Below are 57,009 nucleotides of genomic sequence, written 5' to 3' on the forward strand. Positions count from 1 at the left end.
CGAGCCAGAGCCAGAGCCAGAGCCAGAGCCAGAGCCAGAGCCAGAGCCAGAGCCAGAGCCAGAGCCAGAGCCAGAGCCAGAGCCAGAGCCAGAGCCAGAGCCAGAGCCAGAGCCAGAGCCAGAGCCTCTTTCGGCAATGGATATCAAACCAGAGCCACCGGCGCCTGCGCCCGAACCACAAGAGACGGCAAAGCCCGGTTTGTTGGGGCGGTTGCTGGGACGTAAACCCGCAGCGGCCAAGCCCGTGGTGCGGCGCGTTCTGGATGATGACATGCTGGAACAGCTCGAAGAGTTGCTCATCACGTCGGATATGGGGGTCGACACTGCCCTGCGCGTGACAGCGAACATCGCCGAAGGGCGCATGGGTAAACGGCTGTCATCGCAAGAAATCAAGCAATTGCTGGCTTCGGAAATCGCTCGGATCATGGAAGAGGTGGCAAAACCGCTGCCGATCTACGCCAAGACGCCGCAGGTGGTGCTTGTGGTGGGGGTCAACGGGTCGGGCAAAACGACCACGATCGGCAAGCTCGCTTCGCAGTTTCGGGCTGCTGGCAAAAAGGTGGTTATTGCAGCCGGGGATACCTTCCGGGCCGCTGCGGTTGAGCAGCTTCAGGTCTGGGGCGACCGTGCGGGGGTTCCGGTGTTGACCGCGCCAGAAGGCTCGGACCCTGCAAGCCTTGCATTCGACGCCATGAGCAAGGCGCAGGATGAAGGGGCAGATCTGTTGATGATCGACACGGCAGGGCGTTTGCAGAACCGTGCAGATCTGATGGAAGAATTGGCCAAGATCGTGCGGGTGATCCGCAAGAAAGATCCCGAAGCTCCGCATAACACGTTGTTGGTGTTGGATGCCACGACCGGGCAAAATGCGCTCAGTCAGGTCGAAACCTTCCAAAAGCTTGCTGATGTCTCTGGTCTTGTGATGACCAAGCTGGATGGCACGGCCAAGGGCGGTGTTCTTGTGGCGCTGGCGGACAAGTTCGGTTTGCCGATCCATGCGATCGGTGTGGGTGAACAGATCGACGATCTGCAGCCCTTTGATCCCGAAGAGTTTGCAGCGGCCCTGACGGCGCTTGACACCGAATGATCCTCGCAGGGGCAACAGGCAGTGCATTGCTCGTTGCGCCTGACATGCCACATATCCGGTTTTCGCGCGCTGCGGTGTGGTCGCCTTCGCGTGGATTGAACGCACGATGAGTGAGTGGCTCATCAGCCTCGAAGGCACCCCCCAAGGCCATCAAACCGCTTTGATGCTGGCGCTTTTTGCTGCCTTTTTGCACGCCGTCTTCGGCGCATTGCAAAAGGGCCGTTTTGACCCATGGGTCACGCGGGCCGCGATTGATCTTTGGTTGGTGATCCTGTCGGCACCGCTCTTGTTTCTCGTGCCCTGGCCCGAGCCGCACATGTGGCCGATTTTTGCCGGGGCCGTTGTGATCCACCTGACCTACAAGGTCTTGCAGGCCATGGCCTACACACGTGGTGCCTACACCGTGGTCTACCCTGTGGTCCGCGGCACGGGCCCGCTGTTTGCGGTGATCGGAGCAGGGTTGGTCTTTGGCGAAAGCTTCACAGGCCTTCAATGGTCCGGGCTTGCGATCCTGCTGATCGGGATTTTTGGGCTGGCGGTCTACAACCTTGTCTTTCTTGAAGGACAGCGGGACACATTGGTTCCGGCCCTTGGGCTTGCGCTTTTGACCGGGTTGATGGTGGCGATCTACACGACCTATGACGCCTACGGCATCCGGGCCACGGCAGACCCCTTTACCTTTCTGGCCTGGTTCTTCTTTCTCGGATCGTTGGATTTTCCACTTTTGTTTCTGGCCCGTCCGCTGCGGCGGCGTCTGGAAGGGGTCGCAGTCCGCCCGTTGATGAAACGCGGGGTGACAGGCGCATTGGTGGCGTTCGGCAGCTTTGGTGCGGTGATGTTGGCAACGCGGCTCGACAAGGTGGGCGAAGCGGCGGTCTTGCGCGAAACTTCAACGGTATTTGCCGCCTTTATCGGCTGGCTGGTCCTGCGTGAAACGGTGGGGCCGCGCCGCATCGCTCTCATGGCTTTGATCGCCTTGGGTGCGGTTATCGTTGAGCTTGGTGGCTGATGCCACTATCTGCATTGAACCAACCGCAGCAGGAGCCACCATGGAAGACCGCCAAATCAATCCGTTGATGAAGTCAGCGCTCGAATATGGACCGATCCTCGGGTTCTTTGTGGCTTATCTTTGGCTCAAGGATCGTGTCTTCACGATCGGTGGCACCGAATACGAAGGTTTTATCGTCGTCACAGCGCTGTTCATCCCGATTTTTCTGATCGCCATGGCATTGCAGTGGCGTCTGACCGGCCATCTGAGCAAAATGCAGATCGTGACAGCGGTCCTGATCGTTGTTTTCGGCGGGCTGTCGGTCTGGCTGAACGACGAGCGGTTCTTCAAGATGAAGCCGACGCTGATCTATCTGCTCTTTGGTGGCGCATTGGCAGTGGGCCTGATGCGGGGTCAGAGCTGGCTGCAGGTGGTCATGGAGGGGTTGATGCCGCTTCAGCCCGAAGGGTGGATGATCCTGACCAAGCGCGTGATGCTGTTGTTCTTTGCGCTTGCTGCTGCGAATGAAATCATCTGGCGTACGATGTCGACCGAAACCTGGGTCTATTTCAAAACCTTTGGTTTGCCGCTTTCGGTTTTTGCCTTCTTCATTTTCCAAGGCGGGCTTTTCAAGGCGCATGGAATCGAGGAAGACGAGGAAGAGACCGGCGACGCCAGCTAGGCCGTGCCAGATCGAATGCCCGGCGCTTGGCCGGGCTATTCGCCGGGCCGTGTCAGGCTGAACTTATCGCGCACAACGGTGTAGTCGCGATACCCCATGCGTGACAGAGGGTTGAAACTCAGCACATCGAATATGCCGTCCTTCAGACAATCGTCGCGCATGTGAACGCCCGTAACCTCACCGAAAACTGCAAAATTTGCATCACCGGGCAGCTGAACGATTTGGGTCAGTTTGCATTCCAGATTGGCTGGCGCCGCTGCGACCCGTGCGCAGTCGATCGTATCGCATTGTGCTTTTTCGATACCGGCATCGGCAAATTCATCCACAGTGCTGTCCCATGGACCGGATGTCCGGTTCATCGCGTCGCGCATGGCATATTCGACGATATTGACGCAAAAGACCCCGCTTTCGCGCACCTGAGCGACCGTATCCTTTGTGTCGCCGCGATCTGGTTTCGTCGAGGTCGAAGAAAACATGACCTGCGGCGGGAAATAGGCAACGGCATTGAAAAAGGAATAGGGGGCCAGATTATCGTGGCCATCGCTGCCGCGGGTCGAAATCCATCCGATCGGACGCGGTGTGACAATGGCGTTAAACGGATTGTGGGGCAGGCCGTGGCCGTCTTCGGGGCGATAAAACATCGATCCATGTTCCTTGGTTCCGCCCTGTCACAGGGCGTTTGCGTGACACTTTGTGCCGTGATAGGCCGCTTTGCACCGGATTGCACGCAGGTCTGACACTTTGTTCACGCTCTCTCAGGAAACAGCAGAGGATTGGTGGGACGTAGAGGCCCTGTTCGACCTCAGTTTTGCCCCCGGCCGGTCTGCGCTTTCGTCCTACCGGCTGCGCGAAGATGTTGATCCGGTTTCCGAGTTATGCCGCGTTGCACGTGATGATCAGGGCATTCTGGGTGGGGCGATCCGTTATTGGCCCGTGCAGATCAGCGGGCAGCCCACATTGCTGTTGGGCCCGGTTGCGGTGCACCCCACGGCTCAGGGCGAGGGATTGGGCGGTGCGCTTATCCGGGACACGCTTGCGCGCGCGCGGGACCTTGGGCATCACCGGGTCATTCTGGTGGGTGATGCGCCGTACTACAGCCGTTTTGGATTTGAGAAATTGCAGGACGTAAAAATGCCGCCTCCGACCAACCCGGAACGTATTTTGGGCTGCGCCTTACAGCCGGGCGCTTGGCAAAATCTCCACGGTACGGTGAAACCTGTCGGTTAAACCCTTGAAAGGCGAGTGCACTCTACCCATTGTAGTATGCAGGGGGCCCAATAGAGGCTATGACATGACTGAGACTGACACCACCGCCGTAACGATCAACATCGAGGCGGAGATTGAAGCGATCGCCAACCGTTACCAATCTGCCAGCGGTTTGGGCGTCCAGATTTTCAACATGCTGAACTGGCCTGCAGATGCACTGCTGTCGCGCCTGCCTGAAAATGCACGCGGCAAGGTCGAGGTGCTGACGGTTCGCGGTCTGGAGGCGGCCATGAGCGCCGCATCCGGGTCACGCGCTGTGGTCAAGGATCAAAAGGACTGGGTCAATACGGCGACTGCAACGGCGGCCGGTGTTGTTGGCGGAATGGGCGGATTGCCTACGGCTTTGGCCGAGCTGCCAGTAACCGTCACGCTGCTAATGCGTGCGATTCAGGCGATTGCCACCGAACACGGCTATGACGTGGACGAAGAACAAACCCGCAAGGACTGCCTGCTTGTGTTTGCCGCCAATGGTCCGTTGACCGATGCCAAGGGTGAGCTGGACCTGAATTTCCTTGCATCTCGTGGCACTCTGAACGGCGTGAATGTCTTTATCGGCATTGGCCTGATTGCACCGCGACTTGCTGGGGTTCTTGGGCGCAAGCTTGCGGCGCAGACAATCCCCGTGATTGGTGCAGCGACCGCAGCGGCGACGAACTACAGCTACACTGGTTACTATCAGCAGATGGCCCATGTCGTCTTTGGCCTGCGCCGTTTGTCTGAACAGACAGGCACACCGTTTGCCGATCTGGTGGAAATGCTCCGCGACAAAGCGGCTCAGCCCAAGGTCAATTCGGCGCTCGGCGCTTAACCGTCGCTTAAGGTTAACACGCTATCGTTTTGCAAGGCGTGGTCTGAATTGACCCGTCTGCAACCCGCAGGTGCCAGGCTGATTGAAATGGCAGCGTTCGGCGATTGCGGGGTCCGGACAGAATCGGTTCGGTCGGTTGTGACCAGAAAGGTCTGCCACGTTTATCTCTCTTCGGGCCCGGTTGTTGGCAGAACGCCGCAGCCGGGTTCGTTATATGCGCTTTGCCGCCCTGATTGGGCGGAACATTTGTGGAACGAAGCTTTATCTTGGGGCCGCGCCGCGCTATCTTGCCGGGCATGAGCAGTTTTGACGATATCGACGCCTTCGAAGGCTCTTCGCTGGCCGCCCGCGCAATGGCCGCCCGACCGGCGCCTTATCTGGACGGGCTGAACCCGGCACAGCGTGAAGCCGTCGAGACCATGGATGGTCCGGTGCTGATGCTGGCAGGGGCAGGGACCGGGAAGACCCGTGCGCTGACGGCGCGCGTGGTGCATTTGCTGAACACCGGGCGCGCCCGGCCAAATGAAATTCTGGCCGTGACCTTTACCAACAAGGCCGCGCGCGAGATGAAAAACCGCATTGGCGGTATGCTGGGGCAAAGCATCGAGGGGATGCCCTGGCTGGGCACGTTCCATTCGATTTGCGTGAAACTGCTGCGCCGCCATGCGGAACTGGTGGGGTTGAAGTCCAATTTCACCATTTTGGACAGCGACGATCAGCTGCGCCTGCTCAAACAACTGGTCAGTGCCGCCGGGATCGACGACAAACGTTGGCCGGCCCGTCAGTTGGCCAGCATCATCGATGGCTGGAAAAACCGCGCGCTGACGCCGGACAAAATCCCGGCTGCGGATGCAGGGGCCTACAATCATCAGGGGCCGGTCCTCTATGCGCAGTATCAGGCCCGCCTGAAGGAACTGAACGCCACTGATTTTGGCGACTTGCTGCTGCACATGGTGGTGATCTTTCAAAACCACCCGGATGTGCTGGAGCAATACCAACGCTGGTTCCGCTACATTCTGGTGGACGAGTATCAAGATACCAACGTGGCCCAGTACTTGTGGCTGCGGCTTTTGGCGCAAAGCCACAAGAACATCTGCTGTGTGGGCGATGACGACCAGTCGATCTATGGCTGGCGCGGCGCCGAAGTGGGCAACATCCTGCGGTTCGAAAAGGATTTTCCCGGTGCGCATGTGGTTCGGCTGGAACAGAACTACCGTTCGACCCCGCATATTCTGGCCGCAGCCTCTGGCGTGATCGCAGGCAATGCGTCGCGCCTTGGCAAAGAGCTTTGGACCGAGGCACAGGAGGGTGAAAAGGTTCGCCTGATTGGCCATTGGGACGGCGACGAAGAAGCCCGCTGGATTGGCGAGGAAATCGAATCCATGCAACGTGGCACGCGCGGATTGCGTGCTTTCTCTCTCGATGACATGGCAATCCTTGTCAGGGCGTCGCATCAGATGCGCGCTTTCGAAGACCGGTTTCTGACCATTGGTCTTGCCTATCGGGTGATTGGTGGCCCGCGTTTCTATGAGCGCATGGAGATCCGAGATGCCATGGCCTATTTCCGCATGGTCGTTTCGCCGGATGATGATCTGGCATTCGAGCGGATCGTGAACACGCCCAAGCGCGGGCTGGGCGATAAGGCGCAGCAGACCATTCAGCGGCTGGCACGGGAAAACGGAGTGTCTTTGCTGGATGGCGCGGCCTTGGCGGTTGAGCAGGGCGCGATCAAGGGCAAAGGCGGGGCCGCTTTGGGCCAATTGGTCGTGGATCTGGCGCGTTGGGGTCGCATGACCGGGGAGGCCGGGCTGTCCCACATGGAACTGGCGGAAATCATCCTTGATGAATCCGGCTACACCACGATGTGGCAGAACGACAAAACACCCGAAGCGCCGGGTCGGTTGGAGAACCTCAAGGAACTGGTCAAGGCGCTGGAAGGGTTTGAAAACCTGCAAGGATTTCTGGAACATGTGTCGCTGGTCATGGACAACGAAAGCGATGATGGCGGGGCCAAGGTTTCGATCATGACGCTGCATGCGGCCAAGGGGCTGGAGTTTCCGGCTGTGTTTCTGCCGGGCTGGGAAGACGGGCTTTTCCCGTCGCAACGCAGCATGGACGAAAGCGGTGTCAAAGGGCTCGAGGAAGAGCGCAGGCTGGCCTATGTCGGCATCACCCGCGCAGAGGAGGTCTGCACGATTTCCTTTGCCGGCAACCGGCGTGTGTTCGGGCAATGGCAGTCGTCAATGCCCTCTCGTTTTATTGACGAATTGCCGGAAGAACATGTGGATGTGCTGACGCCGCCGGGTCTTTACGGTGGCGGATATGGCGCGGCTGGTATGAGCGGCGGGTTTGGGTCTGATCTGGAAAGCCGCGTGGCTGAAGCCAATGTCTATAACTCGCCGGGTTGGAAGCGGATGCAATCGCGTGCCGGTGAACGCTCGGTCAGTCAGCCGCGTGAGAGCCGGAACACCGTGATCGATCTGGAGGCAGTTTCGGCCTTCACCTTGGGCGAACGGGTTTTCCATCAGAAATTCGGCTATGGCCGTATCGAGGGGATCGAAGGCGACAAGCTGGAAATCGCATTCGAAAAGGCGGGTATCAAGAAGGTGGTTGCCCGTTTTATCGTCGCGGCGGACGACGTGCCGTTTTAACGGTCCGGGCAGGGGGCGCTGCCCCCTCGGCCTGCGGCCTCACCCCCGGGATATTTGAAGCACAAAGAAACCTTCCGGGATTTATCGAACCGGAAGCGGTGCATCGGCCTTGGATTGCCCCATGACGATCTGGCTGTGGACGCGGGCCACTGTTGGATGGGCCAGCAGGACTTCGTGGATCAAACGGTTGAGCGCGGGCAGGTCTTCACACCAGACCCGCAGCAGGTAGTCGGCTTCACCTGTCATGGTCCAGGCCGACGTGATCTCATCCCGGGTGCGCAACATCTGATCAAATGAACGGCCTTGCTCGGCACCGTGGCGCGCCAGTTGAACCTGCACAAAGGCCTGAACCGTCAGCCCGACCCGTTCCGGGGCGAGCTGCGCCCGGTAGGTGCGGATCACGCCGGAATCTTCAAGGCGCTGCCGTCTGCGGCCGATCTGAGAGGCCGACAGGCCCAGAGTGTCCGCCAGTTCCTGTGCGGTCGCATTGCCCTTGCGTTGCAGCAAATTCAGCAATTGTGTGTCGATTTGGTCCATGATGCGAGTTTTCCGCGCAAAATATCAATATAGAGCGGTATGCATGCGAATTTTCTGAATTGAAAGTATGAAATGCGCAAAATTTGCAGCGCTCGAGGTGTAGATTGATTAGGAAGCCGCAAACAGGAGACGCTCATGGGACCTTTCCCGCACGATGCCCCGCAATCCAAGATCACACCCGAAAACCCTGCCGGAACCGACGGTTTTGAGTTTGTCGAGTTCGCGCATCCCGAGCCGCAGTCTCTGCGCGCGCTGTTTGCTCAGATGGGGTATGCGCATGTGGCCAATCACAAGACCAAGCAGATCGAGTTGTGGCAGCAGGGCGATATCACCTATGTCCTGAATGCCGAGCCGGGCAGTTTCGCCTCTCGTTTCGCCGAGGAGCACGGCCCCTGCGCGTCAGCGATGGCCTGGCGTGTGGTTGATGCACAGCAGGCCTTTGATCATGCGGTTTCGAAAGGTGCGGAGCCCTATGAAGGCGCGGATAAGTCCGTGGATTGGCCCGCCATCAAAGGCATTGGTGGCAGCTTGATTTATTTCACGGATCAGTATTACGACACTTCGCCGTATAACGCCGAATTTGACTGGATCGAACAGTCCAAGCCGCGCGGCGTTGGTTTCTACTATCTCGATCACCTGACGCACAATGTCTTTAAGGGGAACATGGATGTTTGGTTCAAGTTCTACCAGGACCTGTTCAACTTTCGGGAAATCCGGTTCTTTGACATTGAAGGCAAATACACCGGGCTGTTCAGCCGCGCACTGACTTCACCTTGTGGGCGTATTCGCATTCCAATCAACGAAGACCGCGGCGAGACCGGCCAGATTGTCGCCTATTTGAAAAAGTACAAAGGCGAAGGCATTCAGCATATCGCAGTGGGCGCGCATGATATTTATGACGCGACGGATGCAATCGCTGAGAACGGTCTGAAGTTCATGCCGGGCCCGCCAGAGACCTACTACACGCTGAGCAAGACACGCGTGCATGGCCATGATGAGCCGATGGACCGGATGCAAAAACACGGAATCCTGATTGATGGTGAAGGTGTTGTTGATGGCGGCGAAACGCGCATCCTGTTGCAGATCTTTTCAAAGACAGTTGTTGGACCGATCTTTTTTGAGTTCATTCAGCGCAAAGGCGACGACGGCTTTGGCGAGGGGAATTTCAAGGCACTGTTTGAATCGATTGAGCGCGAACAGATTGAAAATGGCGAATTGACCGCTGCTGAATAGCAAGGCCTTCCATCAAAGAAAAACGGCGCCGGACAATCCGGCGCCGTTTTTGTTTTGGGTTGTAGCGATTAGCTGCGGGGCATCTTCAACACGACACTGCGGCCGCTTTTGTTATACCGCAGTTCAGATTCGCTGATCGCGGACACCCGGCCACCGTCGATACGGTCGCCGATCTTGACCTTTTTGTAGCGCCCATTGGCCAAGCGGACGAGTGCGCGGCGATTGGACGATGTCCCATAGACACCGATCAGGTTGATTTTGTTCAGGTTAATGGCATTCCGAACAGTGGCTGAGCGCGCAACGGATGCAGAGGACGGCACATCAGGACGAACGGTACGAGGGGCAACAGCCGCTGCCGATGCCGTTTGAACCGGCGCGCGGGTCGCTTCTCGTTCGGCGCGGCGAACGATGGCATTGATGTTGCGCGGGCGCGATACAGGGGCCAGCGATCTGGCCACGGCCTGCCGGGTTGCGGGGGCGTCCGGCGCCTCGATCTCGGCTTCTTCCTGCGCTGTCTTGGGGCGCATGTTTGGACGGATTTTGCCCAGTTCGGCCCGGGAAATACCGCCCAATTCGGCGCGTTCGCGCTGTTCAACCAAATCCGAAGGCCGCGCGTTGGGGCGGAACGCTGCTAGGGCCAGCGCTTCGGCAGATGGGGGCACGTCTGCGGCATCCGGGGCCTGTGGCGCCGCGAGTGCCGTGCGCAGAGGTGGAGTGACTGGCGGGCGGCCAGCAAAAATACGCAGGCCTTCAGGGGTCAATGCACCCTGTGCGGTGGCTCGGACCAACCCGCGTTCATCGATATCAAAAACCATTCCAGCAGGCGGGGGCAAGCCGGGATCTTCCAATGTTGCGCCCGGTGCAATCCGCCGCGCGTCGGGCAGGGCAACCGCATCAAACTGCTGAACGGCAGGGTCAATCGATGCAACGTAGATGTCTTCGACGTTGCCCACAGGCAGTTCTGCGGGGGCTGTGGGTGCGCGTTGCCAGATGCCGGTCGCAGCATAGGTGGCGGCGGCTTCTTCGGCGCTGAGCGCCGAGGGTTGTCGTGGAATGGACAGTGGTGCTTGCACTGGTTCAACCGGCTCGGCGACCCCGGTATCCAGTGCGGCAACCTGCACCGAGGCATCATCCAGTTCCTCTTCGGCAGGGCGAACGTCCAATTGCTCGGGGTTGACCTCGGGCAGCGCGGCTGGGGCCAGGGCGACTGCGGGTGTTTGATCAGAATTGCGGAAGAAGCGTGCCAGACCTTCGTCCATGAAAACCGAAGCCCAAGCCGCAACACCGATCAACAACAACAGCAGGGCAGATGTGAGCATCAGGCCCAGAAAACGAGGTTTGCCCCCCACCTGATCCTTGCTGCGTTGGCCGAACACCGTCATGCGTTCGCGCTCGGACTGGCTGGCGGTCAGAGTGGCTGCAGCTGCGCCAGCACCGGCTGTGCCAACCAGGCTTGCTTCGTTTCGGCGGGCATCGCGATCGCCTGCAGCGGTTCGGATGGCGGCCAATCTTTGAAGGGCGGCCTTTGACGCAGTGGTTGCCTCGGGTGCTTTGCGTGCAAGCGTTTGCGCGGTCAAAACACCTGCGGGCATTGGCGGCACGTCATCAATGATGCCATCATCGTTGTGCATTGCTGCGGGTTCGGCTTCGGGGGCCGGATCAACCGGTTTCTCAGCCTTGCGCCGTTTGGAAAAGAAACCAAATGTCGCGCCTTTGCCGGTGTCTTCTGCCGTATCCTCAGCAACCTCCTCAGCCTCGATGCGACCATCCGTGATCTTTGCGCCTTTGACACCGGTATCCGCTTTTAGGGATGGCATGAACCGCCGCATTGAACTGGCTGCGGCCGCCGCGGCGGCGCCCAGCTTTGGCACCGAAGCCGGGGCCTCTGCATCTGCGTCGCGGGTTGCCCGGATCGAGGAAAAGCTGGGGCTCGCCTCTGCCTCTGGGATATCGTCCGTCACCTTGGCGGGGATAGCCTCGATCGGCGGTGCGTTTGACACGACAGGCGGCTCGGGGCTGCGCAGCACGGGCGCAGCTGCCGGCGCTGCTGCGGCGGCCGGGGGCGCTACGGTCGGTGCAGAAGGGGCCGGAGCGACTGGCGCTTTGACCGCATCCTTTGCGACCGGCACTTCTGCCTGAGCACCGCCAAACCGAGCGGTCGGGGCTGCCGGTTCTTGCGGCTTGGGGTCGGGTTGTGGCTTGGGCGCTGGGGCGGGAGTCGCAAAGCGAGCAGGCTTTTCCTGTGTTGCCTCGACAACGTCCGGTTTCGCGGCAGGCTTTGCCATTTCGGGCTCTGGCTTGGCTTCTGGTTCTGCCTTGGCAGGCTCAACCACATCGGCCTTGTTCTCACTGCGCGAGGACAGGAAGTTGGGTTTGTTGTTCTGGTCTTCCGGAACAAACGCGTTTTTCGTCGGGGCAAATGCATCTTCTGTCGCAGCGATCACGCGCAACGCTGCTAGCGGGCGTTCCGGTTCTGACTTGCCCTTGAATTGCGCGGCCTTGCCAAAAAACACCGGGCCCTCAAAGGACAGCTCGGGCGCGATGGCAAGATGGGCAACAGGAACAAAGTTGTGGCTCTTGGCAAAAGCTTCGGCTTCGTCCAGCGTCTCGCGTGCAACGGCGGCGACCATCAGGCGGCCGTTCGCGGTGCTCACGTCGTAGGCCAGCTGCTCAAAGGTGTAGGGCGTCTCTTTCTCCAACGCCGCCTTGATAGCGGCATCACGGGCGCTTTGATCGCCGCCCAAATCGGGCAGGTCCAGATAACGCATCTGTTCGTTCGGAATGATCAATCCGACCTGATGCGCGCCACGATGGATGGACCGGGCGGTTTTGCGCAGGCGCGCCATATCGCCATCAAGGTCCGAAGATTCCAGAGATACCTCTCCGATCGGCGCCCAACCGCCCGGCATCCGCCGCAGCAGTACGATTCCGTCGAAGGAGAGTGACAAGGCAAAGTTCAGTCGCATGCGGGCTCTTTAGCAGTCCTGCTATTGCTGTGGGAGTCTTAAGGTTCCACACCCGTATAATACAGCAAAGCTTTGCCGAATAAAAGAAAAGCAGCGCGCTGCGCTTGCTATTGCCCCAGTGCGGCGTGACATTGAAAATTGATGCGCATTGTTCGATGAGACGGCCTGTTCGAAAGGAAACCCTATGCTTTTAAAACGTTTTTTCAGTGCGATGGTTCTTGGACTATCCCTGACGGTGACGGCTCTGCCATTGCAGGCGCAAGAGACTGGAGCTGACGTGCCGACGTTGCGGGTCAACGGACAGGGGGTCGTCACCGCAGCGCCGGATATGGCGAGTCTGACTTTGGGGGTGACAGAACGGGCCAAAACGGCGCCCGAAGCCATGGATGCGGTCTCTCAAAGCGTGTCAGCCATTCTGACCCGATTGAAAGCCGCTGGAATCAGCGGGGCAGATGTTCAGACGTCCGATCTGTCGCTTGGTCCGATCTGGGATAACCGGTCCTCGGGCAATCGACCAGAGGTTTCTGGGTTCGAGGCCTCGAACCGTCTGACAATCCGGGTGCGTGATTTGGATCGTTTGGGTGATGTCTTGGGGGCGGCTTTAGAAGACGGCGCCAATCGAATGTCCGGGCTTCGGTTCGGCCTGACAGAGCGGCGCCCGCTCGAGGATGAAGCGCGCCGTGCGGCGGTCGCGGATGCCTTGGCCAAAGCGCAGCTTTATGCAGAAGCCGCAGGTGTCACACTTGGGCCCATTCTGTCGATCAGCGAGGGGTTCGTTTCACGACCGGAGCCCGGGATCATGATGGCCGCACGCGCTGAATCGGTCCCGGTGGCCGCGGGTGAAACGGGCATATCTGCGCAGGTCCAAATGGTCTTTGCACTGCAGCCCTAGCGCGGGAATTTCAACTTTGCAAAGCGCCGGGCCGCATGCCGGGCAGACGCCATAACCATTGGCCTGACATCCATATGAGCGGATCGAGGCGTTTTGCGGGGTCCATACCGATGTTGATCAAGTCGAACGGGTGGCACTGGCGATCGGGGCGGCCGTAGAACCAGTTGTACCGTTCGCCGTCCCATTCCGATTCCGGTGTCAGATCATGCCGCGCCGAAAAAACGCTGCCGCTTAGATTTCCGGCAGAAGATGTTGCTGGATGGCGGCGCGCAATTGCTGAAGCGCACTCTTCTTGCGCGCCGCCATGAATTTAGCGCGCCGCGTTCAGCGCACGGTCCAGATCAGCGATCAGATCATCAGCTTCTTCTGTGCCAATCGAAATCCGAACCACGTTGGGCGCCGCACCTGCAGCAACCTGTTGTTCCACCGTCAACTGGCGGTGCGTGGTCGATGCGGAGTGGATCACAAGGCTGCGGGTGTCGCCAAGGTTGGCAACATGGCTGAAAATTTCGAGGTTATCGACGAATTTCACGCAGCTTTCGTAGCCGCCCTTGAGTGCGATGGTGAACAGGCCACCGGCGCCCTTGGGGCAGATTTTTGACACCCGTTTGTTGTAGGGTGAAGACTTGAGACCGGCGTAGGTGACCGCTTCGACCGCGTCATGTGTTTCCAACCAGGATGCGACTTTTTCAGCGTTTTCAACGTGCTTTTGCATGCGCAGCGACAAGGTTTCGATCCCCATCAGCGTGTAGTGCGCTGCTTGTGGGTTCAGCGTCATGCCCAGATCACGCAGGCCGATCGCGATCCCGTGGAAGGTGAAGGCCAGCGGGCCAAAAGTCTCGTGGAACTTGAGCCCGTGATAGGCTGGCTCTGCCGCCGAGAGCGATGGGAACTTGTCAGATGCAGACCAGTCGAACTTGCCCGAATCGATCACGACGCCGCCGGTTACGGTGCCGTTGCCGGTCAGGTACTTGGTCATCGAATGCACAACGAGGGTCGCGCCGTGTTCGATTGGCCGGCACAGGTAAGGCGAAGCCGAGGTGTTGTCGACAATCAAAGGAATGCCCGCCTCATCCGCGACACCGGCGATGGCGTCGAGGTCGGTGATGTAGCCACCCGGATTCGCGATCGACTCGCAGAATACGGCGCGTGTGTCGTCGTCGATCGCGGCCTTGACGGCGTCCAGATCGTCGAAGTCGACAAAGGTGCAGGACCAACCAAAGCGTTTGATCGTCTGGCTGAACTGCGTGACAGTACCACCGTAAAGCCTTGTGCTGGCGACGATATTTTTGCCAGGGCCCATCAGAGGGAACAGCGCCATGATCTGCGCGGCATGACCTGAAGAACAGCAAACAGCACCGACACCGCCTTCGAGTGTGGCCATGCGTTCCTGTAGTGCCGCGACCGTTGGGTTGGTCAGGCGCGAATAGATATAGCCGACTTCCTGCAGGTTGAACAAAGCAGCGGCGTGTTCGGCATCGCGAAACACATAGGCTGTTGTCTGGTAAATCGGTGTTTGCCGCGCGCCGGTTGCCGGGTCTGGGCGGGCGCCTGCGTGGATTTGCAGCGTGTCAAAGCCGTATTCGGGTCCGTCGGTCATGGGATCCTCCCTGAAGTTTGTGCTGCCGCAAGGATTAGGCCATTGCATGCCAGCCCACAACGGCCCCTGTTCTTCATCCTCGGACAAAGACCACTTTTCCATGAATGACCGCAAAAGTGTGACGCTGTCCTGATCAAGCGCTGTGTCACATAACATTTGCCCAATGATCAGGCCGGGTTGGTTTTCTTCATCAGGTGGATCTTTTCAGGGCCTCAATTCGGTCAAACCATTGCTTTGACAAGGTCCCCAATATGCCAGAGCCGCGACGCAGTGTTGTCCAAGTGTTCGAAGATACAAAGCGCAAGAGCGAAGAACGAGCGGGAGCGGACATCCGTGCAAAAGACCGATACTCTCGAAGACGGGCGACTGTCTCCGAAGCAACTGCTGGCGTATATTTCTGCAGAATTGCGACGTGCGCTGCCCAGCCATGAAATTGCTCCTGCAACTGACGAGCCGGGACAGGTGAGGCTGATCGACAAGTCCAGCGGTGCCGAAGAGGCTCGCCTCGATCTTGCCAATCTTTTGGCCGAGATTTTTTCGGCGCCCTTCGACGCGTCGCTGATCGACGAACGGGTGACGGCCTTTGTGGAAATGGCCCGCATTGCATTGGTCGAACCGAACGTTGATCCCAATTCCATCTTCCCTGCACTGCGGCACGCGGAATTTCTGGAAACCTACAGGGATAACGCTTTTGTCCGGCCCGGGCCGGGGGATTGCAGCGTGATCCTGATGCAGGATCTGGATGCGCAGGTCGGGACCTTTCCCAGAAGCCGGGGAAAAGCGGCTGGCTGGAGCGAAGAAACCCTTTGGCTTCAGGCTGAAAAGAACTTTGCCGAAGTGCTGGAAAGCATCCAGTTGCGCGAATCTGCGCCAGGTGTCTTCAGCATCTGGCTGGATCACCTGGAATGGAACAGCAACAGTTTGCTGCTGTCGCCCAAGACGTTGAAGGGCATTCAGGCCGAGATCGGGGCTGAGTGTGTCTTGGTCGCGGCCCCCAGCCGCGAAAGCGTGGAAATGATCGATGCCACGGACACGGACGCCTTCCGGCGTTTGGAGCAATGGATGCAGGATTGTTTGGACATGCCCCATCCGCAGTCAGAATTTGTCTACACTTTGTGTGATGAAGGCCGGAAACTGCAGCCGCGGTTCTTTTCGGATCGGGGTGTCCTGCGGGCGATGAACTGACGGAAAGTGAGCCCGTCTGACGGACGGGCGCACGACAGATCAACGCATCCAGAACCCTTCACGCTTGATCGTGTTTCGAATGGCTTGCTCCCGGCGGGGCAGGTCATCGCGGTCAAACAGCGCCCGCACTTTGTGCCCGCGTCCCTGGTAAATCATACGTTTGAACGGGTCATACTGCTTGAGGACCTTTTTGATCTTGTTGGGTTCTGCAAGGCTTTCCAAAAGATCGACGACGCTGTCAGGTTCGCGCGCATAGAGTAGGGGCAGCACGCGGTAGTGACAGGTCGTAGCGCCGTCCAGAAGACCTTCAGGCAAAGTGTTACGGCCACCGCCCAACCCGTGGATAACCAAAGGCAGCGCGATCTGGTCCAGCCATGGATCCAGCGATTGGCACACCAATTCACGCGGCGGGTCGTTTTTGATCGAAAGTGCGTAGTCCAGAAAACGCTGACCAAATTCATGCGGACATTTGTAAAAGAAAAAACCCGCGTTGAAGTACAGGTAACGCTGCCAGTATTCGTCGGGCCAGCTCAGGTCCAGCGAGCTCTCGAAATCCAGACCGAACCGATCATAGAGCGATTTCCATGTTTGCGCGTAGCCGGGGCCATAAAGTTCGATTTGTGGCCATGTATCTTCGCGTCGCATCGATGCGGTCGGCCGCTCGAAATCGAACGGAACACGCGTAAGATCCTGCAAAACCAGCGTGTCTGTATCAAAGAAAACAAATGGCTCGCCCTTTGGCATCGCCAGCAGGGCCTCGATCTTGTTGCCATAGGGGTAGGCGTGGCCGAAATGCCGGTTTTCAAACGGCACGAACACCGCCCCGAGATCTTCCAGCAAGGCGCGGGTGTTTGGATCGCGGATCGAAGGATCGTTTGGCCAGTTCGGGCCGGGCTGCGGTTCCGCTATATAAAGTTTGCAAGGACGGCCCGCGCTGGCGCGTTGCAAAGAGGCCGCAAACAGAATGGCTTCGTACTGCAATCGCCCGGCCTGACCGACGATCATGATGTTGAAAGGCTTGGTTTTCGGCGGCAAGGGTTTCTTGGCCGGGGGTATCCGTGCTGGCTTGGCCGCGCTCTTTTTCGGAGCGGCTTTGGACGTTTTGGCCTTGGTTTTCGCCATTTCTGGACCTGCTCGTTCTTGGGCTGACTTGCCTTTTGGCGCAGTATAGGGCCGATTGGCTCAAGAAAAAAAGCGCGATCTCAATTTAGACGGCAGCGCAAACGATATTTAAAAAGGGAGAGTTGCAGTGTTGGACATTATTCTTTTGGTCATAGCGACTGCCATGGGCGGTGGGGCAGGCTCTGGTCAGGCGGATGCGGCGGCCGCCGAGGCGCCACCTGTCAGCGGCGGTGTGCCAAGCGAAGCGGCTGCACCATCTGCACAGGAACGCGCACGCCAAGCCTATACAGCAGAGCCTCAGGTCGCGACCGGCAAGTTCACAACCGCGCTTGAGGTCAAGCCGATCCTGACGGCTACCAAAGGCAACTGGGTTGCCGTGCGTGACTGGCAAGGACAGGACCTGATCTATCTGTCGCATCTGTTGGCGTGGCGCTGTGGTTTGGCTGCCGCGCATGTCGGGATCAACGGTGAGCCACCCGAGGCCTGGGACCTGCCGCCTTGTCTCGTTGACACGGCGCAGCCGAATGCAATTCCGGACGATGCTGTGATTTACAAGGCTTTTCCGCCCGGTTCGATCCAGACCATCACGGTCGAATTGACCTATGATGATCTGAGCACCGACAGCGCGTTTTTTGAACGCAAGGCCGTTTTGCTGCCTTGATCGGAAGTCAGGCGCGCCACACGGCGCGCCCGGTTTCAAAGCTCGATGGCTTGCATCACCTGTGGTTCGACGACCTGAACGCCCGGCAACCCATCGGCCAAAACTTCGGCTGACTGTTCGAGCAAGGGGAACGTCCTGTAGTGGCATGGAATGACGGTCTTGAAGTCGAAATACCGTTTGGCGGCATAGGCGGCCTGTTTCATGTCCATGGTGAAATATCCACCCGCAGACAGGATGCCGATGTCAGGTTTGAAGTAGTCGCCCATCCAATCCATATCGGCCATGACACCAGTGTCACCGGACACATAGAGCGTTTTGCCTTCGCCCGAGATTATGAACCCGGTTTCCGTGCCGGTATAAAGCGGACGATCATCAACCATCATAGATGACGAATGTGATGCGGGCACCATGGTTGCGGTGACGTTACCCATTTCGATCGTGCCGCCTAAATTAAATCCGTGTCCGTCGGTCGCGCCTTGACTGCTCAGAAATTTCGCCAGTTCGTTCATGCCCGAGACTGGAGCGCCGGTTTTCTTGGATATGTCGACAATATCGGCCGTATGATCAAAGTGACCGTGCGTGACCAAAATGTGGGTCGCCCCGGCGATTGCTGCTTCGCCGTCCTGACCTTCCATCATGGGGTTACCAGTTAACCAAGGATCGATCAGCAACACCTGATCCCCGATCTCTACGCGAAAACTCCCGTGGCCCATCCAGATGATCTGCATAGCGCATCTCCTATTCGCTTTTGGTTCAATCGCGTTAACTGTAGCCCGGGTTTGCAAGAAAACGATACGAAATTTGGATGTTCCCGGTGAGGCCTCATGGATTGGACAAGAGCGGTTGACGGTTATTGCGAGCGGCTTGATGCAGGGTTTTGGGCCGAGCCGATCAACGCGATCACAAATCTTGCCTTTGTCGTGGTCGCCGCGTGGCTCTGGCCGCGCACGCATGGCACAGGCCGCGTGCTTTGCCTTGTTCTCGCAGCGATTGGTGTCGGGTCATTCCTGTTCCACACCTTTGCGCAACCTTGGGCCGGGGCACTGGATGTTCTGCCGATTGTCCTGTTCATCCTGATCTATATCTTCGCTGCGAACCGCGACTTCTGGCATCTGCGCCCTTGGTGGGCTCTGGCCGCGACCGCATTGTTTTTTCCCTACGCGGCTTTGCTGGTTCCGGTATTCGGCGCCATTCCAGCATTGGGTGACAGCGCAGGTTATGCGCCGGTCCCGCTGCTGATCGCGGCTTATGCTGTTTTGCTTCGGCACCGGGCACCCAAAACGGCCCGTGGACTTGCCGTTGGCGCGGGGCTGCTCGTGCTATCCCTGACTGCCCGAACGATTGATGAGCCGCTTTGCAATGTCTTGCCGATGGGCACGCATTTCGCATGGCATTTGCTCAATGCGGTCATGTTGGGCTGGATGATTGCGGTCTGGACCCGTCATGATCTTGCAGGGCGGGCCGCCGCGCGGTAGACGCGCGGGAAGAGATCAATAAAGGAAGCCTGCAGATGTCTATCGACACCGAAACCGCTGCACGCGTGGCCAAGCTGGCCCGCATCAAGGTCGAAGAGGATGCGCTGCCTGCGCTGGCCCAAGAGTTCAACACGATCCTCGGCTTTATCGAGCAATTGCAGGAAGTCGATGTGGACGGCGTAGAGCCCATGGTTTCTGTCACGCCCATGCGTTTGAAACGCCGTCAGGACGGGGTGACCGATGGCGATCAGCAGGACGCGGTCCTGTCCAACGCGCCAGACGCGCGCGAAGGCTTTTTCGCGGTTCCAAAGGTGGTGGAATAACTATGGCTGACCTGAGCAAAATGAAAATCTCCGAAGCCCGCGACGCGATGCGCGCAGGCGATGTGAGCAGTGTTGACCTGACCGAAGCCTGTCTGGGTGCAATTGAAGGCGCCGGTGTTCTGAACGCATTTGTTCACAACACGCCCGAAATCGCGATGGATCAGGCCAAGGCGGCCGACGCACGGATCAAAGCCGGGGATGCGCCTGCGATGTGCGGTATCCCATTGGGCATCAAGGATCTGTTCTGCACAAAGGGTGTCGCCAGTCAGGCTGCTTCCAATATTCTGGGCGGTTTCAAGCCGGAATACGAAAGCACCGTCACCACCCAGCTGTTTGACGCCGGTGCTGTGATGCTGGGCAAGCTCAACATGGATGAATTCGCCATGGGCTCGTCGAACGAGACCTCGTGCTATGGCGACGTGATCAACCCTTGGCGCCGGGGCAACGACGAAGCAAAGCTGACGCCGGGCGGCTCTTCGGGCGGCTCTGCCGCGGCGGTTGCCGCTGATCTTTGCCTTGGTGCCACCGGTACGGACACAGGCGGATCGATCCGCCAGCCAGCAGCATTTGCTGGCATCACAGGCATCAAGCCAACCTACGGGCGTTGTTCGCGTTGGGGGATCGTCGCCTTTGCTTCCTCTTTGGATCAGGCGGGCCCCATGACCAAGGATGTGCGCGACGCCGCGATCATGCTTGAAGCGATGTGCGGGCATGATGCCAAGGACAGCACCTCGGTGGATCTGGCGGTTCCCGATTTTGAGGCAATGTTGACTGGCGATGTGCGGGGCAAGACCATTGGTATCCCACGCGAATACCGTATGGATGGCATGCCTGACGAAATCGAAGCGCTCTGGGCCGAAGGCCGCAAGATGCTGGAGGACGCGGGCGCCAAAATCGTCGATATCTCGCTGCCGCACACCAAATACGCGTTGCCTGCCTACTACGTGATTGCGCCGGCCGAGGCCTCGTCGAACCTTGCGCGGTATGATGGCGTTCGCTACGGGCACCGCGCGTCGCTTGCGCAGGGCGATGGCATCACCGAAATGTACGAAAAGACACGCGCCGAAGGGTTTGGTCCCGAAGTGCAGCGTCGTGTCATGGTTGGCACCTATGTGTTGTCCGCGGGTTTTTACGACGCGTATTACAACCGCGCCCGCAAGGTCCGCACCCTGATCAAGAAAGACTTCGAAGATGTCTTTGCCCAGGGCGTGGATGCGATTCTGACGCCAGCAACACCGTCTTCTGCCTTTGAACTGGGAATGGAAATGGACGATCCCGTTCAGATGTACCTCAACGACGTCTTTACCGTGACGGTCAACCTGGCCGGATTGCCCGGCATTGCTGTTCCGGCGGGTATGGACAAGCAAGGTTTGCCCCTCGGTCTGCAGCTGATTGGCCGTCCATGGGAAGAAGGCGATCTGCTGAATACCGCCTATGCGCTTGAGCAGGCCGCCGGCTTTGTAGCCAAGCCCGCCAAATGGTGGTAAGCGCCTGAAAAAGAATAGGCAGGACATAGAGATGCGGTTTCTTCTAGTAGGTGTGGCAGCGGTTGCCCTGATGGGCTGTACGCCCAGCGTTCCGGACAGCGGTGCTGGTGTGGTGGACAAAGGGCGCGGGGTCGGCTTCGACGACGCGGCGTATCGTCAGGCGCGTGATGCGCAGCTTGAGGGCCGGGGTGGTCCGACAACCGTACCCGGACCTGTTGATGTTCAGGCCACGACGTTGGACGACGCCGCTGAACGCAATGCAGCTGGTTCAGCAGCGGCGGCCAACTCTGGTCAGGCGCCTGTTGATGCATCTCCGTCCAATCCGGCGCCATCCGTTGTACGCAACGCTGCCGGCATTTCGGGCGAGAATGATTTCAACGCGGTCTCATCGCAGCGGGATATTCAGGCTGACGCAGACCTTCTGGCGCGAAACAGGGCGCAATACAGCGTTGTGACGCCGACCGATCTGCCCAAGCGTGAAGGCACCAACCGGCCGAACATCGTGCAGTACGCTCTCAAAACCACCAACCCTGTCGGCACGGCCCTGTACAAACGGTCCAGCTTTCGTGCGGATGCCAAGTACCAGCGGGCGTGTGGCGGATACGCCTCGGCGGATCTGGCACAAGAGGATTTTCTGGCAAACGGCGGCCCCCAGAAGGATCGCAAGGGCGTCGACCCCGATGGTGACGGTTTCGCCTGCACTTGGAGCCCGGCACCGTTCCGTGCTGTTCGCGGTGGCTGATCTGGCATGACCGGGGCTTCTGGGAAGGCTGACACCGAAGACGCCATCTGGTTTCCCTCACAGAATTACGGGCCGCGCAAATCTGTTGCGCGGCCCGATTTAATTGTGCTGCACTACACCGCCATGACCACAGCCGAAGGGGCGCGGGATTGGCTGTGCAATCCCGAAGCCGAAGTTTCTGCACATTATGTTCTGGCCGAAGATGGTAGGCTTTGGCAGTTGGTTCCGGAAGCCGAACGCGCGTGGCACGCGGGGCGGGGCGCTTGGGGGGATGCGACGGATGTCAATTCCCGCTCGATCGGGATCGAGATTGCCAACACTGGCAGCCAGCCATTTTCTGCGCCGCAGATGACTCAACTGGAACGCTTGTTGGCAGGAATGATGCAGCGGTGGTCTATTGTGCCGGAACGTGTCATCGGTCATTCCGATTGCTCGCCCGGCCGAAAAATAGACCCCGGTCGCCGATTTGACTGGAGACGGCTGGCGCTGGGCGGGTTGAGCATATGGCCCGACGCGGCGCAAACGGCCAAACCCGAACAGTTCTGGCGCGACGCAGCAAAATTCGGATACCGCTGGGATGAGGGCAACGAAGCCGCTGTGCTGGATGCTTTCCGATCGCGGTTTCGGCCCGCTGCTCAGGGTGCGCTGAGCGCCGAAGATGCGGGCATGATGGCCGCGCTTGCCAATCAGTGGCCCGTGCTGCGCGATGCTTTGGCCTGACAGCCGAAACTTGTCCGCTATTCCAGCTGATAAGGCAGCACTTCGCGTTTTCCGGGACTGATGGACAGCCGTTTTTCCAGTGGCGGAACGGATCGTTGGTGGCACTTGGTGCGTTCGCAAATCCGGCAGGAAATGCCGATGGGTTCAAACGCAGCGGCGCGGGTAAAGTCCAGATCATCGGCATAGACGATGGACGCAGCGTGTCTCACCTCGCACCCCAGCGCAATCGCATAGCGGCGCACTGGCGCACCAAAATGGCCGCCGGTTTTGGACACATCCCGCGCCAGACTGATGTAGCGCACGCCATCGGGTGTTTCCGCAAGCTGCCGCAGGAAGCGGCCGGGTGTTTCAAAGGCACGATGCACGTTCCACAACGGGCAAGCCCCGCCAAAGCGGGCGAATTGCAGCCGGGTGGCCGAGTGGCGCTTGGTGATCGTGCCGGCCTGATCGACCCGCACAAAGAAGAATGGAACGCCCTTTGCGCCGGGGCGCTGAAGCGTCGAAAGCCGGTGTGCAACCTGTTCGATCGACGCGCCGAAACGCGCAGCCAGCAATTCCAGATCGTGCCGTGTTTCCTGCGCGGCGTTCAGCATGGCGCCATAGGGCATCATCGCCGCCCCGGCGAAATAGTTTGCAAGACCCAGCTTGGCGATTGCCCGCGCTTCGGGTGTCTGGAAACGCGCCAAATCCAGCGTAGCATCGAGCAAACGGTTCTGGCTGAGCAAGGCAACCTGAACAAGTAGCTGAAAACTTTGTGTTTCTGGCGAAGCGAGCGAAGACAGGATGATCTGGCGCTTTTCTGGATCGTAGCTGCGCAAAGGCGTGGTTTGGGCGTAGTGAACAGTGATCCCTTTTGAGGCCAGTCGTCTGGTCGCGGCCGCGTGGATGTTGGTTTCGCCCTGTGTCAGATCGGCATAGTGCTCTGCGGCCCGGTCCACGGCGTCGATGTAGTTGTCGCAGTAATGAAAGAAATCGCGCACCTCTTCCCACGGCGAGGGTTGCAATTGTGCATCCTCGCGCCCCAGCGCTTCGTCCAGCGATGCAAGGCGTTCATGGGTTTGCCGATAGGCGCGGTGCAGTTCCAAAAAGGCGCGCGCCAGCGCCGGCGCGTTCGATGCGGTCAGCCGCAGGTCTGCCAGCGGCGGAGTGGCGTCACCGAACACAGGGTCGGCCAGTGCTTCGCGCATGTCCGTGACCAGCCGTTCCGCGTCGCCCTGACCCAGTTCTGTTACGTCAAAGCCGAACTCTTGGGCCAGCGCCAGAACCACGGTCGTACTGACCGGACGATTGTTGTTCTCCATCTGGTTCAAATAGGGCAGTGACACGCCCAGTTTGGCAGAGAAGTCTTTTTGCGTCAGACCCAGCCGCGTTCTCAGATCGCGCAGCTTGGCTCCGGCATAAAGTTTTTGGGCAACCATGTTTGCACCTTTGCAGAAAACCGCATGCAAGTTTGCAGGGTTGTCAGGCGGCGTCCAGCCCTTTGAGCTGTCTTGCACGCCAGATTACGAAAACGATCGCAAAGATTGAGGCCGCCGATGTCGCAAACATGAGCCACAACAGCGGCCAAACGCCTGATCCGGGCTGGAGCAGGGCGCCCGCGATCGCTGAAAGCGCCGCGCCGCCACCCAGCATGATTGATCCGCCCAGACCAGATGCTGTGCCGGCAAGATGCGGACGAACAGACAGCATGCCCGCCGTTGCATTCGGAATGGTCATGCCGTTGCCCAATCCCACAAAGGTCATGAAACCAAAAAAACTGATCGCCGTGCCTGCGCCAACCCAGAAGAACAGCATCGACAAGACCATGCCGATGGTCACGATCCAGCAGCCGACAAAAACCATGGTGTTCACACCGATGCGCGCAGAGTACCGGCCGGAAATGAAATTGCCTGCAAAGTACCCCACGGCGGGCGCGCCAAAGTAGAACCCCAGTTCCGCCGGGCTAAGGCCAAACACTTCTGTTCCGACGAAAGGAGCGCCGCCAAGATATGAAAAGAACGCCCCAGACGCACAGGCCGAGGACAAGGCGTAGCCCCAAAATCGCGGACTGGTGAGCAGTTCGGGGTATTCACGAAACTGCTGGCCCAACGTCAACCCGCTCTTCTGGGCGGTTTCTCCAAGGTCGCGCCAGCTCAGCCAGAGCATCCCCAGGCCCAGCAGCAGCAATAGCCAAAAGTTGGCCTTCCAGCCCATGGTCTCTTCGAGCAATCCGCCGATTGCCGGGCCAATCATCGGGACCACGGCCATGCCCATAGTCACATAGCCAATCATTGAGGCGGCTTCGTCCTGCGGAACGATATCCCGGACAACTGCACGCGACAGCACCATTGCCACGACGATCACCGCCTGACACATGCGAAAGAACAGGAACATCCAGACGGATGTGGCAAGGATACAGCCTAGGGTGGCCACGCAAAACAATGCGATGCCCCACAAAATGACCGGCCTGCGCCCCAGTTTGTCCGAGATCGGTCCGATCAGAAGCTGCAAGACGGCGTTTACACCCAGATAGACCGCGACGGACAATTGCATCAGGCGGTATTCCGTATCGAACCACTCGGTCATCTGCGGAAGGCTGGGCAGGAAGATGTTCATGACCAGCGCGGACAGACCGGCCAGAAAGACAAGGGTCACGATATGAGGCGGGGTGGTGCGATCCAAAAAACGCACGGCTTGGCGACTTGGCATTCTGAATCAGTTAGGCTGATCGCAGGGCTTTGTCCATGTGGCTCGCACGGCGGGATTCGAAAATTTACACTTTGCAATTTGCTAACGGGTGTATTTTCAAACTTTGCAAATTTGCCATTCTGTTCTTGCTGCAACTGCAAAGGCAAGTATGTTGCGCGAAACAGCAAAGGGATGGCCATGAAAGACATTCTCGCAGAACTTCAGGATCGTCGCGAAAACGCGCGCCTTGGTGGTGGACAGAAACGCATCGACGCACAGCACGGCCGCGGCAAGCTGACAGCACGCGAACGGATCGATCTGTTACTCGATGAAGGCAGCTTTGAAGAATACGACACCTTTGTCGCGCATCGCTGCACCGACTTCGGCATGGAAAAGAACCGCCCCTATGGCGATGGGGTTGTGACTGGCTGGGGTACGATCAATGGTCGAATGGTCTATGTCTTCAGTCAGGACTTCACCGTTCTGGGTGGTTCGGTTTCGGCGACCCATGCTGCGAAAATCTGCAAGATCATGGACATGGCGATGCAAAACGGTGCGCCAGTCATTGGCATCAATGACTCGGGCGGCGCCCGTATTCAGGAAGGTGTCGACAGCCTTGCTGGTTATGGCGAAGTGTTCCAGCGCAATATCATGGCCTCTGGCGTGGTGCCGCAGATCAGTCTGATCATGGGGCCTTGTGCGGGTGGTGCTGTATACAGCCCTGCGATGACCGACTTCATCTTTATGGTCAAAGACAGCTCTTACATGTTCGTGACGGGCCCGGACGTGGTCAAAACCGTCACCAATGAGCAGGTCACAGCCGAAGAGCTGGGCGGTGCGAGCACGCATACCAAGAAAAGCTCGGTCGCTGATGGGGCATTCGAAAACGACGTGGAGGCGATCGCCGAAGTGCGCCGTCTGGTCGATTTCTTGCCCAGTTCGAACCGCGAAAAGCCGCCTGTGCGTCCGTTTTTTGATGACGTGGATCGGATCGAGACATCGCTCGATACGCTTGTTCCGGAAAACCCGAACACGCCTTACGACATGAAAGAGCTGATCAACAAGATCGCGGACGAAGGTGACTTCTATGAAATCCAGGAGGATTTCGCCAAGAACATCATCACCGGCTTCATCCGTCTTGAAGGCCAGACGGTCGGTGTCGTGGCCAACCAGCCTTTGGTGCTGGCCGGCGTTCTGGATATCGACAGCGCCCGCAAAGCGGCCCGTTTTGTCCGTTTCTGCGATGCCTTTGAAATTCCAATTCTCAGCCTTGTCGACGTGCCCGGGTTCCTACCCGGCACAGGTCAGGAGTATCGCGGTGTGATCAAGCACGGTGCAAAGCTGCTCTTTGCCTATGGCGAAGCGACCGTGCCCAAAGTGACGCTGATTACCCGCAAGAGCTATGGCGGCGCCTATGTTGTTATGGCTTCCAAGCATCTGCGCGCTGACGTGAACTATGCCTGGCCCACCTCGGAAATCGCGGTGATGGGTGCCAAGGGCGCGACCGAAATCATTCATCGTGCCGATCTGGGTGATCCGGACAAGATCGCGGCCCATACGGCGGAGTACGAAGATCGTTTCGCCAACCCGTTTGTGGCGGCCGAGCGTGGCTTTATCGATGAGGTGATCCAGCCGCGTTCGACACGCAAGCGCGTGGCCCGCGCCTTTGCCATGCTGCGCGGCAAGAAACAGTCCATGCCTTGGAAAAAGCACGACAACATCCCGCTGTAAGCGCGGGTTGCCTGCCCGCACCCGGTTGGGTGCGGGCTTTGTCGGGGTTGCCTCCACGGGTTCGGAAAAAGGAATGAGATGAGCCGCAAGCGCTGGCATATCGATGTGCAGGAGGGCTGCTACACGCTGGCCCGCCACTGGCCGCCGCGTTTCGACGTGGAAGCACGGGCAGTGTTTCCTGCTGCGCGGCCGGGGCGCTTGGCTCAGCAAATCCGCCAGGATCTTTGGCGCAAGTTTCAGCACTTGCGCGGTTTCTCTCCGGTGATACAAATCTCTGAGCAAACAGGTGCCGATGGTCTGATCGTGCGCGCAGGGGGCCGGGTGATGCGCCCGCTGCCTGCTGAAACAGCTAACCGGATCACGGCCCTTTTGGAAAACCCCGCACATCGTGCGCGGTGGATATCCTGGGCGCAGGAGCGGCGAACATGAATGCGCCGTTGCCCGTGTCCTACACCCCGGCTGCGGCCAGGGGTAACGCAGCCCCGGCGGGAGGAGCCCGGAAACGGGGTCGGGGCTGCATTCTTTCCATTTTGATGGCTTTGGTGGGCTCTGCCGCTCTGGCGGAGAAGATGGACGTGCCTTCCGGGCTGGATGTGCAGTTCCACGACATGATCCACAATGAGATGGGCGACGGGCTGACCTATCGGTTCCGATTTGTTGCGCCGGACATTGGAAAGCCGGGCCATGACTTCATGTCAGTCAATACAGATATGGAATTCCTGTGTACCGAATACGCCCTTCCGCGTGTTTCAAATATTGGCCCGCAACCATCGCGTATCGTGGTGACGTTTATGCAGGAACCGGTGGAATTTGGCGTCGCAAACCCGGAAGTTGTCCAGTTTTTCGAGAGTTACAGCATCGAAAACGACCTCTGCATCTGGGAGGTTTTCTGATGATTCCACAATATCTTGCGCATCGACTCTCATGTGGACAACTATTTGAGGCTTTGGTGTCACAACCCTTGTCGGCTTTCCCGATTTCGTATCTTTTTTCCCGCGTCTCGGCTATCTTGAGCGTCGATTGCACCCAAGCAATCTTTACCTCGAAAGCGGGACGGGCGGTGCCACGTGGCGCCGCAAGTTTCGTGGAACCTGACAGGAGTAAGAGATGTCCAAGAGCATCAAGTTGCTTGCCATGCTGGGTCTTGTTGCAGGCGTTGCCGCTTGCGGTGGCAAGTCCTCGGAAGAAGAGTTCATCGTGGTCGACCCAGAGCCGATCAGCGTTGAGCCTGTCTACACAGGCAAGTATAAATAAGATCACTGCGGGACGGGCTTTTTCGTCCGTCCCGTTTTTCGCCCCTCTCTCGCGGGCCCTTTTTGATGGGGGCCGGGCATGCTGAAGCACCGCGGATTCCCCGGACGTCTTCCGGGAACAGATTTTCAATTCACTTTGCGCCGCGCGAACCCCAAGGGGGCGACTCCGATTGTGGCCCGCGAACGGTATCGTGACCGTCGGCCACCGGACAAACGCGCAGATGCGGCGTTCATGGCTGCGCTGTGGCAGCACTTCGGAAACGAACCCTTCGAGCGGGGCAACCTCGATGCCGGACGCCTCAGCTGGCTTTTTGGCCGCGAAGTTCTGCCGGTCGATGATCCATTCGATCCAGAAGACTACGACGCGTTGCTGGTTATCGACGAAGATGCAGCGCGGCTGTCTTTTCCCGAAGCGTTTGAGCCGGGGGATTTGGCATGATCCCGCCGAGCACATCAGGCTTTGCGCAGACTGTTGCCGAAAATTCGCGCCTTGGTAGATCGATCTTTGCGAAAGGCCAATCTGGTGACAGGGTTGCTCTCACACGTGTGCAGGGCTTTTCCAAGCCGCTCAGATTTCACCGTGACCCTTCCCCTGTCGGGCGGCCCGGAATGTCCCCTTTCCGGCCGCCCGCTTTTTCGTTTTTTCAATCTAAGCCCATGAATCAGCGAGGTTTTGCTGGAAAAAGGCCAATGGAGAAACGATACTGGATATCTGTGTTCAAATACGGCGCAATGCCCCTGCGATCTCTTGATCCCAAGCAGGAGGGTAAAGCATGTACGTGTTCCGAACGAGTATCTCAATTTTCGCCCTGTGCGTGTGTTCGTCCTGTGGTGACACTCTGGGTGAACAAGCGTTGTTTGGCGCGGGCGCCGGAGGTGCGGCTGCGGTGGCAACCGACGGCGATCTCATCACGGGTGCGGCCATCGGGGCTGCGGGCAACATCGCCTATTGCCGAAAGTATCCATCACGCTGCTAGCACCGCGCGCAGCGTCGTTCTTCGTATTCGGACCGCAGGGACATGGCGCCCTCGCGGTCCTTTTTCATGTGCTCGTCCGGGACTGTCCGGCGGCTGCCAAAGTTTCACAAGAAAGGGACAGCAATGTTCGACAAGATCCTGATCGCGAACCGTGGCGAAATCGCGTGCCGCGTAATCAAGACAGCCCGCAAGATGGGCATCAAGACCGTCGCGATCTATTCCGATGCCGACAAAAACGCGCTGCACGTCGAAATGGCGGACGAAGCGGTTCACATTGGCCCGCCGCCTGCAAACCAGTCCTACATCGTGATCGACAAGGTCATGGATGCGATCAAGAAATCGGGCGCTCAGGCTGTGCATCCCGGCTACGGCTTTCTTTCTGAAAACGCCAAGTTCGCAGAAGCGCTGGAAGCGGCTGGCGTTGCCTTTATCGGGCCGCCTAAGGGCGCGATCGAAGCCATGGGCGACAAGATCACGTCGAAAAAGATCGCTCAGGAAGCGGACGTCAGCACTGTGCCCGGCTACATGGGCTTGATCGAGGACGCTGACGAAGCGGTCAAGATTTCCAATGAAATCGGGTACCCCGTGATGATCAAAGCCTCTGCCGGTGGCGGCGGCAAGGGGATGCGGATTGCTTGGAACGATGAAGAATGCCGGGAAGGCTTCCAGTCGTCCAAGAACGAGGCGGCAAACAGCTTTGGCGACGATCGTATCTTTATCGAAAAGTTTGTCACGCAGCCGCGCCACATCGAAATTCAGGTGCTGTGCGACGCCCACGGCAACGGCATCTACCTGAACGAACGAGAATGTTCGATCCAGCGCCGGAACCAAAAGGTTGTCGAAGAAGCCCCGTCGCCATTCCTCGACGAAGCGACCCGCAAGGCCATGGGCGAGCAGTCGGTCGCATTGGCCAAGGCCGTTGGCTATACCAGCGCGGGTACGGTTGAATTCATCGTCGACGGGGACAAGAATTTCTACTTCCTCGAAATGAACACCCGCCTGCAGGTGGAACATCCGGTCACGGAACTGATCACCGGTGTCGATCTGGTCGAACAGATGATCCGCGTCGCCAACGGCGAGCCGCTGACCATCACGCAGGACGATGTCCAGATCAATGGCTGGGCGATTGAAAACCGCCTTTATGCCGAAGACCCCTATCGCAACTTCCTGCCTTCGATTGGGCGTCTGACCCGCTACCGTCCGCCCGCCGAAGGGGAACTGGGCGATGGCATCGTGCGAAACGACACCGGCGTCTACGAAGGCGGCGAAATCAGCATGTATTACGATCCGATGATCGCCAAGCTGTGCACATGGGCTCCGACCCGAGAGGGCGCCATCGAAGTGATGCGCAACGCGCTCGACAGCTTTGAAGTCGAAGGCATCGGGCACAACCTGCCATTCGTCGCGGCGGTTATGGACCATCCCAAGTTTATCAGCGGTGACATGACCACGGCCTTTATTGCCGAAGAATATCCTGATGGCTTTGAGGGTGTTTCCTTGGCACAGGACGAACTGCGCCGGGTTGCGGCAGCTGCAGCCGCAATGAACCGGGTTGCGGAAATTCGCCGCGCGCGGATTTCGGGCCGTCTGGATAACCACGAACGCCGGGTTGGTGAAGATTGGGTCGTCACCCTCAAAGGCGGCGTGCCGGGCGAAGATGTTCCATGGCCGGTCAAGATCGAAGCCGATCAGGAGGGTTCAAACGTCAAGTTCGAAGACGGAAAAACGCTTCGGGTTGAAGGCAATTGGACGCCGGGCGATAGCCTTGCCCATATGATGGTCGATGGCGCGCCTTTGGTGCTGAAAGTCGACAAGGCCACACAGGGCTTCCGGCTTAGAACCCGAGGCGCAGACCTGCGTGCACACATTCGTACCCCGCGTCAGGCCGAGCTTGCGGCGCTCATGCCGGAAAAACTGCCCCCGGATACGTCCAAGATGCTTTTGTGCCCAATGCCGGGCCTGATCGTGAAGGTCGATGTCGCCGAGGGCGACGAGGTTCAGGAAGGTCAGGCGCTCTGCACGGTCGAAGCCATGAAGATGGAAAACATCCTGCGGGCCGAACGCAAAGGCGTGGTGTCGAAGATCAACGCAGCAGCAGGTGACAGCCTTGCTGTGGACGATGTGATCATGGAGTTCGAATAACCCACTATGACGCAGGCGTTTGCAGATACGGCCAAGGCAACAAAGTTGAAAGACTTTGGCCGTTATGCTGCCCCGGTTCTTTTCACGGAACCGGGGAATACCTATGCCTGCACGCTGGCTTTCCGCTTTGACAGCGGTGTGCCTTCTGGCGGCCTGCGAGCCGCTGGATACAGAAGAAGGGCTGCGCCACAGGGCGCAGGCCTGGCTATTCTTGGGGGAAACCCGGGCCTTTGCGGCCGGGCGCGACTGCGCTGTTGCGCGCGTGGATTTGATTTCTCCTGCGATGCGCGAAAGAGGCGGGCCGCTTCCGGTCTCTTCGGTGCGCGAAGCAATCCCGCATCTGCAAGCCGGAACGACGATTGCCTTTGTGGTGCCGGGCGCAACGCCCAATCAGGTGTCGGAACAACTGATGTCAGCCCATCTGTTCGAGGGTCTGGGAATGTTGTCGACATTCGTGGGGCCGGGTCGTCGCTGCATGGACGATGTTTTCGCGGCACAGGCCTACACGGCGCTGATGGACACGCAAACACTGATGATTTTCGATCCGAAGAACTATGTGATGGTTCTGTTGTATCGTCCGATTCCAACCGCCTTTGTCATAAGAACCAAGGGCGGCTGACTACTCAGCGTGTTCCGCTGCGCCGATCCCGGATTTCCTGCTGGCGCAATGGCAACTTGTCGATCGAACGGGAAATTTCACGGACGTCCCAAGGCGCCGGTTTCCGCGCCACGATTGTTCCGTCCTTGGCCATGATGACCAGCATGAAGCCACGCGCCCTTAATTCGCGCCGCACGGAACTGCGCTGCGCCGGGTCGGTGTCGGTGAGAATGACCACATCGCGTTCCAAGAGCACATCCAGACGGGCATTCAGCAGCTCCATTTGTTCGATGAACCGAGGGTCCGCAGGGCTGTCCGCGAACACCACAATCGGGCGCCGGATCCAAAGCCAGTCAGCCAGATCGGTCTCTGCCGCCGGTAGGATGATGCCCGGTGAAGCATCGTCGGCTTCCGGCAGAGCCGCCGTCTCTTCAACAACGGCGACAACGGACTCGTCTGCAGGGGCTTCGACGGTTTGGGAAATGCCTGCGGAGGCAAGACTGCTCAGCATGGCCGCTCGCGCGATATGGTTAAAGACTTTCATAAACCAAGATATAGGTAGGCGATCCGAGCCTGCACAGGCTTCTTGGTGCGCAGACCGCGAAAATTTTAACATTAACAGGATCGACACGCTGCACCGCCCATGGTGCCGACGCGGTGCAAAACGCCCGCGGCTTTATGGGGCACAGCACGCAATGGACACGATTCTGCACGTCGGGACGCACCGCACCGGGACCACCAGCTTTCAACGCTACATGCGCCAGCACAAGGCCGCACTGGCAGGGCAGGCCGTTGGCTTCTGGGGGCCATGGCGTACGCGGGGCGGGTTGCTGAACGGTCTGCTGGAGCGTCCTCGCAAGAATAGCCAGTCTGCCCGGGCTGCGGGCCGTGTTCGGATGAACCTGACCTGCGCAGAGCGGCGTGGAACGGCCGTGCTGATCGTAAGCGACGAAAATATGCTCGGCACTGCCCGCGCGAACCTGCGTGCAGGCAAGCTTTATCCGGACGCGGGCGAACGCATGGCGCGGGCGCATGCGGGATTTGGCGCGCCACGTCGGATCGTGCTGCAAATTCGGTCGCTGGATCAATGGTGGGCTTCGGCCCTGTCGTTCCTTGTGGCCCGGGGGCTGCCCGTACCGGACGCAGACACTTTGCAGGCCATCGCGCATTCGCCGCGTAGCTGGCGTCAGGTCATCACGGATTTGTCCTGTGCCTGGCCCGGATCTGAAATCATGGTGACGCCGTTTGAACGTTTTGGCGCGCGTCCGGACAGGCTGTTTCATCGCATGACCGGCAGTCTTTCTGTTCCCTTTGCCAGCAGTACGGAATTCTGGGCCAACCGCAGCCCAGATCGTCTGGCCCTGCAAAAGATCCTGCATGACCGCGCTGACGATCCATCCATCATCCCACCGGGGCAGGGCCGCTGGATGCCCTTTTCCCAAGAACAGGCCAGCGCGCTGCGCGAGGCCTACGCCGACGATCTGTTCTGGCTAAGAGCCGGAGCAGACGGTTTGGCATTCCTGACAGAAGAGACCGAGCCTGAAGGACCAGCAAACAAGCTGGCGACAGGTTTCGAAAAAAGAGGAAGACATCATGACCGATCTGCCCGACGATTGGAAAAAACGCGCTGAGAAAGAGTTGCGGGGTCGTCCGCTGGACGATCTTACCTGGAACACTCTGGAAGGCATTCAGGTCAAACCGCTCTACACAGCGGATGACATTTCCGGTTTGCCGCATATCGGCGATTTGCCCGGAGAAGAGCCGTTTACCCGCGGCGTTAAGGCCACGATGTATGCGGGCCGCCCATGGACCATCCGCCAATACGCAGGTTTTTCCACGGCCGAGGAATCCAACGCGTTTTACCGCAAGGCTCTGGACGCGGGACAGCAGGGTGTTTCGGTTGCTTTCGATCTGGCCACTCACCGTGGCTATGACAGCGATCACGAACGGGTTGTCGGCGACGTAGGCAAGGCTGGTGTGGCAATTGACAGTGTCGAGGATATGAAAATCCTGTTTGACCGGATTCCACTCGACAAGGTTTCGGTTTCGATGACGATGAACGGCGCGGTAATCCCGATCCTCGCGAATTTTATCGTCACGGGCGAAGAACAGGGGCACGACCGTTCGGTGCTGTCGGGCACTATCCAGAACGATATCCTCAAAGAGTTCATGGTGCGCAACACCTACGTCTATCCGCCCGAACCCTCGATGCGGATCATCGCGGATATCATCGAATACACATCGAACGAGATGCCGAAATTCAACTCGATCTCGATTTCCGGCTACCACATGCAAGAGGCCGGGGCGAACCTTGTGCAGGAACTGGCCTACACGCTGGCAGACGGCAAGGAATACGTAAAAACCGCCATGGCGCGCGGGATGGACGTGGATAAATTCGCCGGACGGCTGTCGTTCTTCTTTGCGATCGGCAAGAATTTCTTCATGGAAGCGGCCAAGCTGCGCGCTGCGCGGATGCTCTGGCATCGGATCATGACAGAGCTTGGCGCTCAGAACCCACGGTCCAAGATGCTGCGCACCCATTGCCAGACCTCGGGTGTGTCTTTGGCTGAACAGGATCCCTACAACAACGTGATCCGCACCGCCTATGAGGCCATGAGCGCTGTATTGGGTGGAACGCAATCCCTGCATACCAATGCATTGGACGAAGCGATTGCGCTGCCGACTGAATTCAGCGCCCGGATTGCGCGGAACACGCAGCTTATCTTGCAGGAAGAAACCGGCGTCACCAAGGTCGTCGATCCATTGGCAGGCAGCTACTACGTCGAAAAGCTGACCCATGACCTGGCCGAGGCAGCCTGGGCGCTGATCGAAGAGGTGGACGAAATGGGCGGCATGACCAAGGCGGTCGCATCCGGTATGCCCAAGCTGCGCATCGAAGAAACCGCGGCCCGCCGTCAGGCAGACATCGACCGGGGCACAGATGTCATTGTTGGGGTGAACAAGTACCGGCTCGAGAAAGAGGATGATCTGGACATCCTCGACATCGACAACGCGGCGGTCCGGGACGCGCAAATCGGCCGTCTCGAAACCATTCGCAGCACCCGCGATGAGGCCGCCTGTACAGCCGCCTTGGACGAACTCAGCCGCCGCGCCTCAGAGGGTGGCAATCTGCTCGAAGCCGCGGTCGAAGCTGCGCGCCACCGCGCCAGCGTAGGAGAGATCAGCATGGCCATGGAAAAAGTGTTCGGTCGCCATCGCGCCGAGGTCAAAACGCTCGCCGGTGTTTATGGTGCTGCCTATGAAGGCGACGAAGGCTTTGCCGCGATTCAGAAATCGGTCAACGCATTTGCCGATGATGAGGGCCGCCGTCCACGTATGCTGGTGGTCAAGATGGGGCAGGACGGGCATGACCGTGGTGCCAAGGTTATTGCCACGGCTTTTGCGGACATTGGCTTTGACGTGGATGTTGGTCCGCTGTTCCAGACCCCGGCCGAGGCTGCGCAGGATGCAATCGACAACGATGTGCACGTTATCGGGATCAGCTCTCAGGCCGCTGGCCACAAGACACTCGCGCCGCAATTGGTTCAGGCGCTGAAGGAACAAGGTGCGGGGGACATCATTGTGATTTGTGGCGGCGTCATCCCCCAGCAGGACTATGAATTCCTGTACAATGCAGGTGTGAAGGCGATTTTCGGACCGGGGACCAACATTCCCGAAGCGGCACAGGATATCCTGCGCCTGATCCGCGAAGCCCGAGATGAGGCCGCCTGACCAATTGACTATGGCGCTGTGCTTATCCAGATAAAAAGCCCCGCCGAAGAAATTCGGCGGGGCCTCTTTTTCGGTTGTGTCGCAATCAGCTGCGGGAAGGATAGACGCCTTCCGTTGCTATGCAGTGGATCATCCCGATGTAGGGGTCACGAATGCTCACAGGTGCGTTGTTTCCGGTAATGCCGATGCTGTTGGACTCCATCTGCACTTCAGCTGTTCCGTTGCCGTAAATGTTCAGCGGTGTGCCATCAATTGAGACATCCGGCCATGCCAGAATGTCGCCGTTCGGACGCTTTTGATCTGCGGCAGTGTTGGTTGCATTGAGTGAGTGGTTGTGCGCTGGCAATTGCGCGGTATTCAGCACGACGGATTCCACGCCGCCCCGTTGACCCCAGACTACATTGCCCAAGCCCGGACCCGTGCCGAGGCCAAGAGCCGAGCGGCCGCGCATGTCAGGCAGGCCAAATGTCGTGCGGCCATCGCCGCCGAATGTCGTACCTAAAAGCGAGAACAGCGCAGTGTTCGAGTTGATTGCCAGCAGAGCGCCGCTCGCTTCAGCCCAGCCACGTGGGCAGAAGTTGAAGCCGAATGTGCGGACTTCACCAAGTATCGCGTCTTGGGCAGCGGCTTTGTCGACCGTTGCGGCATTGAAGCCCAGTGCCAGCAAAGCAACTGTTGCGGTTTTCGTGCAGATTTTTTTCAAGTTTCCGAACATGAATGTGTCCCTTCGTTCAATCATTGGTAGCGAAACGCGCCAAAACATAACCTTACGTAACCACAATACAGGTAAATCTAATTCTTGGTAGAAATTTCTATAGTTCGGACAATTTTAAAGTGTTTGTTAACCTTTTGAAGGGCGATGGGCCTCGAATCATCTATGGGCAAGTCGGTGCTGCGGCGGTAGGTTGTCCGTGAATATTCAAAGGCGGAAATCAATGCTGGAACTTGATCACATTGCAGTTCTCGGAACCACTCTGGAAGAGGCTGCGGAACATGTAGAGCATTGTTTAAAAGAGGATTTGGGCGGTGGTGGACGGCATGCGCATTTTGCCACCCATAACCGTCTGATGGGGCTGGAAGACGGCTTGTACCTCGAAGCGATCGCCAGCGACCCAAGTGTTCCGTCCCCACCGTTTCCGCGTTGGTTTGGCTTGGATACTTTTGTTGGCCCCGCACGGCTGAATAAATGGATTGTGCGTACGCATGACATGGACAGTGCACTTCAGATGTTCCCGCAGGCCGGATCTCCTGTGGAATTGGAGCGGGACGGCCTGCGGTGGACTATGGCTGTTCCGGCTGATGGACAACTGCCGTTTGACGGGCTTTTTCCGGCAATCATCCAGTGGCACAGCGATGTCCCGCCGGGTCAATCACTGGTTGGCTCCGGCGTGGGGTTGAAGTCTCTGCATATCCGGCATCCTCGCGCGGATGAGCTGGCGGGCCTTCTGGGGCCAGCGTTGGAGACTTCGATCGTGCGATTTGAACAGGCCAAGACGCCTGAGCTGAGAGCCTGCATGCAAATCGATGGCAAAGAGGTGTGGTTGTCATGATCATACGTCCGGCAATCCCTTCGGATGCACCGGGCATCGCGGCCATTTGGAATGACGTTATTCTAAACACGTCGGTGACCTTCACCACCGAAACCAAAACGACCGAAGGCCTCATTGAGGATATTGAAAGCCGTGGGCATGGTTTTCAGGTCGCCGAAGATCAAGGTCAGCTGATCGGTTTTGCCACTTATTCCGCCTTTCGCGGTGGTCCGGGCTATGCCCATACCAAGGAACATTCCATCCAGTTGGCGCCCGAAGCGCGCGGTCAGGGCGCGGGCAGGGCGCTCATGTCGGCTTTGGAACACGCCGCGCGGCAAGAGGGCGTGCATTCGCTTTGGGCGGGGGTCAGTGGTGAAAACCCCGATGGGGTCGCCTTTCACAGCGCGATCGGTTTCGAGCAGGTCGCACGTTTGCCCCAGGTCGGGTTCAAATTTGGCCGTTGGATGGATCTTGTGCTGATGCAGAAATTTTTGGATTTGTCGCGCTGACACCGGGTCGGCGCTGACGTAAAGTGATTGCATGTCAATTTGGTCCCGCATTTCCGAAGCTATCTCTGCCCTGACCAAGGGTGAGGGCCTGTCCGCTATTTTTGATGCATTCCGCAGCCCGCCTGAGCGCAGCATTGCTTTTACGATCGCGGTCATCGCCTTGTCCGCCAAGATGGCAAAGGCGGATGGGCTGGTAACGCGCGATGAAGTCACGGCCTTTCGCGAGGTCTTTCACATTGCACCGGAGGAAGAACGAAACGCGGCGCGACTGTTCAACCTTGCCCGCAAAGACGTGGCCGGTTTCGAAGAATACGCCCACCGCATCGGCGCAATGTTTGACGGCGAAGACAGCACCCTGTGTGATCTGATGGAAGGCTTGTTCCATATCGCGATGGCCGATGGCACCTACCACCCGGCAGAAGATGCATTTTTGCAAAGGGTGGCCGAGATTTTCGGCATGGATGACGTGCGTTTTGCAGGGCTGCGCGCACGTTTTGTACCGGATGCCGCACCCGATCCCTTTACGGTTCTGGGCGTCACGCCTGATACGCCTATGGATGAAATCCGCGATCATTGGCGGCAATTGGTGCGTGAATGCCATCCAGACCGAATGATTGCGCGCGGGGTTCCTGCCGAAGCGGTGAAGCTGTCCGAACGCCGGATGCAGGACATCAACCGCGCATGGGAAGACATTCAAGCGCGCGAAACCGCATGAGGTTGGCCACCTACAATATCGAATGGTTTGACGCGCTGTTCGATGATGACGGGGTGTTGCACGACGATTCTGGCTGGTCTGCCCGCTACAAGGTTTCCAGGGCGGAACAGACAACCGCCATTGCCCGCGTGCTGACGGCGGTCGATGCGGACGCGATCATGATTATCGAAGCGCCGGACACCAGCAAAAAACGCAGCACAACCAAGGCGCTTAGCTATTTTGCTGAACGGTTTTCTTTGCGCACAAACGCCGTCGCGACGGGTTTTGTGAACGATACGCAGCAGGAAATCGCTTTGCTCTATGATCCGGCCGTTCTGACAGCGCGCCATGATCCGCAGGAAAGCGCGAACGCACCACGCTTTGACACTGCGTTCCACATTGATCTGGATATTGATGCGACACGGGACAGGGTGGTCTTTTCCAAACCACCGCTCGAGCTCAAGGTTGAAACGACCAACGGCTCGGTGCTCAGAATGATCGGATCGCATCTGAAGTCAAAAGCGCCCCATGGCGCGACGGATCGTGATGAAGTCATGCGCTTTGCCATCGCCAATCGTCGCAAACAATTGGCGCAGGCGATTTGGTTGCGCGCGCGTATCGATGCGCATCTGGAGGCAGGGGACAGTTTGATCGTGCTTGGCGATCTGAACGATGGCCCCGGTCTGGACGAGTATGAAAACCTTTTTGGCCGCAGCTCCGTGGAAATCGTGTTGGGTGAGGGGCCGCAGGCCTTGTTTGATCCGCATGCCGAGCAGGCTCTGGCGCGCAAGCTGGGGGCGCAACCCAGTTCCGCGCGGTTCTATTTGACCGGGGAAAAGCGCTATATGCAGGCACTTTTGGACTATGTCATGGTGTCACAAGATTTGCGCTCCAAATCGCCGCGCTGGCGGATTTGGCATCCCTTCGAAGACCCTGAATGCTGGCGCGATCAAGCGCTGCGCGACGCGCTCCTGACGGCTTCGGATCACTTTCCGGTCGTGTTGGATATCGACGTCTAAGCGCACAGCGCTTTAAATCGGCGTGCTCCGTGCATACATTTGCGTCATGAAACACCTTGCCAACCCCGTGATGGTCCCGATTGTAGCGCTGGCCTTGTCAGCTGCGGTTTTTGTTTCTTCGCCTGCACTGGCACAGGACGATCAACCCAAAGAAGAGGGTCTGAGCCTGATGGAAGAAGGCGCGCGGTTGTTCTTTCGCGGCTTGATGACCGAAATGGAACCCGCTCTGGAAGAGCTGGAGGATATGGCCCGCGAAATCGAGCCCGCGTTTCGGGAATTTGCGGATCAGATGGGTCCGGCATTGCGCGATCTGATGGACAAGGTTGAAGACTGGTCTGTCTATCATCCACCCGAAATCCTGCCCAACGGCGATATCATCCTGCGCAAGAAAACGCCGGATGAATTGGCCGATGAGGGCAAGGAAATTGATCTCTAGCTTTTGATCTAGGCGGGCGTGCCTGTGGCGGCCTGAACTTCGGCCACAATGCCGTCGACAACCTGTTCCAGCAGAGCGTCATCTTCGCACTCTGCCATAACGCGGACCAGCGGCTCGGTTCCGGATTTGCGGATCAACAGGCGGCCCTTGCCGACCAATTGCGCTTCGGCGTCAGAGATGGCCTGTTTGACCGAAGCGGCCTCAAGCGGGGTATCCCCTGCACTGTAGCGGACATTCTTGAGCATCTGGGGAACCGGCGTGAACGAGCGGGTCAATGCAGATGCAGGCTGTCCGGTCCGCACCATTTCACACAGGAACTGCAGCCCGGCCATCAGGCCATCGCCTGTGGTTGCATAGTCGGTCATTACGATATGACCCGATTGTTCGCCGCCCAGGTTCCAGCCGCCCGAGCGCATGGCCTCGACAACATAACGGTCGCCAACGGCGGTGCGTTCCAGTTTCAGGCCGCGGTCTTGCATAAACCGTTCCAGTCCAAGATTGGACATGACCGTCGATACCAGCGTGCCGCCCCGCAGTTTGCCTTCTTCGGCCCAGCGGCCGGCCAGCAGGGCCATGATCTGATCACCATCAGCGACCTGTCCGGCCTCATCGATCAGAATGATGCGATCTGCATCTCCATCGAGGCAAATGCCGACGTCAGCACCATGCGCCACGACAGTTTCTGCCGCGATCTGCGGGCTGGTCGATCCGCACCCGTCATTGATGTTCAAGCCGTTCGGGGCCACGCCCACCGGGATCACTTCGGCCCCGAGTTCCCACAAGACTTCCGGTGCCGTCTTGTAGGCCGCGCCATTGGCGCAGTCGACGACGACTTTCATGCCGTCCAGTCGCAGTCCGTGTGGCAGGGTCGACTTTACCCGTTCCTGGTACCGGAACCGGCCGTCATCGATACGTTTCGCTCGTCCAATGCTCTTAGGAGAGGCGGGGCGCGGTCCATCTTCGACCATGGATTCGATCTGCATTTCCACTTCGTCCGACAGTTTGAAACCGTCAGGCCCGAAAAACTTGATCCCGTTGTCTTCCGCCGGATTGTGGCTGGCCGAGATCATGATCCCGAGGTCCGCGCGCATGGACGGGGTGAGCAGACCGACCGCCGGTGTGGGAACCGGCCCAAGAAGCAGCACATTCATTCCGGTCGATGTCAGGCCTGCCGTCAGGGCGTTTTCGAACATATAGCCGGACAAACGTGTGTCTTTGCCGATCACGACGCGGTGCACGCCGCGGTGTTCACGCCGAAAATGCCGGCCCACAGCGGCCCCGAGGATCAACGCCATTTCTGCAGTCATTGGGAAACTGTTGGCGGTTCCACGCACACCGTCGGTGCCAAACAACTTACGATTCATGGAATTTTCCTTCGTTGATTGCCCGCCACATCCGCAGCGCCTGAGCGGTCTCAGCCACATCGTGAACGCGCAGGATTTGTGCCCCTTGTTGAGCCGCGCAAAGCGCGACCGAAACGGATCCGGGCATGCGCGCGCTGGCGGGATTGGCGCCGGTAATGGTGCCGATGAAACCTTTTCGGGATGCGCCCAGCAACACCGCGCATCCAATGCCGTGAAACAACGACAATCCGTTTAGCAAAGTCAGGTTGTGGGCCAGCGTCTTGCCAAACCCGATACCGGGATCGACGATGATCTGTTCCCGCGAAATCCCCAGTCCTTCAAGCATGCAGACCTGCGCTGCCAGAAAATCGTAGACGTCCAGTAACACGTCATCATAGCGCGGATTGTCGGACATCGTTTCCGGGTCGCCCTGCGCATGCATCACGCAAACCGGCAGATTGTTGCGGGCGCAAAAAGGAGCGAGCATCCGGTCATAGGTAAAGCCGGACACGTCATTGACGATGCGCGCACCTTCCCGAACCGCAACCTCGGCAACACAGGATTTGCGGGTATCGATCGACATGGGAACAGCAATGTCACGATGCACCGCGCGAATGACCGGTTCGATACGCGCGATTTCTGCTTCGACGGGCACTGTCTGTGCACCGGGACGGGTGCTTTCACCGCCGATATCAATGATGGACGCGCCTTCGGCCACCATGCGGTTGGCATGAGCAAGCGCCTTGGCCGCGCCGCTGTGGCTGCCCCCATCGGAAAAGCTATCGGGCGTTACGTTCAGGATGCCCATCAGATTGGGTTGGTCCATTTCCAGCCCGGCGATAGGCGCGCGAGGGCTGCTGAGGCGCTCTTGCCAGTCTTGCGGGATGTCGGACAATGCCACGTGGGTCAGACTGCCGTCCCGGTCGTGTTGGACGGCTTCGTTGAACCAGCCGGGGCCACCGGCCAATGGCAATGCATCCGGGGGACGGGGCAGTTCAAAACGCACCAGCGGTCTGTAGTAGGCTCTCATGGCCATTCCCTGACCCATCCTGACAGGCTTGGCAAGTCGCCTAGAACAGTGCAGCGCCCGGATTGGCCGCGCGCTGTGGAACCGCGCCGCCTTCTGGCAGGCTTTCGCCGATGACAACCAACTCGCAGGCTTCCATGTCTCCTGCGAACCACGCCGCCAGTGCCACGCTGTCGCGCGGTTGAACCTGTGGGCCTTCTGTGGCGTCCAGCACAATCTTGGACGGGGCCCAGACGCAAATCTGGCCATTCTTCATAGCCCAATCCAGTTCCGTTCGCGTGGCCACGACCTTGCAGCGTTCGTCTTTTGCCGCCAGCATCCATCCGTTTTGTTCGATCGCAAGCAGATCGATACGGCGCTGGGTCATCTTGTGCCCGGTCTTGGGGCTTTCGACCTCTGGTGCCCCGACGCACAAAATCACCGGAGCGCTGCGGGCCGCAAGCGCGTCAATGGCGGCGTGCAAGCCATCATGCGCAATGGCTTCGTTGGACAGGTAGACAATGCGGGGATGCGGACGTTCTTGTGTGACCTCATCGGCCAGCTCGTTCAAATGCTGCCCATAGTCCTTCCGGGTTCGAACGATTTCGACGCCAAGAGCGCCGGGGCCGCGATCAAGCTTTTCAATCCGCACAAAGGCCCGAACGGCCTGTGGCTCCAGCAAAATGCGTTCGGCCACCCGTTCTGCCAGCGTTTCGAGCAGGTTCAGACGTTCGGCGGCCAGTTCATGGGCAATCGCTTCGGTCACGCGGTCATACGACAGGATGCGATCCACGTCGTCATCCAGCGTGGGCGGCAAGGGTGCAATTTCGACGACAACATTGAAGCGCAGGCGCTGGGTTGTGCCGCGTTCAGCCTGAAAGGCACCGATTTCGGCCTCGAGCACATGATCGCGCAGACTGATACGGTCGCGAGGCGTGTCCCCGGCAGTGGCAATAGCCCGTTCGGACGGGTGCGCGAACGCGAGACGGATTTCGTCGGCCATGGTTGCTCCTTGCTGGCGGCGCGTGGTTCTTCCAGACCGTACACTTAGCCCATGACAGCCCTTTGGGCCAGCGCGTCACCCCAACGGCTGGATGCGACGTGAAATGCCGTTCAGCGTTTGGATTCGCGCCAGGTGTGTTTGTAGAACAAATGCACCCCGTACTTCGCTGTGCGCGTGTAGGTGCGCGACCAGTTCGGCTTTACCGCCGTGGTGTGATAGTGGGTCGCGCCTTTGGTCAGACCGGGCGAGCCTTTGGTCAGGACGGTCTTGGCAACTTTGCCGACCCGTTCCCAAGCGCGGGGCTCATTGATGTTTTCAGGGCGTCCATCACAAGTGTAGGTGAACTGGCAGGCGTATTTACGCCCTGTGCCCTGATTGATCACACCGCAGACCGAGTTCGGAAAACGAGAGCTTTTGACCCGGTTCATGATCACTTCGGCCACGGCGAACTGACCTTTGAGGGTTTCGCCTCGTGCCTCGAAGTAGAGTGCCTCGGACAGGCATCGCCATTGCGCGTCGCCCGATGGGGCAGGTTGCTTGGCCAGCCATTCGGTCGTCATAGGGTATTTGCCGGTACCCTTGGCGACAGTCTGGGCCTTGGGCATCGGCAAAGGTGTGACGATCCGTGAAAGATGGGCGCCCGATGCCGAAGAAAGGGCGCGTTGTTCGAGCGTCAGAAGGCGTTTGTACTTGCTGCCGGTCTCTGCCTGCGCGGTTACGGCGAATACCGCAAATGTCAAAAATAGGCTGCAAATACGAAGCATGAGATCTTCCACAAATCTGTTCGGCTGCTCTGAAGCGGCATCGCGCCTTCTCAGAGGACTTGGGTGATACTCAAAAACGGTGTCTCAGTAAATCCCGACAGATTGTGCCCTGCTGATCAGCGGATACCACCTATCCGTCATTCGAGCGCTGGTTTCTGGCTACTGCGATCCAATGGTTTCCCGAATCGCGAGCTGCGCGGCTGCCAGCCGGGCAATCGGCACACGGAAGGGCGAGCAACTGACATGGTTCATGCCCACGGCGCGGCAAAACGCGATGGAGTCAGGATCACCGCCATGTTCCCCGCAAATCGACAGCAGAACATCCGGCCGTCCCTGACGCCCCCGTTCTGCACCGATGGCCACCAGTTCGCCAACCCCCTCGATATCGAGAATGTGGAACGGGTCTTCCAGGAACACCTCTTGCTGAACGTAATCCGACATGAAACGGCCCGCGTCGTCCCGCGACAGCCCATACGCCATCTGGGTCAGGTCGTTGGTGCCAAACGAAAGGAACTGAGCGTGCTGCGCGATGTCGTCGGCACGCAGGCAAGCGCGTGGTGTTTCGACCATCACACCCAGTCGATAGGTGAAATCGCGCCCGCGTTCTGCCTTGACCGCAGAGGCAACGGCGTCGATGCGGGTGCGCAGGATTTCGACTTCGCGTTTGGCAGAAACGAGCGGCAACATGATTTCGGGCACCACCGGTGGTGCGCCGGCTCGGCTGGCATCCAGCGTGGCCTCAAAGATTGCCCGGGCCTGCATGTCGTAGATTTCTGGCACGGTAATCCCAAGGCGCACGCCGCGCATGCCCAGCATTGGGTTGTATTCTCCCAAGGCTTCGACCCGTTCGGTCACATCCGAAATCGGCAGATCCAGCGCTTCGGCCAGATCGCGCAGGCCGGCGCGGTCACTTGGAAGAAACTCGTGCAGCGGCGGATCGAACAAACGAATGCAGACGGGCAAGCCTTCCATGATGCTGAAAAGCGCAGTGAAATCAGCGCGCTGCATCGGAAGGAGGACGGCGAGCGCGGCCATCCTGTCTTCGGAACCGTCGGCAAAGATCATCTCACGCATAGGTGTCAGGCGATCCGCCTCAAAGAACATGTGTTCCGTCCGGCACAGGCCGATCCCCTCGGCCTTGAAATTCTGTGCGGTTGCCGCGTCTGCAGGGGTATCGACATTCGCTCGGATCGCAATGTCCCGGGCTTTATCGGCCCAGCCCATTAGTGTTTGAAACGCATCATCCAGAGCCGCTTCGACGGTCAGCGCCGCGCCCGCCAGTACCTGTCCGCTGGTGCCATCCACGGTGATTTCCTCGCCGTGGGCAAAGCTTCGTCCGTCGGCTGTGGTGATCTTGCGTTTGCGTAAATCGAATTTCATGTTGGCGGCGCCTACAACGCAGGGCAGGCCAAGTCCGCGTCCGATCACGGCCGCATGGCTGGTGATCCCGCCGCGTTCGGTGACAACAGCGACTGCTGCATGCATTCCGCGAATGTCCTCGGGGCTGGTTTCCCGGCGGATCAGCACACAATGTTCCCCGCGCGCAGCGCTGGCCTGCGCCTCGGCCGAGGAAAACACGATCTTGCCAGTTGCCGCGCCGGGCGATGCCGCCACGCCTGATCCGATCACGTCGCGATGTGCACCGGGTGCGATCTGGCGGTGCAACAGTTCCGATATGGCACGCGGCTCAATCCGCAGCAGGGCTTCTTCGTGGCTGATAATGCCGTCTTCGGCCAAGCGTACGGCAATGCGGACAGCGGCCCGGGACGAGCGGGGCACCCGGATACCGTCGAGAATATGCAGCGCACCGTTTTCGATGGTGAATTCGATCTGCATTTCTTCGCGCAGGCGCTGCCGCATCAATTCGGCATTTTCTATCAGTGCCTTAAAGGCTTCTGGCGCCTGATCTTCGAGCGATGGTCCACGGGGATCACGTGTGAGAAACAGGCTGGCGAAATCCATCTCCAGCGCCTCGCGGCCCTGGCTTTGGCTGAGGTAACGGCCGGTGATCTGGCGCAGTCCGGTATCGGGATCAACCAACTGCAAAACGCCCGAACCGCATTCCCCGGCCCCAATTCCCAGCGCCATTTCCTGAACGACCAGACCAAGCCCGGCGTCCATGGGCGCGCCTTTGGCTTGCCGCAACAGGCGCGCGGTGGTGCCTTCCCATGCACGGGCCATGCAGGTCAGAACGGCGGACAGTTGTTCGACCGGATCCTGTGGGAATGGTTCTTCGGCTTCTTCCTCGTAGGCGGCCAAAGCAGCCGAAAGGCCGCCGGGACCCATGTCTTCGATTTCATCAAAGGTGTCGGGGTCCAAACGGGCCACGTGGACCGCGTAGGCCTGAACAAACCGCAGATAAAGGACCGCTGCAAATTCGCGGCCAATGCGTTCTGACAAGTCTACGTAGCGGGCATCGTTCATGCCTATATTGAGGATTGCGCCGGGGCCGCCCCAATCAGGGTCCTCGGACGAGGGGCGGACACAAAGCAGCGCGCCTTCGTCAAACTGCGCAATCACATTGGCAATATCCGGAAGCGCTCCGCCGGCGATTTCGTGGACGGTGTCAAACGACAGCGCGACGGTACGTGGAACGGGCAGGTCGAGCCGCACCAGTCGCTGCAAACATTTTGCCCGCCCGCCATGGGTCGGCGTCGCCATCGGAGAGGATGGCGTGATCAGGGTAACATGTGGGTTGTCACCCGCGGGTTGCTGCAGTGCGGCGTTAGGCATGCCGGAAGCATACGGATGAAGTCTGATCTGACAAGTCAGATTGACGTCGCAGCCGTCAGGTTAACTGACTTTGGTCAACGACAGGGGGTAAACCCCAGCATTGTCTGCAATTTGCAGGGCTGGGGGCCTGTGTCGGCGGCGGCATGGCGGGCCGCCGGGTTGAAAGTCAGCCTTCCAGACGGGTCAGATCGGCGACCTGCGAGCAGATTTCGCGAATCGATGACAACAAATTCAAACGGTTGCGGCGAACAACTTCGTTTTCGGCGTTGACTTGCACCGCTTCGAAAAAGGCATCGATCGGTGCTCGCAATTCGGCCATGGCTTCCATGGCAGCGGCAAAGTTTTCACTGTCCATGGAGGGTTTAATCTTGGCGCGGGCCGTATCGAGGGCAGTGAACAGGGCGGTTTCTGCAGGGTCTTCCGCGAACTTGGGATCACCGCCGTAGGAATACTCGACGCCGTCCTTTTCTTCGGCTTGGCTCAGGATGTTGTTGGCACGTTTGAACCCTTGAACAAGGTTCGTGCCGTCATCTGTTGCCATGAAGGACGCAAGGGATTCCGCACGCTTGACCAGCAATACCAGATCGTCGGAGCCGGGCATGGCCAGACAGGCCTCGATGACGTCATGGCTGATGCCACCATCGCGCAGATGCACCTTGAGGCGGTCGTGCACAAAGCTCAGCAGGTCGTCGCTCAGGTCCGGTTTGTGTTCGGTCACGGCGCTGATCCAGTCAGGGGCATCCCCTTCGATCTGGTCGATCACGGCGCGGACAGCCGACCCAAAGACGCCATGCTGTGCAACCTCGCGCAGCAAAGCGTCGCGCAGTGCTGCGGCCTCTTGGGTAGGCTGCATACCAATTTCATGGCGCAACAATTGCGCGTCGAACAAGCGGTCCAGATGAAGACGAAGCCCGTTTTCCAAGACAATCCGGATCACACCGAGCGCGGCACGGCGCAAAGCAAAGGGATCCTTGGACCCTGTGGGCTTTTCTCCGATCGCCCAGAACCCGGTGAGCTTGTCCAATTTTTCTGCCAGAGCGACAGCGATCGAAACCGCCTCGGTGGGAACCGCATCGGATGGTCCCAGCGGCGAATAATGTTCTTCGGCTGCAACGGCCACGGCGTTGGGCAGGCCTGCGGCCTCGGCGTAGTAGCGCCCCATCAGACCTTGCAGATCGGGGAATTCGTAGACCATTTCGGACGACAGATCAGCCTTGGCCACTTCTGCCGCCTGACGGGCCAAAGCGGGATCTGCGCCGACCATTGGCGCCAGTTTTTCGGCCATGGCGGCCATGCGGGACACTTGATCCCCGACGCTGCCCATCTTGTTGTGGAACGTCACGGCTGCCAGTTTGTCTGTCCATGGGCTGAGATCGCCGGACTTGGCAACGCGCAGGTCATTTTCCCAAAAGAACTTGGCATCGGCCAGACGCGCGGCAAGCACCTTTTGATTTCCGGCAAGGATCGTTGCGCCCTGATCGGCAGTCTCGGTGTTGGCTACTGTGATAAACCGCTCGATCCGGCCCGTCTTGGGATTGCGCACCGAAAAGAACTTCTGATGTTCTTTCATGGAGCTTTGCAGCACCTCGGGCGGCAGATCGAGGAAGTCCTCTCCGATCTCGCCCATCAGGACCACGGGCCATTCCACCAGCCCGGCCACTTCAGCCAGCAAACCCTTGTCTTCCACGGCTTCGAAACCAGCCGCGAAGCATTGATTGGTGGCGTCATTCCAGATCGCTTCGGCGCGCTCTTCCGGGTTCAGGATGACCTTTTGGCGCTTCAGGCGGGTTTCGTAATCATCAAAGGACGTGACAGCGAATACATCTCCGGACAGGAAACGGTGCCCCTCGGTGAGATTGTCTGCCTTGATCCCGTCTACGTCCAGCGGAACGACATTTGCGCCGGCCTCATCAACGAGGATGCAAAGGATACGGTGCAATGGGCGAACCCAGCGCAGCGTTCCAGCGCCCCAACGCATGGATTTGGGCCAAGGGAAGGTGCGGATGGCCTTTTCAAGAACATCGGCGACGATTTCCGCGGCCGGACGGCCCGCAGTTGTGACCGTGGCGTAGTAAAAGCTGCCCTTTTTTTCCTCGCGCTCTTCGAGATCGTCACGTGAGACACCAGCGCCGCGCAGAAAGCCTTCGATCGCCTTGTCCGGCGCGCCGACTTTGGGGCCACGGCGTTCCTCACGCAGTGTTGGGCTTTCTGCCAACAATCCGTCGATGGTCAGGGTCAGGCGGCGCGGCGTGGAAAAAGCGGCGGCGCCAGCATAGGTCAGACCCGCATCCACCAAGCCATCGGTGACCAATTTGCGCAGGTCCGCTGCGGCCTTGGCTTGCATCCGGGCCGGAATTTCCTCGGAAAAAAGTTCAATCAGCAGATCGGGCATCAGCTTTCCTCGTCTCGGGATGGGCAATCCTCACCCAGCGGCGAGCCATCATAGGCCTTGTCGCCGCATTCGTTGATTTCGTGCCAGACATAGCCACGACCATCGTTCGTGATCGCAACAACGCGATCAATGCCGAACTCCAGATTGCGCTGTCCGGTAAAGACCAGCGCTGTTCCGGCCTCGATTTCTGCACCCAGCGCTTCTGCGTCGAAGCATTCGAACCAGCCCGGCGCGTTGCGGGGCGCTGCGCCCTCATAGGGCTCATAGGTTTCCGTCAGCATCGGGATCGACATGCTGGTGGTAAAGCAGGCCCGATACCGGATTGGTGAGCTGTCAGCGTCGATCGCCTGAAAGTCATCGGCCAGCACCGGTTCAGGCGCGCCAGTGACGATGTTGGTCAGTTGCACATCGCCATGTCCTGAGGCGGGGATTTCTTCGTAGAACGCATAGACCTGCAGGTAGTAGATGCCGATCCCGGCTGCGAGAGAACTGAGCAAAGTTACCATGGCCAAAATTTTTCCCGTCACGCGACGTATCCCCCGGCTTCGGTTTGCACAAATGCATCTGCGCACATCTTGGCGAGTGTGCGAACGCGGCCGATATAGGCCTGCCGCTCCGTAACCGAAATGACACCGCGCGCGTCCAACAGGTTAAAGATGTGGCTGGCCTTGATACACTGGTCATAGGCCGGCTGCGCCATGACAATGCGACGTCCGGTTTTGGGGTCATCTGCAGGCTGTTCAAGAATGCGGGCGCATTCGGCCTCGGCGTCTTTGAAATGCTGCAACAAGATATCTGTGTCAGCCACGTCAAAGTTCCACCGGGCATACTGTGCCTCAGCTTCGCGGAAGACGTCGCCATATGTCAGCGGAATAGGCGCGTCGGGGCTGTTGAAGGGCATGGCATTGCCATCGTCAAAACCCAGAACATACATAGCCAGTCGTTCCAGCCCGTAGGTCAGCTCGCCCGAGACGGGGTTGCAGTCATGGCCGCCAACCTGTTGGAAATACGTGAACTGGGACACTTCCATCCCGTCACACCACACCTCCCAGCCCAAACCCCAGGCGCCCAGTGTAGGGCTTTCCCAGTCGTCTTCGACAAAGCGGATGTCATGCATCGACGCATCAATGCCGATGGCTTCGAGGCTGCCCAGATAGAGGGCTTGCAGGTCTGGCGGACTGGGTTTGATGATGACCTGAAACTGGTAGTAGTGCTGCCAGCGGTTCGGGCTGTCGCCATACCGTCCATCCGTGGGGCGCCGCGAAGGCTGTACATAGGCAGCTGCCCAATGTGTCGAGCCCAAGGCCCGTAGAGTCGTGGCCGGATGGAACGTGCCGGCGCCGACTTCCATGTCGTAAGGCTGCAGGATTGTGCACCCTTTGGAGGCCCAATAGGCCTGCAGGCGCAGGATGATGTCCTGAAAACAGGTGGGTTTGTCGATGCTTGCGGCCATGGCATTACTTCCCAGTTCGGGTCCGGTTCGGCTTTGGGCCTCTGTTATGTGTGCCAGACGGTCGGGTCAATGCCGCGAAGGCCCGCAAGGGCAGGGTTCAGGGCTGGGATATTTTGTCTCGCCTCTGGCCGCGCATCTGTTAACAATGCCGCCTGATAACGAAAAAACCTTGGATTCGAGGCCGATTACCCGAATGAAAACGCTATTTTTCGCTCTTGTTGCAGCATTGGGTCTGCTTGTTACCACGGCACGTGCTCAGGATGACACGGTCTTTATTCAGATCGAAGCCCGCACCAGTCTTGCCAGCGCGCAACAAAGCGTGCGCAATTTCACCGGTGTGGTTGATGACATCAACGGCTTTTCGCTGGGCGGTGGCTGGTATGGTGTGGCGTTGGGCCCCTACGGCCGCGCCGAAGCCGAGCGCCTGTTGAACGAATTGCGCCGCGCGGGCCGGATTCCCGCCGACAGCTACATCGCCTTTCCATCTAGCTATGGTCAGCAGTTCTGGCCTGTTGGGGCGCAGGTCATTTCGCCCGGCGGCCTGACCGCGCCAGTGCAGGCGCCGACCGTAACAGCAGAGCAAGCACCCGAGGCGCCGGTTGACGCCGCGCCCGAGGAAACCGTCGCAGAACCCGTGCAGGTCGAAGAGCCGGATGAAACGCCCCGTCAGGCCCGCGCCTCTGAGCGTCAGTTGACTCGCGATGAGCGCAAGGAACTGCAAGTCGCTTTGAAGTGGGCAGGTTTCTACACCGCCGCGATTGATGGCGCCTTTGGCCGTGGCACCCGTAATTCCATGGCCGCGTGGCAAGGTGAGAACGGGTTTGAAACGACTGGCGTTTTGACCACCCGGCAGCGTGCTGTTCTGATGCAGCAATACAATTCCGTTCTCGATGGAATGGGCATGGCCGCCTACGCTGACCCGCGGGTTGGCATCGCCATGCAACTGCCTTTGGGCGTCGTCAGCTTTGACCGCTACGAGGCACCCTTTGCCTTGCTGACCCCCAAGGGTGACTTGCAGGCGCGTGTTCTGCTGATTTCCCAGCAAGGGGACCGCGGCACCATGAGCGGTCTTTATGAAATCATGCAGACACTTGAAATTGTCCCTCTGGAAGGTGAGCGCGAACGCCGCCGTGATGGCTTTTTGCTGACCGGTGCAAACAATCGGATCGTATCCCACACCGAGGTGACTCTGCGCGATGGCGAAATCAAAGGGTTTTCCCTGATTTGGCCAGCAGGGGATGAAGAGCGCCGCACCCGCGTGCTGGGGCTGATGCAAAAGAGCTTTGAACGCATCGAAGGCGTTTTGGACCCGGCGGCGATCACGGATGATGGTCAGAGCGTTGATCTGGTGTCCGGCTTGAAGATCCGCACACCGAAGGTAACGGCATCCGGCTTTTTCGTGGACAATGCAGGCACGGTTCTGACATCGGCGGCTGGCATTCAAGGATGTTCACGGGTGACATTGGACGGCACGTTCGAAGCATCCGTGACGTCTGTGGACGACGCGCTGGGCCTGGCGTTGCTGGCGCCCAAAGATCCAATTGCACCGCGCCGCGTAGTACAGTTTCAGGCCGATACTCCGCGTCTGCAATCCGAAGTGGCTGTTGCAGGCTATAGTTTTGGGGGCGTGCTGCGGGCGCCGTCTTTGACCTACGGATCGTTGCAGGACCTCAAAGGTTTGGGCGGCGAAGAAGGTCTGAAGCGTCTGGCGTTGAGCGCGCTGCCCGGTGATGTGGGCGGCCCGGTTTTCGACGCGGGCGGAACCGTTCTGGGAATGCTGCTACCACGCGAGAAGGCGGGAAGTCGGCGTTTGCCGGATGATGTGAGCTTTGCTGCGAATAACGATGCCATTCTGAGCTTCTTGCGGAGCGCGGGCGTTCAGGTGATCGCGCGGGGCGCAGCGGGGGTCATCGACCCTGAGGATCTGACCGCTCTTGCAACAGACACAACCGTTCTGGTGAGTTGCTGGGAATAGCGGTCAGCACCGCTGGCTGGATCTATGGCCGTGACAGATTGAGGGCCGGGTGCAAAAGTGCCCGGCCCTTGTTTTTCGAAAGTCGGATTCTGAAAAGCCAGAGAAGCATTGGGTTTGAAAATGCCGGACCCTCAGCGGCGCTCGGTTTGCGCACCAAAGAGCCGTTTCAGTGCGCCCCATTGGCTGAGCGCGACACCGGCGAGGATCAGAACGAGCGCGGCGGGCAGTGACCAGCCGATGGGTTCGGAGAGCAGCAGCGCGCCAAAGATCACGGACCAAAGCGGCACCTGATAGTTTACGAGACTCAAGAACACCGGGCCCGCAGTGCGGATCACGAGGACCCGCAAGAGGTTTGCACCTGCAGTGGGAACGAGGCCAAGCAAAGCGATGATGCCCAGTATCCAAGGCTCAGGCAGTGGGGGCGGGCCTTCGACAATCCAGGCGATCGGAATGACCAGCGCCGAGCCAAAAACCAGCGGTACAGCAGCCAGACCGATTGGATCGACGGGTGGCAGACGGCGCATGGAAACCGAACTCATGGCATAGCACGCGGCTGCGGTCAGACAGGCCAGCCGACCAAGCCATTCCAAAGAGGCCCCCGTGGTTTCAAAGGCTTGCCCGCCAATCAGAATGATGATGCCGACGAATCCGATCACAAAGCCAACAATCCGGCGCATGTGCATGCGTTCTCCGGGCACCAGAAAATGCGCGAGTGGCAGGACCATCAGCGCCACAGCGGCCATGGAAACGCCTGCGAAACCCGAGGTGACGTATTGCTGTCCCCAGCTGAGCAGCATGAAGGGAATGGCGGTGCTCAGCACGCCGACCGTCAGCACCGGTGTCCAGGGGCGCTGGGCGGATAGAAAAAAATGGCCGCCCCGTGCAAGCCAGATCGCAACGGTCAATAAGGTGGCAAAGCCGATCCGACCCGCCGCCAGCCAGAATGGCGTAATCCCCTGCAACGCGATTTCGATCAGCATGAAGGTTGCCCCCCATATCAGACCGAGCGTTCCAACCATTATCCAGCTTTTCGACGTGATTTCAGGCGCTTCTGTCATTTTTTGTGTTCGCCTTTAAAGATCAGATTTCGTCTGCAGTCAGGTGGTAACCTCGGATAAGAGGCCGCGCATCAATAGTCTTTGCACAATAAATGAGCAATCAACCGCGCGATCCGCCGCCAAGACCGGCTTGGGGCTGTCGCGTTGTCGCAGGACCTGTTTAATCTGCCCGGAGACATCACGACGAGGAGTAGAAAGTTCATGTTTTATCTGACGATTATAGTCTTGATCGCCTTGCTGGCCCTGTGTGTTTTCCAGCTCAAGGACAGCTTTTGAAGCACAGGACGCCGTGCGCCGCTCGTTCCGGGCTGGCCCGGAACATCGCCCCGCCCACCGTCCCGTTCAATGCGGATGCTTGTGACAGCTGACGATGGAGTTGTGGTGCCGGGCGGCGGTCTGTGTCGCCGCCCAAGCTTTTTTGTGTGCCGATGGCAGCGCTGATCAGTTGCGCTCTTTGTCGACCATTTTGCCAGCCGAAATCCACGGCATCATGCCGCGCAGGGTTTCGCCAACCGCTTCGATCTGGTGCGCATCGTTGTTGCGGCGCGTTGCCTTGAACGAGGGCTGACCCACAGCGTTTTCCAGCATGAAATCGCGAACGAACTTGCCGTTCTGGATGTCTGTCAGAACCGCTTTCATGCGTGCCTTGGTTTCGTCGTAAGGCAGGATGCGCGGGCCGGATACGTATTCGCCGTATTCCGCGGTGTTGGAAATCGAGTAGTTCATGTTCGCGATGCCGCCTTCGTAGATCAAGTCCACGATCAGCTTCACTTCGTGCAGGCATTCGAAGTAGGCCATTTCAGGCGCGTAGCCTGCTTCGACCAGTGTTTCGAAGCCCATGCGGATCAATTCAACCAGACCGCCACACAAAACCGCCTGTTCGCCGAAGAGGTCTGTTTCGCACTCTTCCTTGAAATCGGTTTCGATGATGCCGGAGCGGCCGCCACCGATGGCCGAGCAGTAAGACAGACCGATTTCAAGCGCGCGGCCCGAGGCGTTGTTGTCGACGGCCACAAGGCAGGGCACGCCGCCGCCTTTGACGTATTCGCCGCGCACGGTGTGGCCGGGGCCCTTGGGGGCCATCATGATGACGTCGACACCGGGCTTTGGTTCGATCAGGCCGAAGTGTACGTTCAGGCCGTGAGCAAATGCGATGGCGGAGCCTTCGCGCAGGTTGTCGTGTACGTATTTCTTGTAGGTTTCGGCCTGCAGTTCATCGGGCATTGTGAACATGATCAGGTCGCACCAGGCAGCCGCCTCTGCGATGCCCATGACCTTGAGACCTTCGCCTTCGGCCTTCTTGGCGGAAGGGGAGCCTTCGCGCAGGGCGACGACGACGTTCTTGGCGCCGCTGTCGCGCAGGTTCAGCGCGTGGGCGTGGCCCTGCGAGCCGTAGCCCAGAATGGCCACTTTCATGTCTTTGATCAGGTTGATGTCGCAATCGCGGTCATAGTAAACGCGCATGTTTTCGTCCTTCCTTGCGGGTTGTATTTGTGAAGCGCAGCATAGGCGGACCCGCGCGATAGTGTTTGCGTTTTGATTGCGTATTTCCCTAAAAGAAGAAGAATCATTCGCACTGAATGACAATAGTGGAGAAATCATGCTGGATGATACGGATCGGCGCATACTGCGCTACATGCAGGCGGAGCCGGGCGCGGCGGCTTCGGTGCTGGCGGAGCGTGCGGGGGTCACGGCGACCACGTTGTCTCGCCGACTGGACCGGCTGCAGGACGCAGGTGTGCTGAAAGGGGTACGCAGCGTGATCCATTGGCCCGCGCTGGGCTATGAGGTCGAGGTGTCGCTGCGGGTGACGCTGGACAAGACCCAACCGCGCGCCTTTGACGATTTTATCGCGGGCGCGCGCAAGGTTCCCGAGGTTATCGAGATTCAGACTTTTCTGGGATCGGTCGACGCGCGCTTGTCCGTAATTGCCCGGGATATGGCCCATTATCAGGCGCTGTACCGCGAAGAACTGCTCACTCTGCCCCATATTGCGGACATTGAGGCTTTGATGCAGGTCGCGCGGGTCAAGAGACAAGAGGCGCTTCCGCTGTGATTGCACTGGACGAGACCGACCGCGCGCTGATCCGGGCGCTGGCCAAGGATGCCACGGCCAGCGCAGGTGCTCTTGGACGGGCGCTTGGCCTGTCTCAGCCTGCCTGCTGGCGGCGGATCAAACGGTTACGTGAAGCAGGGGTGTTTCGCGGCGCTCGGTTGGATGTGGATGCTCAGGCGCTTGGCTTTGGTGTTACCGTCTTTTTGGGTGTCAAGCTCGCGACCAAGGGCCGTGTAAGCCTGGAGGACTTCGAGCGGGCAGTCACGGCCATTCCGGAAGTGCAGACCGTGGAGCATGTTCTGGGGCTTTATGACTATCGCTTGCGTGTTGTTGCGCGTGACATTCCTGATTTTGAGCGCGTCTTGCGCCGCCGGGTTATGACGTTGCCCGGGGTCGGGAATGTGGAGGCCAATGTCCTGCTGTCCGAAGAGCGTCGGCCCGGACCTCTGGGCTAGCAAAGAAACGACGCGCTTCAGGATGCCTGAAGCGCGTAAGCTTCATATGCCTTTAGGCTAAGCCGTGCCAGCTGTGCCGGGTCATCAGTGGACTGGAACTCTGGAAACAACGCAATGATTTCGTCCTGCTCGGTGTCGTCGAGGCTGCACATGGTCTGATCGCCTAAGAGCAGCGATTCAGCCGGGCAGCATTCTGCAAAGACGATCTCGTGATCATCAAACAAAAAATGCAGGTATTCGATTTCGGGGCAGGGATCGGGTCGGATGGTGCTGTCGTTGACCAGATGTTTGGCGGCCACCAGCACTTCGGATTGTCCGAACATCAATTCAGCCTGTGCGCCACGCAGCAGCATTCGGTGGTTTTGCGACACCCATAGATCACGGACATTGCCCAAGGCACCGGCCTTGATCCTAATGGGCGCGCGTTTCCCGAGACCCGATGTCTTTTTTGATCCGATCCAGCGAATTTTCTGTGGCCCATTGTCGAGTGTATTGACTGCGTCGCCAACCTGAAGGGTTTCGATAAAGCGCGGACCATCGGGTGTCTCGATCAAGGTGCCTTTTGCAAAACAAATCGGGATCCAGTCGTTGAGTTCTGCCGAGAAAAAACCGTCGCTTTCCTCGTTTGGATCGATGGTTCCATCGGAGTTGTAGTCGATATCCTCGAAGGTATCGAATTCGATGGGATTAACGCCTGCTTCGACAAGGTCAACCAGATCGACGCCGGCCACCATGACCAATTCTTCCAGAACGGGTGCGCCGGGATCCGCAGAAACCAGATCGTCGGCATCGAAGTTGAGGTACCGATCTCCCATGCCACTGCGACCATTGGGAATATCTACTCCATCGCCAGAGCCTGTGTAGTCATAGGTATAGAGCGGCGTGTTGTTATAGTAGTCAGCGGCATTGTCGTAGACGATGATCTGCGTGACGACCGAGTCGTTGGTCAAAACCCCATTGGCATCCACGTTGTTGACAACGATGGCGACAATGTCGTCATCCTCGAAAACGGCATCGCCGTCGTGGATCATCAACTCACCACCACCGCTGGCATTGGTA

54 protein-coding genes (1 of these 54 only partly in view) are annotated in these 57,009 nt (G+C 58.9%); 33 read left to right on the forward strand and 21 right to left on the reverse strand.

Features of this window, described 5'->3' with window-relative positions; genetic code table 11:
• The 3 genes from ftsY to PFY00_RS14095 form a co-directional block, all read left to right on the forward strand.
• Positions 1-1,087 (forward strand): signal recognition particle-docking protein FtsY (gene ftsY, locus PFY00_RS14085; RefSeq protein ID WP_271433218.1); only part of this gene is annotated, 1,087 nt, incomplete at its 5' end.
• Positions 1,088-1,193: 106 nt separating this feature from the next.
• Positions 1,194-2,096 carry an EamA family transporter gene (locus PFY00_RS14090; protein ID WP_271433219.1) on the forward strand — a complete coding sequence of 301 codons (903 nt, stop codon included), beginning with the start codon at positions 1,194-1,196 and terminating at the stop codon, positions 2,094-2,096.
• Between the two features lie 40 nt (positions 2,097-2,136).
• Positions 2,137-2,757: an inner membrane-spanning protein YciB gene (locus PFY00_RS14095; RefSeq protein WP_271433220.1), complete on the forward strand. Its 621-nt coding sequence runs from the start codon at positions 2,137-2,139 to the stop codon at positions 2,755-2,757.
• Positions 2,758-2,792: 35 nt separating this feature from the next.
• On the opposite strand, the gene PFY00_RS14100 is transcribed toward PFY00_RS14095, so the two are convergent.
• Complete coding sequence (locus PFY00_RS14100) at positions 2,793-3,398, reverse strand: flavin reductase family protein (RefSeq protein ID WP_271433221.1); 606 nt, start codon at positions 3,396-3,398, stop codon at positions 2,793-2,795.
• 100 nt (positions 3,399-3,498) lie between these two features.
• Here PFY00_RS14100 and PFY00_RS14105 point away from each other — a divergent pair, with 100 nt between their 5' ends.
• The 3 genes from PFY00_RS14105 to PFY00_RS14115 all read left to right on the forward strand — a co-directional run bounded on the left by PFY00_RS14105 (position 3,499) and on the right by PFY00_RS14115 (position 7,482).
• Positions 3,499-3,984, forward strand: coding sequence for a GNAT family N-acetyltransferase (locus PFY00_RS14105; protein WP_271433222.1), 486 nt, complete (start codon positions 3,499-3,501; stop codon positions 3,982-3,984).
• A 64-nt stretch (positions 3,985-4,048) separates the two neighbouring features.
• The gene (locus tag PFY00_RS14110) at positions 4,049-4,831 is read left to right on the forward strand and encodes an EcsC family protein (protein WP_271433223.1); all 783 of its coding nucleotides are present in this window, start codon (positions 4,049-4,051) and stop codon (positions 4,829-4,831) included.
• 296 nt (positions 4,832-5,127) lie between these two features.
• Complete coding sequence (locus tag PFY00_RS14115) at positions 5,128-7,482, forward strand: ATP-dependent helicase (RefSeq protein WP_271433224.1); 2,355 nt, start codon at positions 5,128-5,130, stop codon at positions 7,480-7,482.
• Positions 7,483-7,563: 81 nt separating this feature from the next.
• Here the strand turns inward: PFY00_RS14115 and PFY00_RS14120 are convergent, their stop codons facing one another.
• Positions 7,564-8,022: an Lrp/AsnC family transcriptional regulator gene (locus tag PFY00_RS14120; protein WP_271433396.1), complete on the reverse strand. Its 459-nt coding sequence runs from the start codon at positions 8,020-8,022 to the stop codon at positions 7,564-7,566.
• Between the two features lie 132 nt (positions 8,023-8,154).
• Between PFY00_RS14120 and hppD the strand changes: the two genes are divergently transcribed.
• Positions 8,155-9,252: a 4-hydroxyphenylpyruvate dioxygenase gene (gene hppD / locus PFY00_RS14125; protein WP_271433225.1), complete on the forward strand. Its 1,098-nt coding sequence runs from the start codon at positions 8,155-8,157 to the stop codon at positions 9,250-9,252.
• 68 nt (positions 9,253-9,320) lie between these two features.
• Here hppD and PFY00_RS14130 read toward each other — a convergent pair whose 3' ends face one another.
• Positions 9,321-12,218: a hypothetical protein gene (locus tag PFY00_RS14130; protein WP_271433226.1), complete on the reverse strand. Its 2,898-nt coding sequence runs from the start codon at positions 12,216-12,218 to the stop codon at positions 9,321-9,323.
• Positions 12,219-12,402: 184 nt separating this feature from the next.
• Between PFY00_RS14130 and PFY00_RS14135 the strand changes: the two genes are divergently transcribed.
• Positions 12,403-13,110 carry an SIMPL domain-containing protein gene (locus PFY00_RS14135; protein WP_271433227.1) on the forward strand — a complete coding sequence of 236 codons (708 nt, stop codon included), beginning with the start codon at positions 12,403-12,405 and terminating at the stop codon, positions 13,108-13,110.
• A gap of 310 nt (positions 13,111-13,420) precedes the next feature.
• On the opposite strand, the gene PFY00_RS14140 is transcribed toward PFY00_RS14135, so the two are convergent.
• Positions 13,421-14,710 (reverse strand): O-acetylhomoserine aminocarboxypropyltransferase/cysteine synthase family protein, encoded by a 1,290-nt coding sequence (locus tag PFY00_RS14140; protein ID WP_271433228.1) that lies wholly within the window; start codon positions 14,708-14,710, stop codon positions 13,421-13,423.
• 333 nt (positions 14,711-15,043) lie between these two features.
• Here PFY00_RS14140 and PFY00_RS14145 point away from each other — a divergent pair, with 333 nt between their 5' ends.
• Positions 15,044-15,895 (forward strand): hypothetical protein, encoded by an 852-nt coding sequence (locus PFY00_RS14145; RefSeq protein WP_271433229.1) that lies wholly within the window; start codon positions 15,044-15,046, stop codon positions 15,893-15,895.
• Positions 15,896-15,934: 39 nt separating this feature from the next.
• Here PFY00_RS14145 and PFY00_RS14150 read toward each other — a convergent pair whose 3' ends face one another.
• Positions 15,935-16,900 carry a hypothetical protein gene (locus PFY00_RS14150; protein WP_271433397.1) on the reverse strand — a complete coding sequence of 322 codons (966 nt, stop codon included), beginning with the start codon at positions 16,898-16,900 and terminating at the stop codon, positions 15,935-15,937.
• Between the two features lie 244 nt (positions 16,901-17,144).
• Between PFY00_RS14150 and PFY00_RS14155 the strand changes: the two genes are divergently transcribed.
• Positions 17,145-17,678, forward strand: a complete 534-nt coding sequence (locus PFY00_RS14155) for a hypothetical protein (protein WP_271433230.1) — start codon at positions 17,145-17,147, stop codon at positions 17,676-17,678.
• 35 nt (positions 17,679-17,713) lie between these two features.
• Here the strand turns inward: PFY00_RS14155 and PFY00_RS14160 are convergent, their stop codons facing one another.
• The gene (locus PFY00_RS14160; protein WP_271433231.1) at positions 17,714-18,406 is read right to left on the reverse strand and encodes a metal-dependent hydrolase; all 693 of its coding nucleotides are present in this window, start codon (positions 18,404-18,406) and stop codon (positions 17,714-17,716) included.
• A 96-nt stretch (positions 18,407-18,502) separates the two neighbouring features.
• Between PFY00_RS14160 and PFY00_RS14165 the strand changes: the two genes are divergently transcribed.
• Genes PFY00_RS14165 through PFY00_RS14185 form a run of 5 tightly spaced genes read left to right on the forward strand, consistent with a single transcriptional unit; the run spans position 18,503 to position 22,425 of the window.
• Positions 18,503-19,153, forward strand: a complete 651-nt coding sequence (locus PFY00_RS14165; RefSeq protein ID WP_271433232.1) for a ceramidase domain-containing protein — start codon at positions 18,503-18,505, stop codon at positions 19,151-19,153.
• Positions 19,154-19,188: 35 nt separating this feature from the next.
• Positions 19,189-19,476 carry an Asp-tRNA(Asn)/Glu-tRNA(Gln) amidotransferase subunit GatC gene (gatC, locus tag PFY00_RS14170; RefSeq protein ID WP_271433233.1) on the forward strand — a complete coding sequence of 96 codons (288 nt, stop codon included), beginning with the start codon at positions 19,189-19,191 and terminating at the stop codon, positions 19,474-19,476.
• Between the two features lie 2 nt (positions 19,477-19,478).
• Positions 19,479-20,963, forward strand: a complete 1,485-nt coding sequence (gatA, locus tag PFY00_RS14175) for an Asp-tRNA(Asn)/Glu-tRNA(Gln) amidotransferase subunit GatA (RefSeq protein ID WP_271433234.1) — start codon at positions 19,479-19,481, stop codon at positions 20,961-20,963.
• A 31-nt stretch (positions 20,964-20,994) separates the two neighbouring features.
• Entirely contained in the window at positions 20,995-21,705 is a 711-nt protein-coding gene (locus PFY00_RS14180; protein ID WP_271433235.1) for a hypothetical protein, read from the forward strand.
• A gap of 6 nt (positions 21,706-21,711) precedes the next feature.
• Positions 21,712-22,425, forward strand: a complete 714-nt coding sequence (locus tag PFY00_RS14185) for an N-acetylmuramoyl-L-alanine amidase (RefSeq protein WP_271433236.1) — start codon at positions 21,712-21,714, stop codon at positions 22,423-22,425.
• Between the two features lie 17 nt (positions 22,426-22,442).
• On the opposite strand, the gene PFY00_RS14190 is transcribed toward PFY00_RS14185, so the two are convergent.
• A complete protein-coding gene (locus PFY00_RS14190; RefSeq protein WP_271433237.1) occupies positions 22,443-23,843 on the reverse strand; it encodes a helix-turn-helix domain-containing protein in 1,401 nt (466 codons plus the stop codon).
• A gap of 43 nt (positions 23,844-23,886) precedes the next feature.
• Positions 23,887-25,113, reverse strand: coding sequence for a multidrug effflux MFS transporter (locus tag PFY00_RS14195; protein ID WP_271433238.1), 1,227 nt, complete (start codon positions 25,111-25,113; stop codon positions 23,887-23,889).
• A 177-nt stretch (positions 25,114-25,290) separates the two neighbouring features.
• On the opposite strand from PFY00_RS14195, the gene PFY00_RS14200 reads away from it, so the two are divergent.
• The 8 genes from PFY00_RS14200 to PFY00_RS14235 all read left to right on the forward strand — a co-directional run bounded on the left by PFY00_RS14200 (position 25,291) and on the right by PFY00_RS14235 (position 31,814).
• Positions 25,291-26,823, forward strand: a complete 1,533-nt coding sequence (locus PFY00_RS14200) for an acyl-CoA carboxylase subunit beta (protein WP_271433239.1) — start codon at positions 25,291-25,293, stop codon at positions 26,821-26,823.
• A 78-nt stretch (positions 26,824-26,901) separates the two neighbouring features.
• Positions 26,902-27,252, forward strand: a complete 351-nt coding sequence (locus tag PFY00_RS14205; protein WP_271433240.1) for a hypothetical protein — start codon at positions 26,902-26,904, stop codon at positions 27,250-27,252.
• Positions 27,249-27,716 carry a DUF6497 family protein gene (locus PFY00_RS14210; protein ID WP_271433241.1) on the forward strand — a complete coding sequence of 156 codons (468 nt, stop codon included), beginning with the start codon at positions 27,249-27,251 and terminating at the stop codon, positions 27,714-27,716. Before PFY00_RS14205 ends, PFY00_RS14210 begins: the two co-directional genes overlap by 4 nt.
• Positions 27,717-27,930: 214 nt before the next feature.
• Positions 27,931-28,077: a hypothetical protein gene (locus PFY00_RS14215; RefSeq protein ID WP_271433242.1), complete on the forward strand. Its 147-nt coding sequence runs from the start codon at positions 27,931-27,933 to the stop codon at positions 28,075-28,077.
• Between the two features lie 78 nt (positions 28,078-28,155).
• Positions 28,156-28,515: a hypothetical protein gene (locus PFY00_RS14220; protein WP_271433243.1), complete on the forward strand. Its 360-nt coding sequence runs from the start codon at positions 28,156-28,158 to the stop codon at positions 28,513-28,515.
• Positions 28,516-28,849: 334 nt separating this feature from the next.
• The gene (locus PFY00_RS14225) at positions 28,850-29,053 is read left to right on the forward strand and encodes a hypothetical protein (RefSeq protein WP_271433244.1); all 204 of its coding nucleotides are present in this window, start codon (positions 28,850-28,852) and stop codon (positions 29,051-29,053) included.
• Between the two features lie 123 nt (positions 29,054-29,176).
• Positions 29,177-31,195 carry an acetyl-CoA carboxylase biotin carboxylase subunit gene (locus tag PFY00_RS14230; RefSeq protein ID WP_271433245.1) on the forward strand — a complete coding sequence of 673 codons (2,019 nt, stop codon included), beginning with the start codon at positions 29,177-29,179 and terminating at the stop codon, positions 31,193-31,195.
• Between the two features lie 103 nt (positions 31,196-31,298).
• Entirely contained in the window at positions 31,299-31,814 is a 516-nt protein-coding gene (locus PFY00_RS14235; RefSeq protein ID WP_271433246.1) for a hypothetical protein, read from the forward strand.
• A 4-nt stretch (positions 31,815-31,818) separates the two neighbouring features.
• On the opposite strand, the gene PFY00_RS14240 is transcribed toward PFY00_RS14235, so the two are convergent.
• The gene (locus PFY00_RS14240; protein ID WP_271433247.1) at positions 31,819-32,304 is read right to left on the reverse strand and encodes a DUF4174 domain-containing protein; all 486 of its coding nucleotides are present in this window, start codon (positions 32,302-32,304) and stop codon (positions 31,819-31,821) included.
• 184 nt (positions 32,305-32,488) lie between these two features.
• Here PFY00_RS14240 and PFY00_RS14245 point away from each other — a divergent pair, with 184 nt between their 5' ends.
• Both PFY00_RS14245 and scpA read left to right on the forward strand, forming a co-directional pair.
• Positions 32,489-33,424 carry a hypothetical protein gene (locus tag PFY00_RS14245; protein WP_271433248.1) on the forward strand — a complete coding sequence of 312 codons (936 nt, stop codon included), beginning with the start codon at positions 32,489-32,491 and terminating at the stop codon, positions 33,422-33,424.
• Positions 33,387-35,525, forward strand: a complete 2,139-nt coding sequence (gene scpA, locus PFY00_RS14250; protein WP_271433249.1) for a methylmalonyl-CoA mutase — start codon at positions 33,387-33,389, stop codon at positions 35,523-35,525. Before PFY00_RS14245 ends, scpA begins: the two co-directional genes overlap by 38 nt.
• Positions 35,526-35,610: 85 nt before the next feature.
• Here the strand turns inward: scpA and PFY00_RS14255 are convergent, their stop codons facing one another.
• The gene (locus tag PFY00_RS14255) at positions 35,611-36,228 is read right to left on the reverse strand and encodes a phage tail protein (protein WP_271433250.1); all 618 of its coding nucleotides are present in this window, start codon (positions 36,226-36,228) and stop codon (positions 35,611-35,613) included.
• Between the two features lie 232 nt (positions 36,229-36,460).
• On the opposite strand from PFY00_RS14255, the gene PFY00_RS14260 reads away from it, so the two are divergent.
• From PFY00_RS14260 to PFY00_RS14280, 5 genes are read left to right on the forward strand one after another with little or no spacing between them, the layout of a single operon-like run.
• The gene (locus PFY00_RS14260) at positions 36,461-37,075 is read left to right on the forward strand and encodes a VOC family protein (protein ID WP_271433251.1); all 615 of its coding nucleotides are present in this window, start codon (positions 36,461-36,463) and stop codon (positions 37,073-37,075) included.
• Complete coding sequence (locus PFY00_RS14265) at positions 37,072-37,563, forward strand: GNAT family N-acetyltransferase (RefSeq protein WP_271433252.1); 492 nt, start codon at positions 37,072-37,074, stop codon at positions 37,561-37,563. Before PFY00_RS14260 ends, PFY00_RS14265 begins: the two co-directional genes overlap by 4 nt.
• Positions 37,564-37,594: 31 nt before the next feature.
• Positions 37,595-38,278 (forward strand): molecular chaperone DjiA, encoded by a 684-nt coding sequence (locus PFY00_RS14270; RefSeq protein WP_271433253.1) that lies wholly within the window; start codon positions 37,595-37,597, stop codon positions 38,276-38,278.
• Positions 38,275-39,276 carry an endonuclease/exonuclease/phosphatase family protein gene (locus PFY00_RS14275; protein ID WP_271433254.1) on the forward strand — a complete coding sequence of 334 codons (1,002 nt, stop codon included), beginning with the start codon at positions 38,275-38,277 and terminating at the stop codon, positions 39,274-39,276. Before PFY00_RS14270 ends, PFY00_RS14275 begins: the two co-directional genes overlap by 4 nt.
• Positions 39,277-39,322: 46 nt before the next feature.
• Positions 39,323-39,712, forward strand: a complete 390-nt coding sequence (locus tag PFY00_RS14280; protein ID WP_271433255.1) for a hypothetical protein — start codon at positions 39,323-39,325, stop codon at positions 39,710-39,712.
• A gap of 8 nt (positions 39,713-39,720) precedes the next feature.
• Here PFY00_RS14280 and glmM read toward each other — a convergent pair whose 3' ends face one another.
• The 8 genes from glmM to PFY00_RS14320 all read right to left on the reverse strand — a co-directional run bounded on the left by glmM (position 39,721) and on the right by PFY00_RS14320 (position 50,406).
• Positions 39,721-41,076, reverse strand: coding sequence for a phosphoglucosamine mutase (gene glmM, locus PFY00_RS14285; protein WP_271433256.1), 1,356 nt, complete (start codon positions 41,074-41,076; stop codon positions 39,721-39,723).
• Positions 41,066-42,085 (reverse strand): dihydropteroate synthase, encoded by a 1,020-nt coding sequence (folP, locus tag PFY00_RS14290; RefSeq protein ID WP_271433257.1) that lies wholly within the window; start codon positions 42,083-42,085, stop codon positions 41,066-41,068. The genes glmM and folP overlap by 11 nt, the downstream gene beginning before the upstream one ends.
• A gap of 40 nt (positions 42,086-42,125) precedes the next feature.
• Complete coding sequence (locus PFY00_RS14295; protein WP_271433258.1) at positions 42,126-43,064, reverse strand: dihydroneopterin aldolase; 939 nt, start codon at positions 43,062-43,064, stop codon at positions 42,126-42,128.
• 110 nt (positions 43,065-43,174) lie between these two features.
• Positions 43,175-43,828 (reverse strand): cell wall hydrolase, encoded by a 654-nt coding sequence (locus PFY00_RS14300; RefSeq protein WP_271433259.1) that lies wholly within the window; start codon positions 43,826-43,828, stop codon positions 43,175-43,177.
• 159 nt (positions 43,829-43,987) lie between these two features.
• Entirely contained in the window at positions 43,988-46,561 is a 2,574-nt protein-coding gene (locus PFY00_RS14305) for a putative PEP-binding protein (RefSeq protein ID WP_271433260.1), read from the reverse strand.
• Positions 46,562-46,727: 166 nt separating this feature from the next.
• Positions 46,728-48,953: a glycine--tRNA ligase subunit beta gene (glyS, locus tag PFY00_RS14310; RefSeq protein ID WP_271433261.1), complete on the reverse strand. Its 2,226-nt coding sequence runs from the start codon at positions 48,951-48,953 to the stop codon at positions 46,728-46,730.
• Entirely contained in the window at positions 48,953-49,480 is a 528-nt protein-coding gene (locus tag PFY00_RS14315; protein WP_271433262.1) for a DUF6446 family protein, read from the reverse strand. Before PFY00_RS14315 ends, glyS begins: the two co-directional genes overlap by 1 nt.
• Positions 49,477-50,406 (reverse strand): glycine--tRNA ligase subunit alpha, encoded by a 930-nt coding sequence (locus tag PFY00_RS14320; protein WP_271433263.1) that lies wholly within the window; start codon positions 50,404-50,406, stop codon positions 49,477-49,479. Before PFY00_RS14320 ends, PFY00_RS14315 begins: the two co-directional genes overlap by 4 nt.
• Positions 50,407-50,599: 193 nt before the next feature.
• Here PFY00_RS14320 and PFY00_RS14325 point away from each other — a divergent pair, with 193 nt between their 5' ends.
• On the forward strand, positions 50,600-52,381 hold the full coding sequence (locus PFY00_RS14325) for a trypsin-like peptidase domain-containing protein (protein WP_271433264.1): 1,782 nt from the start codon (positions 50,600-50,602) through the stop codon (positions 52,379-52,381).
• A gap of 131 nt (positions 52,382-52,512) precedes the next feature.
• Here PFY00_RS14325 and PFY00_RS14330 read toward each other — a convergent pair whose 3' ends face one another.
• Positions 52,513-53,439 (reverse strand): DMT family transporter, encoded by a 927-nt coding sequence (locus PFY00_RS14330; protein ID WP_271433265.1) that lies wholly within the window; start codon positions 53,437-53,439, stop codon positions 52,513-52,515.
• 441 nt (positions 53,440-53,880) lie between these two features.
• Complete coding sequence (gene ilvC / locus PFY00_RS14335; protein WP_271433266.1) at positions 53,881-54,903, reverse strand: ketol-acid reductoisomerase; 1,023 nt, start codon at positions 54,901-54,903, stop codon at positions 53,881-53,883.
• Between the two features lie 136 nt (positions 54,904-55,039).
• Here ilvC and PFY00_RS14340 point away from each other — a divergent pair, with 136 nt between their 5' ends.
• Positions 55,040-55,495: an Lrp/AsnC family transcriptional regulator gene (locus tag PFY00_RS14340; protein ID WP_271433267.1), complete on the forward strand. Its 456-nt coding sequence runs from the start codon at positions 55,040-55,042 to the stop codon at positions 55,493-55,495.
• Positions 55,492-55,950: an Lrp/AsnC family transcriptional regulator gene (locus PFY00_RS14345; RefSeq protein ID WP_271433268.1), complete on the forward strand. Its 459-nt coding sequence runs from the start codon at positions 55,492-55,494 to the stop codon at positions 55,948-55,950. The genes PFY00_RS14340 and PFY00_RS14345 overlap by 4 nt, the downstream gene beginning before the upstream one ends.
• A gap of 17 nt (positions 55,951-55,967) precedes the next feature.
• Here the strand turns inward: PFY00_RS14345 and PFY00_RS14350 are convergent, their stop codons facing one another.
• Positions 55,968-57,009 carry the 3' portion of a Hint domain-containing protein gene (locus PFY00_RS14350; RefSeq protein WP_271433269.1) on the reverse strand. The gene runs 59 nt beyond the window's last position, so the window shows 1,042 of its 1,101 coding nt (coding positions 60-1,101); its start codon lies off the right edge, out of view; the stop codon is at positions 55,968-55,970.

This window comes from Thalassococcus lentus, from assembly GCF_028023555.1.
Taxonomy (GTDB): Bacteria; Pseudomonadota; Alphaproteobacteria; order Rhodobacterales; family Rhodobacteraceae; genus Thalassococcus_A; species Thalassococcus_A lentus.

Bases quoted from the DNA above. Each gene is read 5' to 3' on its own strand.
- PFY00_RS14090 (WP_271433219.1), top strand. From the start codon at position 1,194: ATGAGTGAGTGGCTCATCAGCCTCGAAGGCACCCCCCAAGGCCATCAA.
- PFY00_RS14095 (WP_271433220.1), top strand. From the start codon at position 2,137: ATGGAAGACCGCCAAATCAATCCGTTGATGAAGTCAGCGCTCGAATAT.
- PFY00_RS14100 (WP_271433221.1), bottom strand. From the start codon at position 3,398: ATGTTTTATCGCCCCGAAGACGGCCACGGCCTGCCCCACAATCCGTTT.
- PFY00_RS14110 (WP_271433223.1), top strand. From the start codon at position 4,049: ATGACTGAGACTGACACCACCGCCGTAACGATCAACATCGAGGCGGAG.
- PFY00_RS14115 (WP_271433224.1), top strand. From the start codon at position 5,128: ATGAGCAGTTTTGACGATATCGACGCCTTCGAAGGCTCTTCGCTGGCC.
- hppD (WP_271433225.1), top strand. From the start codon at position 8,155: ATGGGACCTTTCCCGCACGATGCCCCGCAATCCAAGATCACACCCGAA.
- PFY00_RS14130 (WP_271433226.1), bottom strand. From the start codon at position 12,218: ATGCGACTGAACTTTGCCTTGTCACTCTCCTTCGACGGAATCGTACTG.
- PFY00_RS14135 (WP_271433227.1), top strand. From the start codon at position 12,403: ATGCTTTTAAAACGTTTTTTCAGTGCGATGGTTCTTGGACTATCCCTG.
- PFY00_RS14140 (WP_271433228.1), bottom strand. From the start codon at position 14,710: ATGACCGACGGACCCGAATACGGCTTTGACACGCTGCAAATCCACGCA.
- PFY00_RS14150 (WP_271433397.1), bottom strand. From the start codon at position 16,900: ATGATCGTCGGTCAGGCCGGGCGATTGCAGTACGAAGCCATTCTGTTT.
- PFY00_RS14160 (WP_271433231.1), bottom strand. From the start codon at position 18,406: ATGCAGATCATCTGGATGGGCCACGGGAGTTTTCGCGTAGAGATCGGG.
- PFY00_RS14165 (WP_271433232.1), top strand. From the start codon at position 18,503: ATGGATTGGACAAGAGCGGTTGACGGTTATTGCGAGCGGCTTGATGCA.
- gatC (WP_271433233.1), top strand. From the start codon at position 19,189: ATGTCTATCGACACCGAAACCGCTGCACGCGTGGCCAAGCTGGCCCGC.
- gatA (WP_271433234.1), top strand. From the start codon at position 19,479: ATGGCTGACCTGAGCAAAATGAAAATCTCCGAAGCCCGCGACGCGATG.
- PFY00_RS14180 (WP_271433235.1), top strand. From the start codon at position 20,995: ATGCGGTTTCTTCTAGTAGGTGTGGCAGCGGTTGCCCTGATGGGCTGT.
- PFY00_RS14185 (WP_271433236.1), top strand. From the start codon at position 21,712: ATGACCGGGGCTTCTGGGAAGGCTGACACCGAAGACGCCATCTGGTTT.
- PFY00_RS14190 (WP_271433237.1), bottom strand. From the start codon at position 23,843: ATGGTTGCCCAAAAACTTTATGCCGGAGCCAAGCTGCGCGATCTGAGA.
- PFY00_RS14195 (WP_271433238.1), bottom strand. From the start codon at position 25,113: ATGCCAAGTCGCCAAGCCGTGCGTTTTTTGGATCGCACCACCCCGCCT.
- PFY00_RS14200 (WP_271433239.1), top strand. From the start codon at position 25,291: ATGAAAGACATTCTCGCAGAACTTCAGGATCGTCGCGAAAACGCGCGC.
- PFY00_RS14205 (WP_271433240.1), top strand. From the start codon at position 26,902: ATGAGCCGCAAGCGCTGGCATATCGATGTGCAGGAGGGCTGCTACACG.
- PFY00_RS14210 (WP_271433241.1), top strand. From the start codon at position 27,249: ATGAATGCGCCGTTGCCCGTGTCCTACACCCCGGCTGCGGCCAGGGGT.
- PFY00_RS14215 (WP_271433242.1), top strand. From the start codon at position 27,931: ATGTCCAAGAGCATCAAGTTGCTTGCCATGCTGGGTCTTGTTGCAGGC.
- PFY00_RS14220 (WP_271433243.1), top strand. From the start codon at position 28,156: ATGCTGAAGCACCGCGGATTCCCCGGACGTCTTCCGGGAACAGATTTT.
- PFY00_RS14225 (WP_271433244.1), top strand. From the start codon at position 28,850: ATGTACGTGTTCCGAACGAGTATCTCAATTTTCGCCCTGTGCGTGTGT.
- PFY00_RS14230 (WP_271433245.1), top strand. From the start codon at position 29,177: ATGTTCGACAAGATCCTGATCGCGAACCGTGGCGAAATCGCGTGCCGC.
- PFY00_RS14235 (WP_271433246.1), top strand. From the start codon at position 31,299: ATGCCTGCACGCTGGCTTTCCGCTTTGACAGCGGTGTGCCTTCTGGCG.
- PFY00_RS14240 (WP_271433247.1), bottom strand. From the start codon at position 32,304: ATGCTGAGCAGTCTTGCCTCCGCAGGCATTTCCCAAACCGTCGAAGCC.
- PFY00_RS14245 (WP_271433248.1), top strand. From the start codon at position 32,489: ATGGACACGATTCTGCACGTCGGGACGCACCGCACCGGGACCACCAGC.
- scpA (WP_271433249.1), top strand. From the start codon at position 33,387: ATGACCGATCTGCCCGACGATTGGAAAAAACGCGCTGAGAAAGAGTTG.
- PFY00_RS14260 (WP_271433251.1), top strand. From the start codon at position 36,461: ATGCTGGAACTTGATCACATTGCAGTTCTCGGAACCACTCTGGAAGAG.
- PFY00_RS14265 (WP_271433252.1), top strand. From the start codon at position 37,072: ATGATCATACGTCCGGCAATCCCTTCGGATGCACCGGGCATCGCGGCC.
- PFY00_RS14270 (WP_271433253.1), top strand. From the start codon at position 37,595: ATGTCAATTTGGTCCCGCATTTCCGAAGCTATCTCTGCCCTGACCAAG.
- PFY00_RS14275 (WP_271433254.1), top strand. From the start codon at position 38,275: ATGAGGTTGGCCACCTACAATATCGAATGGTTTGACGCGCTGTTCGAT.
- PFY00_RS14280 (WP_271433255.1), top strand. From the start codon at position 39,323: ATGAAACACCTTGCCAACCCCGTGATGGTCCCGATTGTAGCGCTGGCC.
- glmM (WP_271433256.1), bottom strand. From the start codon at position 41,076: ATGAATCGTAAGTTGTTTGGCACCGACGGTGTGCGTGGAACCGCCAAC.
- folP (WP_271433257.1), bottom strand. From the start codon at position 42,085: ATGAGAGCCTACTACAGACCGCTGGTGCGTTTTGAACTGCCCCGTCCC.
- PFY00_RS14295 (WP_271433258.1), bottom strand. From the start codon at position 43,064: ATGGCCGACGAAATCCGTCTCGCGTTCGCGCACCCGTCCGAACGGGCT.
- PFY00_RS14300 (WP_271433259.1), bottom strand. From the start codon at position 43,828: ATGCTTCGTATTTGCAGCCTATTTTTGACATTTGCGGTATTCGCCGTA.
- PFY00_RS14305 (WP_271433260.1), bottom strand. From the start codon at position 46,561: ATGCCTAACGCCGCACTGCAGCAACCCGCGGGTGACAACCCACATGTT.
- glyS (WP_271433261.1), bottom strand. From the start codon at position 48,953: ATGCCCGATCTGCTGATTGAACTTTTTTCCGAGGAAATTCCGGCCCGG.
- PFY00_RS14320 (WP_271433263.1), bottom strand. From the start codon at position 50,406: ATGGCCGCAAGCATCGACAAACCCACCTGTTTTCAGGACATCATCCTG.
- PFY00_RS14325 (WP_271433264.1), top strand. From the start codon at position 50,600: ATGAAAACGCTATTTTTCGCTCTTGTTGCAGCATTGGGTCTGCTTGTT.
- PFY00_RS14330 (WP_271433265.1), bottom strand. From the start codon at position 53,439: ATGACAGAAGCGCCTGAAATCACGTCGAAAAGCTGGATAATGGTTGGA.
- ilvC (WP_271433266.1), bottom strand. From the start codon at position 54,903: ATGCGCGTTTACTATGACCGCGATTGCGACATCAACCTGATCAAAGAC.
- PFY00_RS14340 (WP_271433267.1), top strand. From the start codon at position 55,040: ATGCTGGATGATACGGATCGGCGCATACTGCGCTACATGCAGGCGGAG.